We start from the raw sequence: 57,671 nt of genomic DNA on the forward strand, positions 1-57,671 counted from the left end.
GCAGGAAGCCGGCATCGATAACGGCAATGCGCATCCCCTTCCCTTGTCGACCGGCCTCGTGCAGCCGCACTCCGTTCAGTATCTCGATCTGTGTCGTGGCATGTCCGTAATATGCCTGTGATACCGTGTCGTACGATTCGAATACGCCTGTATCGTCCGGACAATCGACTTGCTGCAACCGGTTCCGGCCGTGCCATACGCACCGGACGGAATCGACGATCGGCAAGGCTTTCAGCCGGTCGGCAATCAGGCTGTCGGTATGTTCGATCACGACGGTGTTCATCCATTTACTTTGCGTAATTATTTGTCCGCCCGTAGCGCCGACCGTGCGAATATACCCGGGTGAAATCGGGATGTCGGAAACCGACAGCTCAACCCCGCGCTTTGTTCGCCTTTCGACCGACTCGGCCGAAAGGTAAAGCCTCGCATCCGTCCGGCCCGGAGCTTTTACTCCCTTATCTTTCAAATACACCCGAAAGCAGTAGCTTTTGCCGTCTGCGGCCGAGAGACTTTCCGGCATGCACGTGCACAAATACAGTCCTGTCAGCATGCCGAGATATTTCCATCGTTTGCTTGTCTTCACCTCGTTTTGTATTTTCGCACAAAAGTAATATAAAACGGTATGCACTCCCATTTGATCCTTCTTGCCTTTTGTTATTTTAACATTGATGTCGGAGTAGGGGAGTATCTTTTCAAAAAAACGTACTTTTGGCTTGCCGTATTTCCGGAAGGAATACTACTTTTGTCGGGCGTTAGCGTTTTTTGATCGTTGTTACACGGGGATGAGAACGACATAAAGTCTCCCGGATAAAAAATTACAAAACAAAGCAATAGTAAGATGAAACTGTACATTCCGGCCGATTATCGGCCGACTTTGGCTTCGGAGGATATGGAAGAGGCTATCAAAATGTTGAAACGGGTTTTTCAGGAAGAACTGGCGGCCACATTGAAACTGCGGCGGGTAACCGCTCCGCTCTTCGTTTTTTCAGGCACCGGGATGAATGACGACCTGAACGGGGTGGAGCGTGCCGTATCGTTTCCCATTAAAGATATGAACGACCGTCGCGCCGAAGTGGTGCACTCGCTGGCTAAATGGAAACGGATGAAGCTCGGCTTTTACAATATCCCGCCCGGCGAAGGGCTTTATACTGATATGAACGCGATCCGCGCCGATGAGGAACTGGACAATATTCATTCGATCTACGTTGATCAGTGGGACTGGGAGCGTACGATCCGTGCCGAAGACCGTCATCTCGATTTTCTGCGTATGATCGTCGATCAAATTTATGGCGTTCTCAAGACGGTGGAAGAAAAGACGTACCGTTCTTTTCCGCATATTACCCCGTTTCTGCCGGAGAAGATCACGTATCTGCATGCCGAAGAGTTGCTGGCTGCCTGTCCGGACATGTCGCCTAAAGACCGGGAGTATGAGGCGGCGAAGAAATACGGTGCGATTTTCATCATCGGAATCGGGGCAACCCTCTCGAACGGCGAGAAACATGACGGCCGCGCTCCGGATTACGACGACTGGTCGACCCCGACGGTTGACGGGCATCGGGGACTGAACGGCGACATTATCCTGTGGAACCCGGTCCTCGACGCACCGCTCGAAATATCGTCGATGGGGATTCGTGTCGACAGGGAAGCGATGCTTCGTCAGCTCAAACTCGAAAATTGCATGGAACGCCGGTCGCTGGCGTTTCACAGGGCGTTGCTGAACGGTGAGATTCCGCTATCGATAGGGGGAGGCATCGGGCAGTCGCGCTTGTGCATGTATTTCCTCCGCTGCGCGCATATCGGCGAGGTGCAGGCGTCGTTATGGTCAGACGAGATGATCGAACAATGTAGAGCAAATCATATCATTTTGAAATAAAAACGAATCCCGGTAATCGTTATGAGTACGTTACGATTTAAAGCAGTAGAAGAGGCTTTCAGGAAGAAAGCGCTGGACGTTCAGGCGCCCGAAGGGCCGATGTCCGGGTTTTACGGAAAATATGTTTTTACGTATTCCGTCATGAAAAAATATCTGTCGAAAGACACGATCAGCGTCATCAAGGATGCTGTGGAAAAAGGACAGACGTTAGACCGCGGCATTGCCGACCACGTAGCCGCAGGCATGAAGATGTGGGCGATGGAGCTGGGCGCCACGCACTACACGCACTGGTTTCAGCCGTTGACCGATGGGACGGCGCAGAAGCACGACTCGTTCATCGATTACGTAGATGGGCCGGGCGAAAGCATTACCGAAGAATTTTCCGGCAAATTGCTGGCGCAGCAGGAGCCGGACGCGTCGAGCTTTCCGAGCGGAGGCATCCGCAGCACGTTCGAGGCGCGCGGATATACGGCTTGGGACCCTTCGTCGCCGGCATTTGTCATGGACGACACGTTGTGCATCCCCACCATTTTCATCTCTTATACCGGTGAAGCGCTCGACCTGAAAGCTCCGCTGTTGAAAGCCGTCAATGCCATCAACAAGGCTGCGACAGACGTGTGTCATTATTTCGACCCGAACGTGAAAAAAGTGTCGTCTTATCTGGGATGGGAGCAGGAGTATTTTCTTGTGGACGAAGGGTTTTACGCTACACGCCCCGACTTGTTGATGACCGGGCGGACACTGCTCGGGCATGAGTCGGCCAAGAACCAGCAACTCGAAGATCACTATTTCGGTTCAATCCCGACGCGTGTCACGGCATATATGAAAGACCTCGAATTTGAGGCCTGCAAATACGGCATCCCGCTCAAAACGCGCCACAACGAGGTTGCTCCGAACCAGTTTGAACTGGCACCGATCTACAGCGAAACGAACCTTTCCATCGATCAGAACCAGTTGATCATGTTGCTGATGAAAAAGGTAGCCCGTCGTCACGGCTTTCGCGTGTTGCTGCATGAAAAACCGTTTGCCGGCGTGAACGGCTCCGGCAAGCACTGCAACTGGTCGATCGGTACGGACACAGGCGTGGGGCTGCTTACCCCGGGCAAGACGCCGGAAGAGAATCTGCGCTTTATCACTTTTCTCGTCAATACGCTGATGGCTGTTTATAAACACAACGGCTTGCTCAAGGCATCCATCAGCTCGGCTACGAACGTGCACCGTCTGGGAGCACACGAAGCGCCGCCGGCCATCATCTCCGCCTTCCTCGGCACCCACATGAACGATATCCTCAATAAGATGGAGCAAAGTACGACGGAAAAGGTGATCATCCTCGATAAAAAGAAAAAGCTGCGGCTCGGCATAGCCCATATCCCGGAGGTGCTGCTTGATAATACCGACCGTAACCGTACATCGCCCTTTGCTTTTACGGGTAACCGCTTTGAGTTTCGCGCTGTCGGATCGTCGGCTAACTGCTCGTCGGCCATGACGGCGCTCAATGCCGCGGTGGCAGCGCAACTGATGGAGTTCAAGGCGTCGGTCGATACGAAGATCGCACAGGGCGAAACGAAGGAACGGGCTATCTTTGAAGTGCTCAAAGAGTATATCCGCATCTCAAAACCAATCCGCTTTGAGGGCAACGGATACAGCGAGGAGTGGCGGCAAGAAGCCAAGAAGCGAGGACTGAACTGCGAAACGAGTGTGCCCGAAATCTTCCGCATGTACACAAGTCGCGAGAGTGTGGAGATGTTTGCCTTGACGGGGGTGATGAGTCGTAAAGAACTTGAGGCACGCAACGAGGTGAAATGGGAGATATACACGAAAAAGATTCAGATCGAGGCACGTGTGCTGGGCGATTTGGCCGTCAACCATGTCATCCCGATTGCTACGCGTTACCAGTCGCTGCTGCTCGACAATGTGTACAAAATCAAGGCCGTTTATCCTCCTAAGCGGGCGAAAGAGCTTGCGTCGATGGATGCTGCGCTGATCGAAGAAATTGCCGGGCATGTAAGCGCCATTAAGTGTAATGTGGATGCGATGATTGAGGCGCGTAAGGTAGCAAACAGGATCACCGACGAATATGCGAAAGCGGTCGCATACCACGATAAGGTGTGGCCATATTTCGACGTGATTCGTTACCATGCCGACAAGCTGGAACTGATTGTAGACGACGAGATGTGGTCGTTGCCGAAATACCGCGAGTTGCTCTTTATCCGGTAAGCCCGACGGCGGTGTGTCATAACGGGCGAACTGCTTCGTTGCTTGCGGAATGCAAGCTCGGTCACATACGTTAGTATGCTCCCTCGTTCGCATCCTTAGCGCCTTGCATTTCACCTATTCTGACACACCTAAAAAGGGTGGTCTCAAACATTGTGTTTTATATACCCTCAAAGTGTTCGGAATTTTGCTAATTTTGCCAAAAAAAACGATACGATGATGAAATACGGATATGTGAAAGTAGCGGCCGGTGTGCCGCCGGTACGGGTGGCCGACTGCCATTACAATACAGTGCAGATCGAACAGATGATTCGCCGGGCGGAAGAGCAGGGCATACAGTGGATCGTGTTCCCTGAACTGTCTGTGACCGGATATACATGCATGGATTTGTTTATGCAGGAATGCCTGTTGCGCGAAGCCGAACAGGCGCTGCTGGAACTCGTGCAGCGTACGAAAGCCGTTGATGTCGTATGTGTTGTGGGGATGCCGCTGGCGGTTGAGAACCGCTTGCTTAATGCGGCTGTCGTTTTTCATCGCGGCGAAATCCTCGGAGCTGTACCGAAAACATATTTGCCCGACTGCGGGGAGTTTCAGGAGACGCGGTGGTTCACCTCGGGTGAAGACGTAACGACGCGAACCGCTCGCATTGGCGCGACGACCTGCCCGATGGCGCCGCGCTTGCTCTTTACCTCCGGCTCCGCAGCCGTAGGGATCGAGATCGGCGAAGACCTCTGGATGCCTGTCCCGCCCAGCTCGGTGATGGCCTTGCAGGGAGCGAACATTATCCTCAATCTATCGGCTGGCAGTGAACAGACGGGAAAGAACGATGATTTGAAGATGTTGATCCGGCAACAGTCGGCACGCTGCGCGGCGGGCTATGTGTATGCCTCGGCGGGGTTCGGCGAGTCGACGACCGACCTTGTCTATGCCGGAAAGGCTTTTATCGCCGAGAACGGGACGATGCTGGGCGAGTCGGATCGTTTCTCGCTGAACGAGAAACTGCTCATCAGCGAGATTGATGTTGCAGCGCTGTGTCACGATCGGCTCGTGAAGACGAACTTTTCAAAAGGCGCTTCCGTATTACGCTGCAGTGAACCGCTGTGCGTTCCCTTACGCTTGCCCGAAAGAAAAGAAACTGCCCTGACACGTTTCATCGATCCGCATCCGTTCGTTCCCTCGACCGGTGCCGAATATGACGAACGTTGCAACGAAATATTCCGCATCCAAACGAATGCGTTGGCCAAGAGGCTAGTGCACACGCAGATCAAGCATGCCGTCATCGGCGTATCCGGCGGGTTGGACTCCACGCTGGCGCTGATGGCCACGGTGATGACCTTCGACGCCCTCAATCTGCCGCGCAAACAGATTCACGGCGTCACCATGCCGGGCTTCGGTACGACCGGGCGGACCTACCGCAACGCCGTCGCCCTGATGGAAGCATTGGGCATCACGCTGCACGAGATATCAATCAAGGCCGCTTGTCAACAGCACTTCAAAGACATCGGTCATGACGGCGTGACACAGGATGTGACCTACGAGAACGTGCAGGCGCGTGAGCGCACACAAATCCTGATGGATCTGGCCAACCTCAAGAACGGACTTGTTATCGGTACCGGCGATTTGTCCGAACTTGCACTCGGCTGGACAACGTATAACGGCGATCACATGTCGATGTATGCCCTTAACGCCGGCATCCCTAAAACGCTCGTACACTCTCTGGTCAAGTGGATCGCCACTCATCGTGCAGGGGAGGTTACCCGCGAAACGCTTCTTGACATTGCCGATACGCCCGTTAGCCCCGAACTCTTATTGGCGGGTACCGACGATACGAATCACCAGAAGACGGAAGACCTTATCGGACCCTATGAATTACACGACTTCTTCATCTATCACTTGATACGCTTCGGCGCATCGCCGGCCAAGATATTTTTTTTAGCCCGCCAGGCTTTCGGGAAAAACTATGCGCCCGAAGAAATCAAGCGGTGGCTGCAAATCTTCGTGCGCCGTTTCTTCACACAGCAGTTTAAACGAAACTGCATGCCCGACGGCCCGAAAGTGGGTACCGTCAGCCTTTCGCCTCGTGGCGACTGGCGCATGCCCAGTGATGCCTCAGCAGTGCTCTGGCTCGAAGAAGTCGAAAATCTGTAGAGTATAATAGAATGATGAAACGTCTGAAAATACTTTGCCTTTTGTGGATGACATTTTGCCTGCCCGAACTCAAGGCGCAGACCGTAGGACTTGTTTTGAGTGGTGGCGGAGCGAAAGGTGCTGCCCATCTGGGGGTGATCAAAGCGCTCGAAGAAAATAACATCCCGATCGATTATGTGGCGGGAACCTCCATCGGGGCGATTGTGGGTAGCCTCTATGCTATGGGCTATACGGCCGACGAGATGCTGGAATTGATGCTCTCGGACGAGTTCGGCTACTGGCAGAAAGGAACTGTCGAAGACGAGTATGTCTACTACTTTAAGAAACCTGACGATACACCGGATTTCATGCACTTCTCCATCGATTTCTCCGATTCCATGCAGATCCGTACCAATCTCCTTCCGCAAAGTATCATCAATCCCATCCAAATGAATCAGGCTTTCATGGCTCTATACGCACAGTCTACGGCCAAGTCGGGATGGAATTTCGACCATCTCTTCGTTCCGTTTCGCTGCATCAGCTCCGATGTGTATAATAAAAAGGCCATCATCTGGCGGAATGGCGATTTGTGCGAAGCCGTGCGTTCGTCCATGACGTTTCCGTTCTTCTTCAAACCTGTCTGGAAAGATGGTGTCCCCCTTTTCGACGGAGGGATTTATGATAATTTCCCGGTCGATGTCATGAAGTCGGATTTCGACCCTGATTTTATTTTCGGATCATCTGTGGCCGGAGCTGCCAAACCATCGACCGATCCGATGAAACAGATCGAAACGATGGTCATGCAAGCCACCGATTATCATGTGGACGAAGAAGACGGCATGATGTTACAGTTCAACTTTCCGAATGTCTCACTGCTCGATTTTCAACGTGCGAAAGAGCTGATGGACATCGGCTATCGACGTACACTCGAAATGATCGACTCCATCAGACAGCGTGTACTTAGAGAAGTGCCGCAAAGCGAACTTAACACACGTCGTAAGGCATATAAAGAAAGTCTCCCCCCCCTCAAATTCGGAAATATTTACATCACGGGTGTGACCGAAGCCCAGCGTCGCTATGTGCGTGAACAACTGCATCGCGATATCAACGGCGAATTCTCAATGGAGGAATTCAAACAAGCTTATTTCAAGATGCTTTCGGATTCGAAAATCAAAGAAATCATTCCTCATGCCGTATATAACCGTAAAAATCAGAACTTCGATCTGTACCTCGATATTAAAATCGGAGAAGAACTAAACGTCAGTATTGGTGGAAATATCTCTTCTCATCAGGCAAACCAGCTGTTTCTCGGCTTAGATTATCAGAGTCTCGGCGAACAGGCCGTCGACCTCAATGCAAATGTGCAGATGGGAAACTCATTCAGTGGAGTTTCCCTGAACGGACGTGCTTATCTACAAACTTCCATTCCGATGTATCTGCATCTTCAAGCCGTTTTCTCGTACCGCAAATACATGCAAAATCAGTCGTTGTTCTATGAAGACCTTCTTCCCGCCTTTATTAAAAAACGCGAGAAATTTGTCAAACTTAAACTTGGACTTCCTTTTATGACGAAAGCTAAAGCGGAATTCGGATTGGGATACGGACGATTGAGCGATGATTATTATCAGCGAAGTGACATTTCGTTCGCCGAGTCGAAGTTCGACAAAAGCTGGTATGATCTTTTTCGCACTTCCGTACGGATTGAGAGTAACTCGCTCAATGCAAAACAATATCCCACCGGAGGGAAGCAGTACTTTCTCACAGCACAATACGTGACCGGGAAAGAGACTTATCGCCCCTCGGGCGGAGAGCGCACTAAACAGCCCGTGCAAAGCTGGCTTCAAGTGAAAGGACGACTCGAAAACTATTCCATGATAAGTCGTCGTTTCCGGTTCGGAGTTATGGCAGAAGCGCTTCTTTCAAGTAAGAATCTGATGAGTAACTATACGGCTTCCATATTGCAGGCGCCGGCATTTGCTCCTACGCCGCACAGTAAAATTACCTTCAACGAAGGTTTTCGTTCCAATCAGTACGTTGCTGCCGGTATCATACCTGTCTTTACCTTCAACGAAATGCTGCATCTGCGTATCGAAGGATACGGGTTTCTGCCTCTTTATCCGATCGAAAAAGAGCAGTTTATACCGGAACCTTATACCGATATTCCTCGCTACGGAAAGATGATCCAAACCTTCCGGTATATGGGCGAAGCGGCTCTGGTTCTGAATCTGCCTTTTGTCTCTGTCAGTCTGTTTGCCAATGGATACAGCTATCCGAAAAATGATTTTAATGTGGGATTGAATATCGGATTTCTCATTTTTAATCCGAGATTTTTGGAATAAAATCATTTTTTTGTTTGGCGGTTTAAAAAAAAGCCTTACCTTTGCCGTCGAAATAATATTGAAAGAGTAATTGGCCGCGTAGCTCAACTGAATAGAGTAGCTGACTACGGATCAGCCGGTTACAGGTTTGAATCCTGTCGCGGTCACTCTTTTTGTTTACTTTCTCTCTTTATTTATCCTTTCCTTTTTTATGTTGGCATAACGTCTGGAAACAGATGGGACCTTGTCTTTTATAGCTATAGACGCGACTTCGTGATTTTTATGCTTGCCTTGCTTGGAAATACCCCTATTTTTCCCTATTTTTGCCAACTTAATTAAAACATTTGACATTTTGCCGACGAAAATGAAACAATCGAATCCTGCCATTTTCATTCCCGAAGGAACGGATAAGGTGCTGTTGCATGCATGTTGCGCACCGTGTTCGGGTGCCATTATCGAATGGATGGCGGAACAGAAGCTTCATCCGACCTTGTTTTTCTGTAATCCGAATATTTTTCCACACGAAGAGTATATGAAGCGTAAAGAGGAACTGATGCGCCATGCCGATCGGATGGGGGTACCCTTTGTCGATGCTGATGATGACCATGCGGCATGGCTTTTGCGTATACGGGGGCTGGAGCGCGAGCCGGAGCGCGGCGCACGATGTCGTCAATGTTTCGTCGTACGCCTTCAAGCAACGGCAAAATATGCACACGAACATGGGTTTGGAGTCTTTACGACGACACTTGCCTCGTCGCGCTGGAAGGATATTGGGCAAATTACCGAAGCCGGTCAAACGAGTGCCGCAGCATATCCGAATCTGATATTCTGGGCGCAGAATTGGCGCAAAGGCGGACTAAGCGAACGACGAAACGCCCTGATTAAGTTCTATGATTTTTATAACCAAACGTATTGTGGCTGTGAATTTAGCCTTTCCTCGGCGCGAAAGAATCAGGAAAGTCGTAGGGCAAACAATCTATCTTATTGTAACCAATGAATCGAACTGTTTTTCCTGCCGAATGGGAGCCACAAAGTGCCGTACAATTGACTTGGCCGCATGAGCGAACCGACTGGGCGCCGATCCTTCATGAGGTAACGCCTTGCTTCGTTGCCATCGCCCGCGAGATCGTGAAACGTGAAAACCTGCTGATCGTATGCCGGAACGCTACCGAAGTATGCTGCCAACTTGGTGAGATCGACGAACGGCGTATCATGTTCCGTGAGATGGAAACGAACGATACATGGGCACGCGATCACGGAGGAATCACTGTCTTTATCGAAGGGCAACCAGTTGTCTACGACTTCGTCTTTAACGGCTGGGGCATGAAATATGCGGCGTATCATGATAACCTGATTACACGCACACTTGCTGCTGCCGAAACGTTTGCCGACGGGGTTCGCGTGGTGAACATGCAACCTTTCGTACTCGAAGGAGGAAGCCTTGAGTCCGATGGCAAAGGGACGCTGTTGACAACATCCGAATGCCTGGAATCACTCAATCGGAATGAATATCTGAACCGCGAACAACTTGAAATCCATTTGAAAGATATCTTTGGCCTCGACCGTGTCCTTTGGCTCGAAAACGGCTATCTTTCGGGCGACGATACGGACAGTCATATTGATACGTTGGCGCGTTTCTGTGATCCGGAGACAATCGCTTATGTGCAATGCACCGATGAGACGGACGAACATTTCACAGAATTGCAAATGATGGAAGAAGAACTGAAAGGGTTCCGTACCGTCGACGGAAAACCTTACCGTCTTCTTCCACTTCCTATGGCTGACCGCATCGTTGAGGAAGGAAAACGACTACCGGCTACGTATGCGAATTTTTTGATTATCAACGGCGCCGTGCTCGTCCCTTTTTATCGAAGCGAAAAAGATGAAATTGCACGGAAAACGTTGCAAATCGCTTTTCCCGACCGTGAAATCATAGGTATTGACTGTCGGCCGCTCATCAAACAACACGGATCGCTGCATTGCGTGACGATGCAGTACCCCCTGTCGGTAATTCACAACCCCATATAAAAGCAATGAAAATAGGTATCATACAACAGCAAAATACCGTTTGTACAGAGACAAATATCGCGAACCTGTCACGAAAAATACGCGAATGTGCTCAGCAGGATGCGGAACTGATCGTGTTGCAGGAGTTGCATAACAGCCTCTACTTCTGTCAGACAGAAAATACAGACTTCTTCGATCTGGCCGAAACGATTCCCGGCCCTTCGACCGAACACTTTGGAGCGTTAGCTCGTGAACAGCACGTTGTAATTGTACTCTCGCTCTTCGAGAAACGGGCGGCCGGCTTGTATCATAATACGGCTGTCGTTATCGAAAAAGACGGAACGATTGCCGGAAAGTATCGAAAGATGCATATCCCCGATGATCCGGCTTATTACGAAAAATTTTATTTTACTCCCGGAGATATGGGGTTTGTTCCTGTTCATACCTCTATCGGGCGGCTCGGTGTGCTTGTCTGCTGGGATCAGTGGTATCCGGAGGCGGCACGTCTGATGGCACTTCAAGGCGCCGAACTGCTGATTTACCCGACGGCTATCGGTTGGGAAAGTAACGATACGGTCGATGAACAGCAACGACAGCTTGATGCATGGCGCATCGTGCAGCGAGGCCATGCCGTTGCAAACGGATTGCCTGTTGTCACCGTCAATCGTACGGGGCACGAGGCGGATCCGTCAGGACAAACCAATGGCATTCGTTTCTGGGGAAACAGCTTCGTCTGCGGGCCGCAAGGCGAACTGATTCATGAACTTCCCAACAGCAGTGAAGCGACTTGTGTGGTTGAGGTCGACTTGAAACGCAGTGAGCAGGTACGCCGCTGGTGGCCGTTCTTGCGCGACCGCCGGATCGAAGATTTTGCTCTGCTCACATGCCGCTATATTGACGAATGACAAATACGCCCCTCCGAATGTATCCATGAAACAGACGCACACGATCGTAGATGAAGAGGTGATTCGACGTATCAATCGAGGAGATACGAACGCCTTTGGTGAATTGTATAAAGCCTATTATGTCTATCTGTGTACAGTGGCAACAAAGTACGTTTTTGATCCGGAGGCCGCGCAGGAAATCGTCAATGATGTGTTTCTGAATATTTGGCATCACCGACTCACTCTTTCTACTCCCGTAACGGCCTACCTCATTCGTGCCGTACAAAATAGGAGTCTGAATCATCTTCAGCGGAAACGAATGAAGGAACTTCCGCTTTCCGACGTGCAGGAACAACTGATGGCCATTTGTGAACAAGCAATTACTGCCGAAGAACATCCATTAGCTTATATAGAGAACCTTGAACTCGAAAAACATATAGCAGATGCTGTAGAAACACTTCCTGAAAAGTGTAGAATCATCTTCAAGCAATATATTTACCAAAATCATACGTATGACGAAATAGCCCGCCTTAACGGTATTACATCAAGTACGGTGAGGGGACAGATCAGAATAGCCTTATCGAAAATTGCCGAATCGATCAGAAAATATTACATCATCATATTTTGGTGAGTGAATAAGATGATGCCCGCAAAATAATTTATTTCAATTGCTTATTCCTTTTGCGACAAAAACAGATATTTTTTTGATAAGTGAAAAAATATTTTCATCTTTGCAGAAAATAAAGAATAAGTAAAAATTGCCATGAGATTTCGGTTAATACTTACAGTAGACCGCCGTTCATTCGGCGACTTACTTCCCATTAACTATCAATATGAACAGTCAGCTGTGATCTATCGTATTCTTTCGAAAGCCAGTGAAGAATATGCGGATTGGCTGCATCACAATGGTTTTCAGCTTGAATCGGGACGGCGGTTTAAACTCTTTACTTTCTCGCGTTTGAAAATAGAAAAACGACAAGTGTTGCCGCAGAATGAACGAATACGTATCTTGTCCGACTCTGTCGAGTGGCAAATCTCTTTTCTGCCCGAGAAAAGTACCGAAAAGTTTATTCAGGGCCTCTTCGCAAATCAGGCGTTTGAAATCGGAGACCGCCAATCGACCGTCCGTTTTATGGTGAAAAACATAGAAGTAATCCCTCCCCCGGCCTATACCCATGAGATGGATTTTATAACTATGTCGCCGATCTGTCTGAGAATGAAATGTGAGAACGGAGGATCAGACTATCTTTCGCCTGTTTCTCCTCATGCAAGCAGTGCGATATTAACCGGTTTGTCAAGGCGCTATGAAGTATTCTACGGAAAACCTTATTCCGGAGAGGAGGCCTTTGATTTCAGCGTGCTTAACGAACCTAAGTCTGTGTTGGTAAAAATCAAATCCGATACTCCGGAGCAAACGAAAGTGCGCGGTTATATGTGCCGGTTCAGGATGAAAGCCCCGCTTGAATTAATGAAAATCATGTACGAAAGTGGCATCGGAGAAGAGTGCAGTCAAGGCTTCGGCTGTGTGAAAGAGACAGATATAAAAAGAGTAATAGAACGATAAAATAGAATTTTAATAGATTAGTTCCATGGCATTCGTATTTAAAATCAAAATCGACGGCAGTGCAAAACCTCCGATATGGAGAAAAGTGAAAGTAAACGAATCGATGACATTCGGCGACTTTCATTTAGTTATTCAAATCCTTTTCGGATGGACCGATTCGCATCTGTTTGAATTTACTCCTAAAGGGTGGGGGAGTTGTCCGAGAATAACCTTCAGCTTCGACGAAGAATATGAGCCGGATGAAAGTTTTTCCGAACCGGAGACATTTCCTTATGGCGAACTTTACCGTGCCGACGAAATCCGACTAAACGATTATTTTAAGAAAGTCAAGCAAAAGATCGTCTATATCTACGATTTTGGTGACGATTGGAGACATATCGTTGAATTGGTGGATATTGCCGACGATGCGGTTCTTCTTCCGGTTTGTCTTGCAGGGAAAGGATCCCACCTGGAAGAGGATTGTGGGGGCATTGGCGGCTTTTATAATATGGTTGAAGCCGTAAACAATCCCAAACATCCGGAACATAACGAATACCGCGAATGGCTCGGTATGAAGCGGGGTGAAAAATGGGACCTAAACTTCTTCGATCTCGAAGAAACAAATGAGGTGTTAAGGGAAATATGGAAGTTGAAAGAGAGAGAAAAGTGAAATAATTTTTGGGTAGATAGAAGTTGTCGAAAATAGGATATTAATTTGTAGAAATAAAAAATAGACTATGTATACGTCAAAAATTGATTTAGCAGTTTTACAAAAGATACCGCATAAAATAGTTAAAACTAAGCTTGTTGTAGAACCTTTAGCTCCATTATCTATGGTGTCTGAGATGCCCGGCTCATTTTATAAAACGCTTAATGTTCCAAGCAAAAAAATGATCTGTGGACTAATAGAAAATGTTCTAGGGTGGCATATTGATTGGAAAGATAGAAGGGCAATACAAAAAGACATAGAGAAGTTGAGGAAAAAACAAAAGGTAACCCATTCAAGTAACACAAAAGGTTCAACATATATTCCACTTTTGATGGAATACTTTGATGTTATTGATCAGCCGACCATAGATTTTTCAGAAGTATGCTTTTTCAATGATCTGTGGAAAAGATGCTATCGTCGCGCTGATGCAGTTGTTCACCCAAACGGAACCGAAAACATGGACTATAGATATATTTCAAATAAATGGAAATTAAAACGAGATGAAAAAAATCGAGATAAGATAGATAATCATGCATTAGAGGTTTTCTTTAAAGAAAACATTGATTTTTTTCCGATGTACTATGCAACGCCAACTGTCCGAGAGTATATTCATTTGCATGGTAGATACATTATCCCGATGCTTATGGACGAAAGATTGTTTGTAATGTTGTATGACATCCTTGATACGAATAATATCGGGTATTTGGGCAATAATGAGGGTTGGGTGAATTTAAAACTATCGAAAAATGAATGAACATCCTTATATTAGATATGCACAGGCATTATTGATGGTGGAAAACAACTTATCCTCCATCAATGAAATAACATTGGAACATATTAAGAATGAAATAGAAAAGGGATTAAATTCTTTCCGTGTACGTCCGTCGGGGTCTATTGCAGGTAAGTCAAAAGTACAATATGTTTTTGACAGAATAGAAAAAGGAGATACAAAAAAAGGAGTTTTTCTTTCTCCCAATACGATTTCAAGTGATAAGCAAGCAAGGAATCTTTGGGGGGCAGCTGCAAAATTTTTACAGGGAATGGATAATGACAAATGTGATGATTTATCAAAAAATACAGAAATAGGGATGTCGGAAGTTCCGATTTCGGGGGAGTTTCTTTCGTTCTCTGACAAGGGCAATATAGGGAGAGGAAAACCTAAGTCATCTATTAAAGAACAAGGTTTTGGAATCATCTCGACATTAACGCCTTTAAAGCCTTGTTTTCAATATAAAATCGGGAAAAAAGGTCAGCCGGAAATGTTCAACGTCTGTATTATTCCTGACTTGCCAATTGTTGAAATGGTAAATTTTATTCGTGTTTTTAAGCAAATGCGAATACAAAAGCTGAACGGAGATCTATTGACAGGTGATGTTGTTACTCAAACAGATAAACAAGGAAAAATTAAAGATATCTCACCTAAAAGGCCTCTGATTTATAATGGAAATTTTCCAAACCCTCCGAAAAGCAGTGCATTGGGAAGTGTTTCATTACTGGGAGCTATTGGTGAATTTGCAAAACAGGCAGAAGTGTCTGATAGAGCATTGGGAGTATTGGAAAGCCTTAAAAAGGCGACCATGTATATGGTTAAGTATGGTAATGCTACCACTTTTACATACAACCACTATATTGTAGATATGGCTAAAAAAGCCAAACTGAGAACAGTTATCGATAGCCTTTATTACTCAAAACTGTTTAATCAAGATAGACGATCGAGTATTAATACGGAATATCAAAAATTCGATTTATTTACAAGTCGTTTTTTACAGTTATTTACACAGCCTGCATTTAAAGATTTTCTGTCTTTTCGTGCAGAATATCCTGAACAAGTACAATTATTATTAAACATATATTTTGTAAAAATGGAAAGAATAGATGCTGAAATTGTAACGTCAGCCAGACAATTGGGCAAATGGCTGAACCTAGTTGCCTATTTTGCAGCCAAATCCGAAGTGAGAGAGGGTGCAAACAACTATTGGGAAGAAATTCGAAAAGTAAAGTCAAAAGTTCTTGTAGAATTGGAAAGTTCTACTTTTGCAGCCAAGTCAGGGGATGCTTTGGTTGCCCAGGTAATAACCCGTGCAGGGCGTTTATCAGGCATGGATGCCCCGGAGTCTGCTTCGTTGTTTATGGAAAAAACGATGAGCGGCGATTTGCCTCTTGATTGTGCAAAGAATTTACTGATTGCATTTTCAAGACTGAGAAATAAGAAACAGGCAGAAGAACAACCTCAAAATATTGCTGCCGAGATGGGAGAAGACGATTTTGAAGATTTAAGTGAAGAATAACAACATAAAATATATCAATATGGAAATCAAAGGAATTTTAGTAACAGCACTTGCGCCGTTTGAAAATCACATAGCAAATGGCGGTGAAAAATTATTAGGAAATGCATCATCTATTAAAAGGAGACCGGATGGTCGGGTTTATGTTTCCGGACAAATGCAACGTCATGTTCTGTTTTCTGCGATAGATCGTCTCAATCTTGCAGATCCCAATCATGGAGATACGTTTGTCTCAAATGGCGATGGGGTAAGTAATCAAATTGAGCGTGATTTACGGGCTGATATGGGCGGATTTATGCATCCGTCAAAAGGAGATTATTCCGGGCGAAGAACAGCTCCTCTTTCTGTAACACCTGCCGTTGCTATGAAAGAAAGTGAAATTGGGCGAGACTTATTGGTCCGCTTGAAAATGGATACGACGGAATCCTCTCAAGATCAGGCTTTAGCTACAAAAGAATTTAGTGAATACGATCTAATGCATATGAATTTCTTCTTGGATGTAAGTGCGCTAAGTATTTCGAAAGCATTTACCTATGAAGGAGGCTTTAATTTAGGTACGCAATATTTTAAACATGCAAACGAAGAAGAACGTAAACGTCGTGCTCGTTTGTACTTGGAAGCTACTAAATCGATGAATGATTACGCTAACCAGGCTCGTAATGCGGTAAGCGGAGAACCTCAACAAGTCCTTATTGTGTTTGATACCGTATTAAGTCGCAAGGCGAGTAGATTTTATACGGCGGACGAACAAGAAAAGAAAAATATTTTGGCAGAGCTTAAAGAGAGAGGCGCTACTTGTTTTATCGGTGATGATAACTCTGAAAAGAGTGTTGCGAAAGCATATCAAGAAGCATTGGCCTTTTTAGAAAAAAACACGCTTTTTGATCCTTCAAGTAATGCCGAAGTAAAAACATTCCAAGAAGTATTTGCCAATGCCTAACTTCAAGATTCCAATATTAGCAAAGCCTTCAGGTGTTACATTGGAGCAGCATAAGCTTAATGTAGTGTCTGAAGGTATGCTATTGTTGGAGTATAGACCGTTTGTCGCCGAAAAATATGAGCAACGGGTCGGAAGGAGTTTATCGCGAAGGCTAAAACTTGTTTGCCAATACCATGATGACGGTAAAATGAATGAGAAATGGCAAAATGCTTGCCGAAAGGATCATGAGGCATTTTTGGAATGGCAAAAAAGACACAAGGGAACATTTAGGGATTATTCTAAACAGGATATTGATAAGGCTGGTAAGAATATTAGACTGGCCGGTGTGCGACATGAATGGCAATCTTTGCTATTGAATGTAAATAAAAAAATGCCGATAGTCCTTCAAGCTGCCATTGCCGCCCATCATGGCAAATTAGGTTTTAACTTTGAACAGCGATGGATAAAGGAAGGGATGGGCGATTTTTGGAAAGCTTTTCAAAAAGAATCGAATAGTAAAAGTGAAACGTTAGATCTAATGCAACTTGCTAACGTTCAGTATGAGTTCTCGGGAATAAGAGGCTTGTTACAATTGGCGGATCATAGAGCAAGTGCAAAGGAAGACAATGATTTTGTGCCAGACCATACAACTTTTAATTATCAATTCCCGTTCCCTTCAAAAAGAGGAGTTCAAGAATTGGTGGAAAAGCATTGGAAAGAAGAACTTCTTTTAGTACGAGCACCAACAGGGGCAGGGAAAACAGATGCTTCGTTATTGTGGGCATCATTGCAAATCACTAACAAACGTGCAGATAGGCTTATTATTGCCATGCCCACAAGATTTACATCCAATGCTTTATCTATTAGCGTTGCGGAAAATCTTTCAGATACGGGATTATATCATTCAAGCGCATGGTTCAATAGATTTCAAAATAAAATTGAAAAAGGGGAAGTTACGCGGCAAAAAGCTGAAAGAATACATGAGTTTGCACGCTTGCTCGAAACGCCGGTAACTGTTTGTACAATTGACCATTTATTGATGGCCCTAACATTGACAAGAGAAGAGCACCATCTGATAACATTTAATATGGCTCATTCCTGCTTGGTTATTGATGAGGCTGATTTTTATGATGAATTTACGCAGGCGAATATTTTAGTTTTGCTTAAAATCCTTAAAGCCTGGAATGTTCCGGTATTGTTGATGAGCGCTTCTTTACCGGAAGCGGTCTTGATAGAATATAAAAGCATCGGATATTCCGTAAGTGAGATCATGGAGGATGATTCTGATAATGCCCGACCTCGTTTTATAATCAAAGATATTCGTAAATACGAAGAGCCTGATGATATTTCCGACTTATTGATCTTGATGGCGGAAAAAAGGAATGGAGTCATTTATGCCAATACTGTAGATAAAGCCATTTCATATTATAAATGGTATCAAGAATATAATAACAATGTCATAGAAAAGATCGAGATATGCCTCTATCATAGCCGATTTACAGAGCCGGATAAAGAGAGAAAAGAAAAGGAAATTATCGACATGCTCGGACGTAAAGCCTGGGAAAAAAATAAAGCTCACGGCATTGCAATTATGACACAAATCGGAGAGATGAGCATTAATATCAGTGCGGATATGATGATTTCAGACATTTGTCCGATTGATAGGTTAACACAACGTGCCGGCAGAATGTGTCGTTTTGACAAATCAAAAATAGGAAAACTATATGTAGTGGTACCCCAAAAAGATGATTGTCTATATCCGGCACCTTATGGCTCCTTTGATTTGCATGCGAAATCTTGGTCGTCATGCGTATCTTTATCAAAGACAATTCAATTATTGGAAAAAAAGAGCTATTGTGCGGGAGAATTAGTGGATTTGCTTAACGCGGTATATGAGCAAAGAATAAATTATTCTCCAAAATCCATAGAAAATGCGAATAATCTAAAAAGTTATTTTATGATGAATTGGCTTATTAATCCGCAACAAAAAAGTGCAGAAGACGATGATTCTGTGAATTTTTGGAGAAGCCGGGACATTATGCCTCAAGATACTGTTTTTGTCCAAAAACCGGATTCGAGATTCTTTTCAAATTATTTGGAATTTCAGAATTGGAAAATCTATAATTCCGTTGAATTGCCTATTTACATCATTAATAATGCAAAAAAACAACATAAGATAGATGACATTAATATTAAAGTTAAAGATGAAGAAACAAGTATTTTTGTAATCAGGGAAGGCTTCTATAATTATGAAACGGGAGCAACATTCGTAGAAGATGGTGTCTTCCTGTAGTTATATATATATAAATCTTTAAAATATTACATATGTCCAAATTCAGTCTCAAAAAACACCTTCAATCTCTCACGAAAGAACAAATCGTCGAGGTGGTGTTAGATGCTTACAATAACAGTAAAGCCGTCCAAGAGTATTTTGATTTTTATCTTCAACCGAATGAGAAAGAAAAGATAAAGAAGTACAAAGCCATTATTGAAAAAGAATTTGATATAAGAAATCCGATGAAATCCGGATTGAAGTATTCTGTTGCCAAAAAAGCCATTTCGGAATTTGCATCACTCAAACCCTCTCCCGAAGCGTTGGCAGATGTGATGCTGACCTTGCCTGAGGCAGCTTGCCTGTTTACCTACGAATTTGGCGATATGGACGAGCCTTTTTATAATGCTGCATATAATAATTTCAAACGGGCTGTGTCGTTTATTGATAAGCACGGGTTGCTCGATAAATTCAAGAAACGATGCAACGACTGTGTCATGTACGCTTCGCCTTGCGGATACGGTTTTGCGGATGATATTGCAGCGGTGTTTTACGAATACTACGGGGAGTATGCGGAGTTCGTAAATAAATACGGAGAACAATCCTGATAGATAATTTCTTAAAGTGAGTATGCCAACCCCTCCATTCACCATATCGCCCCAAGCCATTAATCTGATAGCCGATATTTCGGCTATGATAGAGCGGTATGCCATCCGGTTGGAACAAAAGGACGGCTTGCTGTTGCGCAGGGCGAATAGAATAAAGACCATTCATAGTTCTTTAGCTATTGAAGGCAATAATCTGTCCGAAGACGAAGTGCGTGATATTATCAACGGGAAAACTGTCGTGGCACCCTTGCGCGAAATACAGGAGGTGAAAAATGCCATACGAACGTATGATTTGTATTCGTCATTAAATCCATTTGACGTTAAGGACTTGCTAAAAGCCCATGCGGTGATGATGGAGGCGTTGACTGACGATACCGGTAAATTCCGCCGTTCAGGAGTGGGCGTTTTTTCCGACAAGGCCGTTGTTCATGTGGCGCCGCCTGCTAAACGTGTGCCAATATTAATAGATGAACTTTTTGAATGGTTGCAAGATGCCAAAGACCATTTGTTGGTGAAAAGTTGCGTGTTTCACTATGAATTTGAGTTTATTCATCCGTTTTCCGATGGGAATGGTAGAATGGGACGATTGTGGCAATCGCTAATACTCGGAAAACTAAACCCTATTTTTGAGTATTTGCCGGTGGAGAATATGGTCTTTGCCAATCAGGAGGAGTATTATGAAGCGATTTCTCAAAGTACCAAGGCGGGGAATAGCGCTCCTTTTATAGATTTTATGTTACAAGAGATTTGCAATGCTCTAAAACATCATCAAGAGGATTCAATAACAATACCTAATGTCGGAATAAATGTCGGAATAAATGTCGGAATAAAATCCGAGCAATTTGATAAGATTTTGTCGCTGATTCGACAAAATCCACGAGTTTCGGTCAGGGAAATGGCTTTGATGTTGAAAATCAGTTCACGACAATGCGAACGCTTGATTTCGGAAATGAAGGCTCAAGGCTTAATAAAACGCGAAGGGGCTAATAAAAACGGTTGCTGGATTGTTTTAAAACAATAATTTATCAAAACAAGTTTAAATTTGAATAGCAGTATGACAAACAAGGCAGGCCGTATTATGCTATACCAAACCGCTGATGGTATCACCAAGGTTGAAGTAACGTTTTGTGATGATACCGTGTGGTTAACTCTTGACCAAATGGCGGAATTGTTACAAGGGAATAATTCAGTTATTGCAAAATTTGCAACAACTACTTTTGGCAACAAGACCTATCAAGTGGATTACTACAACCTTGGTATAATTATCAGTATACTTAAATCAAATTCATAATAATATGAATATCAACGGAATATACTTCAACTACTATCAGGTATGCAAGCGCAAGCTTTGGCTCTTTGCCAACGGCATCAATATGGAACACACTTCCGACACGGTGTACGACGGGAAGTTGCTGCACGAAACCTCTTATCCGCAGCGTGCCGAACGCTACGAAGAGATGCTCATTTCTGCCGAGTACGAAGGTATTACGTTAATCGGACAAATTGATTATTTCGATGCGCGGAATAAGGTTATTCATGAAATCAAGCGTAGCGATAAGGTGGAAGAGGCACATGTTCGGCAAGTAAAATTCTACCTCTGGCTTCTGGAGCTTAATGGGGTCGATGGCGCGACGGGGATTTTGGAATATCCCAGACTGCGTAAAACGGACGAAGTCCTATTCTCGGACGAAGATCGGCAGGGGTTGCAGAAATCGGTTTCTGAAATCCGATCACTTATTGAAAACGAATCTTGCCCGTCGACGATCAATGCAAAGATTTGCAAGAATTGCAGTTATTACGATTTTTGTTATGCAGGAGAAGAATAAAGCCGTATATTTGCATAATTTATTATAAAAACAATCGGAAATCTCAATGGAAAAAGAACAAAGGAAATATTTATTAAAAGCTGATATTTCAGGGATACAAAATTACATCTTTGACACAACGTCAAAAAAAGCTGCTCAGAATTTAAAAGCTCGTTCGTTTTATGTTTATGTACTCGCTCATATCATTGAAGAGTATTTAAAACGAGAGTTTGAAGTAGAGGAGGTGATTTATAATGGAGGAGGAAATTTGCTGTTGTGTCTGAAGGCTGAAGAAAGTGCCATTTCTATTAAAACGAGAGAATTGCAACACAACTTTCTCACAAGAGATATTTATACTCATTTTGCCTGGGTGCTGTATGAAGATGAAAATTTCAAGGAAAAAAACAGGGCCGTAAATCAACTTTTGGCAAAAAATAAAATGTCAAAAAGTATATATCCTGCTTCATTTCAGGTGACTGATGAGGATATGGTGTGTGAAAATATTGTCAAACAATTGATAAATGCAGATGGTTTCGGTATTATTCCGGATGAAAAATCCCAAGATATCTCTTTGGCTGGTTTTTCCGTATCGTTTTCAAACAGTCAAAAAAGTTTTAAAAACAATATACTCAACAAATTACCTAAGAAAGACAATGATATTCTCATCGACTTCGATTCTATTGCGGATAGGGCATTGATTAGAAATGCCGACAGTAAATTGGCTGCCATAAAATTGGATGTTGATAATCTGGGAACTGTTTTTATGAATAAAGAGAAAACGGACTATAAAAAACTTTCCGGCGGATTTGACATTTTCTTCAGTAAGACACTTTATGAGGAAATCTTAAAGCAATATATCGATAGTGGAGACATTTATCCCGTTTTTGCCGGTGGCGACGATTGCTTTTTAATCGGCGCATGGGACATAATCTTTGATGTTGCCGGAAAAATACAGCAACTATTTACTAAATTCCAAGCAGAAATAAGAAGCGCCCTTTCCCAAACAGAGGAAAATGACATCACAATATCGGCAGGTATAGTGGTTGTAAATGCCAAGTTCCCGATGATACGTTTGGCAGAAGAGGCTGAGAACGCACTGTATTTAGCCAAAGCAAGTGGAAAAAACCGGATTACTGTTTTTGGCGAACCACTTACTTGGAGCGAATTCCTTTCGGCAAAAAGTATTGCATACCAATTGGCCGAACTTGTGCGGAAGGGCGAGAGCCGGGCACTTATTCAAAGAGTGAAGTCTTCCGACTTGGGTTATAAAAACCTGCAGGACAATGCGGTGAAAAGAGGGAAAATTGAAATGCCGAAAGTGCATCGTTTGAAATATTATTTACGAAATGTGAAAAAAGAGGAAAATTTACCATTAATAGAAAGAATTTTTGATGATTACAAAAACAGTCTTTTACAAGACTTCATGAGCCCGAACGCCACAAACAACGCACTAAAATATCCTGTTGCCGCGCGATGGGCGGAATTATTGACTAAAAATTATAAAAACTAATATATATGGCAGAAAAATTCAGACAACAACCCCAATCCTACAGTCAAAACAAACGAGAAGAAAGTTCTCTTCAAGATTTTGCTCAAAAAGTAAAACAACAATATTTTGAAGGTGCTCTTTTTGAGCAACTTTTGCAGCTGAACACCTCTGATGTCGGGCTGCAAAAAGAACTTCCCGTTGATACAATCATCAACGCAGTAGAGAAATTTGTAAAAGACTATGCCAATGCAATTACGCCCACGCAGTTGCGGAATATTTATTCCAAGATAAAAGGGGTGAATTCTTCGTTGGAATTGAAACTTTTGCGGCCTAATTTGGCCTATGTAGCGGCAAGACAAGGAAAAAAAGACGCAAAAGAAATGATTGCTTTCATAGACCTTCTTATTCAGAAAACAGACGACAAGAGTTTGGACTCCTTCAAAAAACTAATGGAAATTATCATTGCTTACCACAAATTTTATCACACAAAAAAATAATCAGAACAAATGAAACTCATAGAAAAAAACATAATTACCGGAACCATATTGTTGAAAACCGGGCTTCACATTGGTGGGTCTAAAAGCAGTTTGGATATTGGCGGATTAGACAGCCCTGTAATAAAAACCCCACTGGGAGTACCTTACATTCCCGGAAGCTCGCTGAAAGGGAAAATCCGCACCCTGCTCGGCTTATCGTACGGAGCTTTTAAATTGGAAGAGGATAAAGAGATTATCAAAAAAATGTTTGGTTCAGCTGAAAAAGATTGGACGGAACCCACGCGACTTATTTTTCGAGACGCAGTGTTGGATGTAGAAAAATTTATGGAGGTTTTTACCAATAAAAACGCATCGCTCGAAACAGATTTTTCAGAAGAAAAGTATGAAAATACTATTGATAGAAAATCCGGAAAAACTACAGGTGGAGGTTTACGCAACATTGAGCGTGTACCTGCCGGAGCGGTATTCTCTTTTGAAATCGTGATAAACGTTTTTGATAAAGACAATAAAAACGAAATGCTTAAAGAATTGGAAAAAGGACTTAATCTTTTACAGGACGATTATCTCGGCGGCAGTGGCACACGAGGATACGGTAAAGTAGTAATAACGTGCAATATTAAAAATCCCATCTCAAAAACATACGAGTAATGCGCAAAGCTATTATCTTAAAATGCAGGCAGGGGAGCCGTTTTCATTTTGGCGAATTTGCAAGGGAACAGTCTACTGCGCTGTTTCATACTGCCGATTACATACATTCCGATGTCATTTTTGCGGCTTTTATCAGTTCATTGGCACAGATATGTCCGGAAAAAACGGATGTTTTCAGAGAATATTTTCAACAAGGAAATATCCGTCTTTCTTCCGGTTTTTACGCCATAGAATACAATAAGCAAACGATATTCTTACTGCCTAAACCCACCGTATTAAATATTTCTCCGACCGATAATCCAAAGAAATTCAAAAAGATACAGTTTATGTCCAAAGGAGTGTGGGAAAAAGGAGTGGCACCGGATAAATGGTTTTCGGATGACAGTCCTTGTATAAGCCCTAATGAAAAGACTATCTTTTTGAAAGAGGAAATTGGTTCCGATGCTTTATTCCCTCTCTCTCAAAAGGTAGATATGCAAAAGGTGAAGGCTCGAGGTGCTGAAGATAAAGACAATCTCTACGTACAAACCGATTTGATTTTACAAGGCAATGAAAATTATGCCGTGCATTGGTATTTTTTGGCGGAAACCAACTTGAATGATGAAGACGAAAGACTGTTTTACCGGACTATCGGATTGTTGGCGGCAAACGGTATCGGCGGCGAACGCTCAACCGGTTGCGGAAATATAGAAAGCGTAGAATTTCACGATTTTGAATTTCAAACAAATCAGCCGTCAGATGATCAAGTGGCCTTATCCTTGGTTTTTCCCAAAGAAAAAGACATGAACGTATGCAAATACTACCAAACCAAATTTCGGGGAGGAATGTGTTTTAGAGCGGACAAAAGGCTGCCAGTAGCGACTGCGTTGCTTGAAGGAGCCGTGATGAGCGAAAAAGTAAAGCCGGATGTACTGGATTTTTCGCAAAACGAAAAAAAGTACTGGAAATACAGCGGAGATTTTTTTCTGCCGCTACCACTATCGTTTAATCCTTAATACTTTTGCTTTATGAACGAATCCGCATACAAAATAACAACTCTTACACCTGTTTCTATTGGCGATGGAAATACGCTGTCGGCATTTGCCGACTATGTGCTGGAAAAAGGAAAAATCCACTACATCAACCAGCAGGCAATAAGAGATAAAATGGGCAAAAGTCCCGAACTTATTGATTTTTATGTAGAGGGAATGATTCGGGGCAAATCCAATATGACCAACACGTTTGACCTGAAAAATTTTATTTTCAACAGGCTCAAATTAACATTGCAACAAGCCGCTTTGTACAGTATAGAAGCCAAGAATGTAAGTGGGAAAAAAGAATTTTATACGGTTGTGAAAAATGCGGGACAATCACCTTATATCCCGGGCAGCACACTCAAAGGCGCCATAAAAACCGCGTTGTTGTATGATTGGCTTATAGAGGCTGATGAAGGACAGCAATGGTGCTCCAATTATTTAAATAATATTACCAATAAGGGTTTAACAGCAACGTTGGATAAAGAGCTTAGCCGTGAATTTGATAAGTTTGAATTGGGAGTAAGCGATAGCTCTTTATTGGAGTTTGACACATTACAGGCAATCGACATCAAACGGCTGAATATAAAAAAAGGCACTTTGGATATTCCGCAAACACGGGAGGCGGTAAAAGAAAACATTGCCTGCGAGTGTGAAATAAGAAACGTTAGGAAACTTATTGCAGAAAAAGCCGACGGAACGAAAGTGTACAAAAACTATTCGTGGGAAGAATTGTGTAGAATTATCAATACATTTAGCCGTCATTCATCTGATGCCGAGTGGACAATTTTATCTGAAACAGGAAAAAAGATAGATGATGACATCTATTTTTCGTTGGAAGATTTTTACGAGGATGTTGAGAAAAAAACTGAAAGTTCTACAACCGCTTATCTGCGTTTGGGTACTGGCAAAGGTTTTTATTTTAATTCTATAGCATTGGCTTTGTACGATTGTGACGGAACCGAGAATAAAGGTCAATTTCTTAAATTCTTAAAAACATGCGGTTACGGGAAGGTATATAATATTAAAGAGCGACGAGTAGAAGAGTATGACTTAAATCCCAACGAATTTCCCATTACCCGTTTTGTAGAAATAACCGAAACAAAACCTTTGGGTTGGATACAATTAGAATGCTTAAATAAAGAATAAAATGGGCAGAAAAGTTTTTATTACATTTTTAGGGACGGGAAAGTACAAGGAGTGCATATATACATATTCAAATAAAGAAAGTGAAGTGGTAACTTACGTGCAAACTGCTACAATAAAACTTTTTGCACCCGATTTTGATAAGTATTTTGTTTTCTGCACAGAATTAGCATCCTCAACACATTTTGAAAACTTAAATAGAGAAGTTGGTGGAAAATTCAGTAAAATTGATATTCCGGAAGGAGTAAGCGAAGAAGAGATATGGAAAATTTTTCAACTTGTTTTTGACGTTTTAGAAGAAAATGATGAGGTTGTTTTTGATGTCACCCATAGCTTTCGTTCTATTCCTATGTTAGGAATTACGCTTTTACAATATGCAAAGTTTATCAAAAATATTCAAGTAATAGGAATCTATTACGGCGCATTTGAAAAACTCGGAAGACCCGGTGAAATTGAAGAAAAATATCCAAATCCTGAAAGTCGTAAAGTTCCCCTTTTGAATTTGACCAGTTTTTCTGTTTTGCAAGATTGGGCTAATTCCGGCAGTCAGTTTATAACTACCGGCAATTCAACAAAATTGCTGCAGGTTACCGGAGAATCTATCAAGCCAATTCTTGCCGAAAGTCGCGGAAAAGACAAAGAAGCAGTAGAAATAAGAGAAATCAACAGTTTGTTGGAAAAAATCAGCGAAGATTTCAGTACAAACAGAGGAAAAAACTTTCTGAAAGCAAGTTCTATCCTTAAGGTTGTACACAAAATAACACATTTGGAGGTCCGTTTACTGCCGGCGTTTAAACCAATTTTAGAGAAACTAAAAAGAGAACTCGACAATTATCGGGTTAATGATAAGAATAATCTCTTGCGGGCTGTCCAATGGTGTATTGATAAGGAGTTAGTCCAGCAAGGGATTACACAGTTGCAGGAAGCTACAATAACCATTTTATGCGAGAAATTAAATCATGAATATTTTAATAAAGAAAAAAGAAACATTATATCATCTTATTTAGGTTTCGGTATCAATCAACCGGAAGAAAAATGGAAGGAGCCTTTAACTTCGAAGGATGCAAAATGTGTCATTTCAGAATTAAAAGGTATAGATAACATAGAAGACATAGCAAAAGCATTCCAAGCACTGAGCGAGAAAAGAAACGACATAAATCATGGAGGGTATTTATGCAAAAGTGTGGAGTCTAAGAAATTCAAACAAGCTTTGGAAGAAAATTATCAAAAATTGAAAGGATTATTATAATTATGCTCATTAATTTATCTAATCACCCTTTTCCGGAATGGAGCGAAAGGCAGAAGAAGGAAGCGTGGAGGCTTTTTGGAGAGGTTGAGGATTGGCATTTCCCTCCTATTGATCCGGAAAGCACAGCATCCGAAATTGAAAAGTTGGCTGAGGATTACTTTCAAAAGTTGGCAGTGCGAATCGCTTCAATTCCGGATGTTGCCATCCATCTGATGGGAGAAATGACTTTTAGTTTTGCGCTACTTAAAAAACTTCAGGAGTCGAAGATCGATTGCTACGCTTCTACAGCAAATCGTAATGTAAACATCTTAGCGTCTGGAGAAAAAGTAGTCAGGTTTGATTTTGTGAAATTTAGAAAATACGGCTAATTCCCTTATAAGATAAATGGAATCATGAAAAAGACTTACTATCTTTTCAATCCCGGTCGCTTATCCCGAAAGGATAACACCTTGAAATTCGTGCCGATGGAGGAGGACGGAAACGGTATCGAACGCGAAGGACAGCCGAGGTATATTCCGGTCGAAACGGTTGATCAATTCTACGTTTTCGGTTCGCTCGATGCCAATAGCGCTTTGTATAATTTTCTCGGAAAAAATGATATTGCTTTGCACTTCTTCGATTATTACGAGAATTATACCGGATCGTTTATGCCGCGGGATACATTACTTTCGGGGCGGATGATTTTGGCACAGACCAAAGCCTTTCAGGATAAAAAACGGCGCATGGCAATCGCCCGGCAGTTTATTCACGGAGCGGCCTATAACATGCAGAAAAACCTGCAGTATTACAACCGGCGGGGAAAAGATATGGAAGCATTATTGGAACAGATAAAAATCTATGCCGATGGTATTGAGCAGGCTTCCGCACCCGACGAGCTGATGGGCATCGAGGGAAACATCCGTCAGGTTTATTACGATGCGTTTGATCTTATACTCAACGATTTTGAGATGGGAGGTCGTACTAAACAACCACCCCGGAACGAAGTGAATGCCTTGATCTCATTCGGAAATATGATGTGCTATTCACAGTGCCTACGTGCCATTCATCAAACGCAACTCAATCCCACGGTCAGCTATCTGCACACACCCGGCGAGCGGCGCTATTCTCTGGCATTGGATATCTCCGAAATCTTTAAACCGATTCTTGTCGACAGGGTTATTTTCAAACTTCTTAATAAGAAAGAGATACAGGAACGTCATTTCGACAAGCGATTGAACAGTTGTCTGTTGAATCCTTCGGGGAAGAAGATTTTTGTAAAAGCGATGGAGGAACGTTTTAATGAGACGATTAAGCATCGGTCGCTTAATCGCAACGTAAGTTACAAACACCTTATCAAGCTCGAATGCTATAAGTTGGCAAAACATCTGCTTGGGATGGAAGACTATAAACCGTTTAAAATGTACTGGTAATGTATGTGATTCTGGTCTATGACTGCGGCGAGAAACGGGTTGGGAAAATGCTCAAGCTCTGTCGGAAATATCTGAATTGGATACAAAATTCGGTTTTTGAAGGCGAAATTACAGAAGTTAAATTAAAGGAACTAACTTTAAAAGCGGAAAAGATTATGGATTCTGATGAAGACAGCTTAATTATTTTCTCAAGTCGGCAGGAAAAATGGTTAGAAAAGCAAATCATTGGAAAAGAAAAAAATAGCATCGATAATTTCTTATAAAAATTGTCTTTCTCCTTTTTTCGTCTCGAAAAAAGGAGAAAATCGCTGACAAAAGTTCTTTGACATATTGAAAATCAAAAGATAAAATTAGTTGTCGAAGTGCGGGGTTTTTCTTACCTTTGTGCTTCGACAACTTTGTTTGTTAATTTGTTGATATAATTGAAGGATAGATTATTGAGAATCAGTAATGTTTTTTGTCGTTTCGAACGGCTTTTAATCGGACTATCATAGAATTGAAACACAGAAACTTCTTTTCCTGCAAGATTAAATAATACACTTTTAATCGGACTATCATAGAATTGAAACGGTATGTATAAATCTACACGTCTTGGGTTTTCTAATACTTTTAATCGGACTATCATAGAATTGAAACAAAATTATCTTTGATAACTTTAAGAATCTTTTTGTCTTCTCTTTTAATCGGACTATCATAGAATTGAAACCCATTACTGCGCGGGCGGCGATGCAGGAGAACCCGGACCGCTTTTAATCGGACTATCATAGAATTGAAACTAAAAGGTTAAAAGTTAAATGAAGAAAGACATAAAACGACTTTTAATCGGACTATCATAGAATTGAAACGTCTTTGGAGGCCTTTACTCTTTTAAAAATGCCCGACTTTTAATCGGACTATCATAGAATTGAAACTCTCTTGTGTAGTTATAACACACAATTGAGTCATCTTTTAATCGGACTATCATAGAATTGAAACCCTCTTCGTAATACGGCTCTATATCGAGCTCTCTGCTTTTAATCGGACTATCATAGAATTGAAACCCCCGAAGGCGCGGCCGTTCCACTCTAAGGTGTCGACTCTTTTAATCGGACTATCATAGAATTGAAACGTTAGATGATAACTTCCGTCTTCTCCGAGCATCATCCTTTTAATCGGACTATCATAGAATTGAAACTTCACGGGGGTAAAGCCCGCCCCTTACGGGGAACTACTTTTAATCGGACTATCATAGAATTGAAACAAAAGATTTGCTATATTGTGAAAAATTTAAAAAAAAGCTTTTAATCGGACTATCATAGAATTGAAACTTCACGGGGGTAAAGCCCGCCCCTTACGGGGAACTACTCCTTTTAATCGGACTATCATAGAATTGAAACTGCAGCCGTTGTCTCGCAAAAAGCAGCGCCTTCTAAAACTTTTAATCGGACTATCATAGAATTGAAACCCTGCCCTGCGTGGGGGCTTTGGTGTGCGCAGCCTGCTTTTAATCGGACTATCATAGAATTGAAACCTTCAAAAGCGGCAGCGCGCTTTTTGAGAAGGCGCTGCTTTTAATCGGACTATCATAGAATTGAAACTTTGTGTTATACGGAGATTATACACGGTGGGTGTGGGCTTTTAATCGGACTATCATAGAATTGAAACTGCGCGCATACGTTCTTCTACGTACGCCTTTTTGGTTCTTTTAATCGGACTATCATAGAATTGAAACAAAAGATTTGCTATTTTGTAATAGCAAAGAACTATGAACTTTTAATCGGACTATCATAGAATTGAAACTAAGAGGTTATCTCCGTCCGCACGAGTTCGGACGTCTTTTAATCGGACTATCATAGAATTGAAACCATACGTTGCACGAATGTCCGCATCAAAAGCGGCAGCTTTTAATCGGACTATCATAGAATTGAAACGTTATTCTCCCAATCACCGAACCTGTCAACAAAAGACTTTTAATCGGACTATCATAGAATTGAAACCTATAACTGCAGCCCGCACGGCTGCACGGTTGGCGTACCTTTTAATCGGACTATCATAGAATTGAAACGTCTGGTCGTTTTTTCTGTATTGGGGGGGGCGGCATTCTTTTAATCGGACTATCATAGAATTGAAACACGTTAACACGTGCACCGCCAACGCGGGCAGAAAAGCTTTTAATCGGACTATCATAGAATTGAAACCGTATCTGAAACGTCCGAATTGGTGCGGACGGAGGCTTTTAATCGGACTATCATAGAATTGAAACGCCACCACCGACCCTGCACGGGCGGTTTGGCTCGCGCTTTTAATCGGACTATCATAGAATTGAAACACATAGCAAACCTTGTTGGATAATATTCTTCGTCTATCTTTTAATCGGACTATCATAGAATTGAAACGAACAATAACAAACAGGATTGGGCGATCATACTTTTCTTTTAATCGGACTATCATAGAATTGAAACCTCGGATTTATCCATTACGTCGGCCGCATCGATTTGCTTTTAATCGGACTATCATAGAATTGAAACCCAACGCGGGGAAGAAGGCGGATGAGGTTTCGGAACAACTTTTAATCGGACTATCATAGAATTGAAACCGCCGAGAAGGTCTCCGTCCTCGTCAAAAACAGACTCCTTTTAATCGGACTATCATAGAATTGAAACGCTCGGGGATCGATATAATAGAATGGTAGAGGAGTGGCTTTTAATCGGACTATCATAGAATTGAAACTACGGGGTCACCTCCGTTCGCATGAGTTTGGACGTTTCCTTTTAATCGGACTATCATAGAATTGAAACCATATAACAGTGCGACGAGACAGGCTGCGCACACCACTTTTAATCGGACTATCATAGAATTGAAACGGGGTAAATCATGTAAAACGAACAATTTTAGAATATACTTTTAATCGGACTATCATAGAATTGAAACCGTAGCGCTATTATGCGCGGTATGGCGCGGCTCTGCCTTTTAATCGGACTATCATAGAATTGAAACCTTGCAGTAGGGGCAGTGAAAATTACACGACCCGAACTTTTAATCGGACTATCATAGAATTGAAACCTATTACCGCCGCCCGCACGGGCGCACGGCTGGCGTACGCTTTTAATCGGACTATCATAGAATTGAAACGAATAAAAATCAGCGTAAAAACATATATGCTTACACGACTTTTAATCGGACTATCATAGAATTGAAACTTTTTTGTGGCCGTTTCGGCCTTATCTGTATCTACTGTCTTTTAATCGGACTATCATAGAATTGAAACAGCCGACGCGATATATTCGTGCCCGGCAAACAAATCCTTTTAATCGGACTATCATAGAATTGAAACCGCCGTACACGTGGTGATATTTATGAAACAAATTTTCTTTTAATCGGACTATCATAGAATTGAAATGATATATTTTTCTAAACATTTTCATGACTTTATCGGCTTTTAATCGGACTATCATAGAATTGAAATTGATAACTTTTAAAGTCTTTTTATCCTCTGCATTCACTTTTAATCGGACTATCATAGAATTGAAATATTGTACACCTTGTCTACTTGCTCATCAGGGAAATTCCTTTTAATCGGACTATCATAGAATTGAAATGTAATCCTCACACTGCCGATTATGGCTGAGTAATCTACTTTTAATCGGACTATCATAGAATTGAAATAGTTGATGCAAAAGGTTTATCGAAACACCTTCCTTCCTTTTAATCGGACTATCATAGAATTGAAATCCTTATCTCAATGGTTTAAGGAAGACGTTGCGCGCATCTTTTAATCGGACTATCATAGAATTGAAATAGCCTATCTAAACGCCAAATAACTAATTTGTCTCCTCTTTTAATCGGACTATCATAGAATTGAAATTCGGTTTGGTGATAGTTGGTAACAAGATTTTAAAACACTTTTAATCGGACTATCATAGAATTGAAATATTACATCAGGATAGATGGTGTGGCGTATGAAAACTTTTAATCGGACTATCATAGAATTGAAATGAAGCTGGTAACCGCGGATGTCGCCTTCGGCCTCGAACTTTTAATCGGACTATCATAGAATTGAAACCCGCTACCCAAAAAACCCTCGACAAAATGCCCGAAATCCTTTTAATCGGACTATCATAGAATTGAAACCACTGGGGCACATAGTCCTGATCTCCTCGGCGAGTATCTTTTAATCGGACTATCATAGAATTGAAACGAAAAGTGCTAATGGTAAAGTTAAACTTTCTCCTTTACTTTTAATCGGACTATCATAGAATTGAAACTTAGATGATCTTGCGGACTACAGTGCCGAATTTGACTTTTAATCGGACTATCATAGAATTGAAACGCAAACGGGGCCTTTTGTGCCATGTCACCAGTGCGGCTTTTAATCGGACTATCATAGAATTGAAACAGAGACGTTCCTCCTGCGTTGTACAAGATACTCTGTACTTTTAATCGGACTATCATAGAATTGAAACAATTTAAGTGATGATGTAAAAACTGGTATTAATACTTTTAATCGGACTATCATAGAATTGAAACTTAGATGATCTTGCGGACTACAGTGCCGAATTTGACTTTTAATCGGACTATCATAGAATTGAAACTTCGCAATCGCTTCGACGGCAAAAGTGCCGCCCAGGCTTTTAATCGGACTATCATAGAATTGAAACTGTTTATGTACGACTCTTTCAGTTTTAACTGCTTTCTTTTAATCGGACTATCATAGAATTGAAACGATATAATGCTTACAATCGAGGCATTTAATAACATTAAACTTTTAATCGGACTATCATAGAATTGAAACCAATGTGTACGTTGTCATTGCCGGTATATTAGGATTCTTCTTTTAATCGGACTATCATAGAATTGAAACAAGTGCCTTTGCCGTTAATTTTGTCAATGAGTTTCCTTTTAATCGGACTATCATAGAATTGAAACGCGAAATCCTGCTCGTGCAGGGTGGAAGCAAGAATATCCTTTTAATCGGACTATCATAGAATTGAAACAGCGTCATAGCATTCACACCGGCAGCACCAGTTACGAACTTTTAATCGGACTATCATAGAATTGAAACGTCGGACACGATGGGCAGAAATTCTTCTTCGACCATGCTTTTAATCGGACTATCATAGAATTGAAACCCGTTAAATTGTCTGGCAAGGACGTGACGCCGGTACTTTTAATCGGACTATCATAGAATTGAAACCGTTGTAGAAATCGTCTTCGTTGATAACAAGTGTTACTTTTAATCGGACTATCATAGAATTGAAACGCTTCTTCGATTCTTCTTTTACCTCTCCGGTTTCCGTCTTTTAATCTGACTATCATAGAATTGAAATTGTCGTTTCAACTACTGAATGCAACTTTATGTTTCAAATTTAAGAAAAAGATTTCTTCTGGAGAATAGAAATTGAGTTTGTATTTTGGTCTTTCGTTGATTCTGTATTGCATCTGTTTGGTTATATTGTTACTAAATTCATTGCAATTTGATTTTTTAGGGATGTACTGCCTGATCAGTTTGTTTGTATTCTCAATCAATCCTTTTTCCCATGAAGAATAGGGATGAGTGAAATATATCTGTGTATGTAACTTCTTGGCTAATGATTAATGATCTGCAAACTCGCTACCATTATTTACGGTGATGGAGTGTATATGCTCTTTTTGTATGGCAGCAGTATATCGTAAACGATTTTTGAATGCTCTTTTGCATTTTTCCCTTTGGGCAGTTTTTGCATCATGCAAAAAAACATAGTTCTTTCCACTAAGGTCAGGATATCCCCTTTGCCGTTTTTTCCGACAATAGTGTCCATCTCCCAATTTCCAAAGCGTTGTTTGAGATCGACAACAGGAGGCCTTTGCTCTATTCCGACACGATTCTTATCTTAATGGATACAGACTTGGGCTATTTCCTTTTTCTATGTTTCATCTTGTGCCGGGTATGCAGGCAGAGCTTTTCGCCTGCGGTTTTATCGGCTCGGATGATTTTATAAATGGTTTCGTGCGAAACGTAAGGTTCTCCGCGGAGCTTGAGCCTTCCTTCAATCTGCTGAGGTGACCACTGTTGCTATAGCAGGAGAAGAATCTGCTTTTTTAGTCCGGGCTTTAGTTTCCGGGTCTGCTGACTGCGCTCTTTACGAATCTCAGCCATATCCTGAGCATAAGAAAACGTGTACTTTCCTTGTCATATTCTTACAACGTTATTACATTTTGGGCGATAAGCAGCCTCAGCTCATCGAGAAGTACACCACCACGAATGCCGGCATCGATGAGTCCAATGTCATCAAGCCCCTCACCTGAGAAAAAGGCAAGAAACAGCCTCTATACCCTGACGCAGGCTATGGGTCAAAGGACGATGTAGTCAAGGAATGTGGTATGATTCCTGTTATCTGTGAGAAAGACTATCGAAATCATCTTCTTACCGACGATCAGAAGCTGAACAACCACCCAAAGTCCAAGACAAGATGTCGTGTGGAGCACATCTTCGGTTTCATCGAGGGTTTCATGAACGGTTCGTTTGTCTGCAGCATCGTAATCGTCCGTGCCAAGACTGTAATGGCTTTCATCTGTCTCATATACAACAAATTCAAATATGTACAGATCAATAAATACCAGCTGTAGCTTATTGCCTCTAAGGGGTAACTGTGTCTTAACGTCAATAAATCAAGTTAAATGAGAGGATAAACGAACACTATCGTGAGTCTGAGATGCCCTTTGAGGAGCTGAATCCAACTGAACTGACTCAGAAGGAACGGCTTCCACTTACAAAAATTCTTTTTTAGAACTTATCTAAAATAATCAGCAGTTTAATCTTATTCTTTTTGTATGGAATTATATTCTACAAAATTCTGAATTTTAATAATTTAATTGATTCTTTTGCCAAAGTATTGATAGAATGTATAAGATAAAAAATGTTTATTTTGAACAATAATTCCATTTGATGCAGCGTTTCTACATAAAGTTGCATCATGCAAGTAAAAGCATAAAAAATGAAGGCATTGTTATTATCTTTTTTTGCTGTGATTTTGTGTTATGCTCTGTTTTTCGACAGAGAAGAGCCGCTAACTCCCGTGGATGAGATGAACTATACGATCCCTACGGAAGCTCGCGAACAGATCCATCTGTCGGATTCTACCGTGTATTATGCGAAATGTATCAATCCCCTATTTTGAGACCTCTGCAAAAGTGACTACATAATGCGTTTTTATCGATATTCGCATTAACGATGGTGCCTCGCTTGACAATCACGCCTTTTATTTCCAACTGACAGCTGATTTCGTTCAGAACCGTATCATCCCAAATTATACGATAGGGATTTTGGGGTTTAGATTTATGGGGGTAATCCCATCGTCCGATGAACCATTTTCGGCGTTTTTTAGTAAGTGCTATTTTTAGTTTGAGCGTATCGCCTGCCCTTTCAAAATATGCACCAAAAGCAAAGTTCGGTAACGCAGTGTGGAACGTGTTTTTTTTTTCGTTTTTTCTTGAAGAACAAAGAGTCGGAACAGAGACATTAAATCATAGGCTATCATCGAAAAAATCAAGGCGGCTTCGGTTGCAATTGCTGCTGTCTCTCATTGGTTATTATTTAATCGGCGGATCGTTTATGTGCCTTTTAGTATCCTCCGGTATGCTTGTTTACTTTATTCAGATGCATCCAAATAAGTCTTTGAATAATAAAATAATAGAAATTGTTAGTGCATTTAGTATGGAGATATATCTTTCGCATATGGCAATTTTTCAACTAATAAAGAAAATACATATTAACGAACTACTCGGAAATGGATGGATCCAATACATAATGACTGTTTGGGTGGTTTTGTGCGGCTCGATGATATTTTCAATGATTGTGAGATGGGTTTTTACACAGGTTAAAAATAAAATGCATCAATAAAGAGGTTTGTTCGGAAGATGTTTTTATATATTTGATAATTAAATCAATAAAAAATTATTCATCTGCGGCAGTAATACGTGCGGCTTACAAAAGGATCGGTTTTATTGTTTTTTTAACATGTTTGTTGCGATATATTCCCTACCTTTGGGCTACTTTGATCTCTTAAATAAAATATTCACCCAATTTAAATGACAATTATGTTTAACAAAAAAATTGAAACGGCAATCAACGATCAAATCAATGCCGAATTATGGTCGGCCTATTTGTATTTGTCCATGTCGGCTTATTGCTACGACAACGGATATAACGGAGTCGCCAACTGGTATCAGGTACAATTCAAAGAAGAGCAGGATCACGCTATGATTCTGTTTAACTATGTCATCTCACGCGGCGGACGCGTTACTCTTAAACCGATTGAGGCCGTTCCGACCCAATGGGACTCGTTGCTGAATTCGTTCGAGGAAACGTTAAAACACGAGCGGATTGTGACCGGTCTGATCAACGACTTGTATACGTTGGCACTGCAAGAATCCGATTATGCTACCCAAAGCATGTTGAAGTGGTTTATCGACGAGCAGGTAGAAGAAGAGGAAACGGCTCTGGATATCATCAATAACCTGAAGATGATAAAAGACAACGGATACGGACTGTATATGCTCGACAAGGAGCTGTCGGGACGTACGTATAAAACGGCTGCTCCCCTCACAAAATCGGGGGAATAAATTCCGTTTGCAGATGAGTCGATCCGGAGAGCATACGAAAGGATTTCGTCTCTTGCCGGCAGAAAAAAGAGGGTGTGTCAAAGCGTAATGTTTGGGCACGCCCTCTTCAGGTGTGTAAGAAGGGGCAAAATTTCGGGACGCTATGGATGAAGGTTCGGGAGCATACGGCTAGTATGCCCCCAAACTTTCATCTCACGAACAATGAGATGTTTGAAAGGTTGTGACACCTTGTCTCTCGATCTGGAAAAATATGAGAAACACCGTTACAAAAGGCTGAAAGCTACCGTAAGACCTGCCATGACAATAGCTACCATCGACATCAGTTTGATCAGAATATTCAGCGATGGCCCCGATGTATCCTTGAACGGATCGCCTACCGTATCGCCTACTACCGTCGCTTTATGCGCCTCGGAGCCTTTGCCTCCGTGATGACCTTCCTCGATGTATTTCTTGGCATTGTCCCAGGCGCCTCCTGCGTTAGCCATGAAAACGGCCAGCACAAATCCGGCACCCAATCCGCCGACTAACAATCCCATAACTCCGGCTACCCCGAAGATGATCCCGACAAGTACCGGTGCGATAATAGCCAATATTGACGGGAACAGCATCTCACGCTGTGCCCCCTGTGTCGAAATCGCCACGCAACGCGCATAGTCGGGCGTTGCCTCTCCGGTCAGGATGCCTTTGATCTCATGGAACTGACGCCGTACTTCTTCCACCATCTTGCGAGCCGCACGACCGACCGCGTTCATCGTCAGGCCGCAAAAGAGGAAGGCCATCATCGAACCGATAAAGACTCCGATCAGGACTTTCGGGTTCATCAGATCGACCTGATAATACGCCATAAAGTCGGGGATGGTCGCTCGTGTTACTTCTACCGTGCGTCCGGCGATATCGATCGTCGTCGTGCCGATATGCTGCAATCCCATCTTCACCTCCTCGATATACGAAGCCAGCAAGGCCAGCGCCGTCAGCGCCGCCGATCCGATCGCGAATCCTTTGCCTGTTGCCGCCGTCGTATTACCGAGCGCATCGAGCACGTCGGTACGTTGGCGCACATGCGGTTCGAGTTTGCTCATCTCGGCATTTCCTCCCGCATTGTCGGCGATGGGTCCGTAAGCGTCGGTTGCCAGCGTAATACCCAAGGTCGATAACATCCCGACGGCGGCAATGCCGATGCCATAGAGTCCCAGGCTGAGGTTCCCGGCCGTCAGCAGATTGGCCGTATCGAAGCCCGTGGCGCAGAGAAAAGCCAGAATAATGGCGCAGGTGATGGTGAGGACGGGGATCGCCGTCGAAACCATGCCGATGCCCAAGCCCGAAATGATGACGGTGGCCGGGCCTGAGTTCGAACTGTGAGCGATCGATTGCGTCGGCTTATGCGAGTGAGACGTATAATACTCGGTCGACTGTCCGATAATCACCCCGGCGATCAATCCTACAACGACTGAGCACGAAATTCCGAACCAGTTGGGCATTTGCAGCAGATACAAAATGCCGAAAGCAGCTACGGCAATCAGTACCGAGCTCAGGTTTACTCCTGTGCCGAGCGATTTGAGCAACTGCTGCATGCCTGCTCCCTCTTTCGTCCGGACCGTATAAATACCGACAATCGAGAGCAAAATACCGGCGGCGGCGATCAGCATCGGAGCAAGTACGGCTTTCGCCTGCAGGTCTGCACCGTCGTAAAACGCCGATGCTCCGAGTGCGGCTGTTGCAAGGATCGAGCCGCAGTACGATTCGTATAAGTCGGCGCCCATACCGGCCACATCGCCCACGTTATCGCCCACGTTATCGGCGATCGTCGCCGGGTTGCGCGGGTCATCTTCGGGGATACCCGCTTCGACCTTGCCCACCAGATCGGCGCCCACATCGGCCGCTTTGGTGTAAATGCCTCCGCCCACACGGGCAAACAGCGCCTGTGTCGATGCACCCATGCCGAAGGTCAGCATCGTCGTGGTGATGATCACCAACTTCTGTGCGCCGGTTGTGTCGATAAAATAATCAAGAACCAGATACCAGAGCGAGATGTCCAGCAGTCCGAGGCCGACTACGACCAGCCCCATCACCGCCCCCGACCGGAATGCGAGCTTCAGCCCTTCGTTCAGCGAATTACGGGCTGCGTTAGCCGTCCGGGCCGAGGCGTATGTCGCCGTTTTCATGCCGATAAATCCCGCCAGACCGGAAAAAAATCCGCCGGTAAGAAAGGCAAAAGGCACCCAGGGGTTCTGCACATTAAAACCATACGCCAATACGGCGAAGAATAGAGCGAGAACAATGAAAACCACTGTCACGACTTTGTACTGTTGTTTAAGGTAAGCCATTGCTCCTTTTCGTACATGTGCGGCGATCTCCCGCATCGTTTCCGTTCCTTCGCTGGCTTTGCGCATTTGTTTGTAGAAAAGACCGGCAAACAGAAGCGCTAATACGGAGGCCAGAGGGACAAACCAAAATAGAGTTTCCATGATTTATGATATTAATGTAAATTAAATTTTACAAATATAGAAATTATCTTCTTGTAAATGCAAATATTATGTGTTAAAAACAAGAGATATTTACAATTCTATCCTTTATGGAGTTTTGGAGGGCAATTTACCCCAAATTACGCGATACACTGTTGGGCGTTTACCATTACATTAATAATGTACGTACGAATGTACGACAAGGGTTACGTCAGGCTTACAGCCCTCCGCCGAGACGCGATGCCTTTTTTCCCAACGCTTCGCATTGGGCTGAATGATCTCGCCCCCTATTTATTAATGGTTAATTGTCAATGGTCATGCCGGGTACATGATTCGGCGTGTAACACGCATAACCATTACCCGAAAGGGCTGCAAGCCCGATATAATCGTTAGCGGTCAGTGTTCAGCAATCAGCCAACAACTCAACAACTCAACAATTCAACATGTCAACAACTCACCGCATCACCGCCTCTGCGGGGTTTATAAGGGCTGAAGGTCTGAATTAAATTCATCCTTATTTGTATTTGTTCTATTGCCGAATGTGGGTTTAAGCAGAGAAGAGTAGGAGGGGAGCATATGTATGAGGGAGTACCCAAACATTTCGTTTGTGCACATCCTTAATATATACGGATAAAGGTTGTGTCAGCATTTTTAGTTACGACATCCGGCTCTTGTAATCTTCGTAGGTGAAAGTGCGCAGCATATCGAGTGTACCGTCTTCGCGGAGTATGGCCAGCGAAGGATGCTGAATGCCGTTGAACATCGTCGTTTTGACGGTCGTATAATGAATCATGTCTTCGAAGATCAGCGGGTCGCCGATATGCAACGGCCGGTCGAACGACCAGTCGCCCATAAAATCGCCGCTCAGACAGCTACATCCGCCGATGCGGTACGTCGGTTTGCCCGGAACGGCGTCCGTCGCATGGCGAACGGCCGGTTTATAGGGCATTTCAAGACAGTCGGGCATGTGGCACGTGAACGACGCGTCGATAACGGCCGTTTCGACGCCGTTGTTTTCGACGAGGTCGACGACCGTTGTCCGCAGAAATCCCGTCTGCCAGAAGAAGGCGCTGCCCGGCTCCATGATGATCTGCAAGTGCGGATACTTGGCTTTAAACTCGTTTAATAGTCGGAGAAGGAAATCGATATCATACCCTTTGCGGGTCATCAGATGGCCTCCGCCCATATTCAACCAGCGGACTTGCGACAACCATCGGCCGAAGCGCCGTTCGACAGCCTGCAACGTGTTTGCCATATCTTGCGCGGACGATTCGCAGAGCGTGTGAAAATGAAGCCCTTCGACACCTTCGGGAAGTTGGTCGGGCAGTTTGTCGGAGGTGATGCCCATTCTCGAGCCCGGCGCACAGGGATTATACAGCTCCGTAGCGACATCCGAATATTCGGGGTTGATGCGTAACCCGCACGAGATGCGACGGTCGTCGGCAACGACCATCGGGTAAAATCGCTCGAACTGTGATAACGAGTTGAACGTGATATGACTGCTGCATTTCAACAAGTGCGGGAAGTCGGCTTCCGTATAAGCCGGCGAGTACGTATGTGCCGGAGTGCCCAGCTCTTCGTAAACTAACCGCGCTTCGTACACGGAGCTGGCGGTGGCATACGGAATATATTCGCGTACAATGGGGAAAACTTTCCACATAGCAAACGCTTTCAGCGCCATAATGATTTCGATTCCGGCGCGTTCTTTCACGTCTTTGATGAGCGTCAGGTTACGTCGTAAGAGCGATTCTTCGATGACGTAACACGGCGAAGGGATGGTCTGTATATCCATTGTTTTATTTGATAACCGTTATTTTGGCATATTTTAAAAGCAGCGTGCGGCTGCCCGAATAATCGAAATGTACCGTTGCTTTGGCGTCGCTTCCTTCTCCTTCCAGCGACACGATTTTTCCTTTCCCGAAGCGTTCGTGCCGGATCGTATCGCCCACGTGCAAGCCGTTCAATGATTCGACTTGTTTTATGGTCTCTGCCTCCTTGTGCTCGATACGCTTAAGGCGTGAGGGAGAGGACGTGTTCCGTGTGGGCTGTGGGGAGTAAGATGCGCGGGAACAGGCCGGTTCGTATCGTTGCGGGTCAATCGGCTGGCAGATCATGCCCGAATCGTCCGGCCGATGCAGATACGTCGGGTCAATATCGTCCAGAAAATGGCTGGGCGAGCTGATCTGGTGCTGTCCGTTGCGGAAACGGCTCTTGGCGCAGGTAATGATGCAATGGCGTTTGGCACGCGTGATGGCCACATAAAACAGCCGCCGCTCCTCTTCAATGGCACGTACGCTGTCCATGGCCATCGACGAAGGAAAAAGATTCTCCTCCATGCCTGCGATAATCACGTGGTCGAACTCTAACCCTTTGGCCGCGTGAACGGTCATCAGGGTGACTTTGTCGGTATCTTCTTCTTTATCGCTGTCCTGATCGGTGAGGAGGGAGACCTCCATCAGGAAGTCGGCCAGCGACACGCGTTCGTTCCCTTCTTCGCGTTTGTTCTCGCAAAACTCATGAATCGCCTTCAGCAGCTCCTGCATATTTTCCTGCCGGCTGATGCCTTCGACCGAGCGGTCTTGGAAAAGCTGCGCCGCGATGCCGCTTCGTTTGATGGTAAGCTCCGCCATCTCTTTGGCCGGCAGACGCGTCGATTCCGTCATCAGCTCTTCCATCAGGGTTTGAAATTCACGGAGCTTGCGTGCCGTTCCTTCGTGGATGGGGACAGTGTAATCGGCCGGCTGCGAAAGCGCTGTCCAGACACTGACCTGATGCCGGTCGGCGGCGCTGAGCAATTTGCCGACTGTCGCGTCGCCGATGCCTCGCGCCGGGTAGTTGATGATCCGTTTGAGCGCCTCCTCGTCGTGCGGGTTGACGATGACCCGGAAGTAGGCGATCAAGTCTTTGATTTCCTTGCGCTGGTAAAACGACTGTCCGCCGTAAATTTTATAGGCGATATTTCTTTTCCGGAGCGCTTCTTCAAGGATACGCGACTGCGCATTGGTGCGGTAGAGCACGGCAAAATGGGCGTAGGAGCTCCGTTCGTTCATCCGCAGTTCGAGAATCTGCGAAGCGATCAGATACCCTTCTTCATAGTCCGAATATGCCGAAAGGACGCGTATTTTGCTGCCCGGCTCGTTTTCGGAGTAGACATGCTTGGGGATTTGCCCTTTATTTTTGCGGATAAGGCTGTTGGCCGCATTGACGATGTTTTGCGTCGAACGATAGTTCCGTTCCAATTTGAACAGGCGATAGTCGGGGTACTGATCTTTGAAGCGCAGCATATTATCGATGTTGGCTCCGCGAAACGAGTAGATACTCTGGGCATCGTCGCCGACTACGCAGATGCGCCGGTGCTTCTCGCACAGGCGCGTCACGATCAGGTGTTGCGCGAAATTCGTATCCTGATACTCGTCTACCAGCACATAGCGGAACAGTTCCTGATATTTTTCCAGCACCTGCCGATGGTCGCGAAACAGCAGATTCGTCTGTAGCAATAACTCGTCGAAATCCATCACGCCGGCCTGATAGCAGCGGCTCTGGTAGCGCCTGTAAATCTCGTGCAGCATGGGGACTTTCGACTTCGTATCGTATTCGATCAGTTCCCTGTTTCGTTCGTACGCCTCGCTGGTGATGAGCCTGTTCTTCGCGTTCGAGATGCGGCTTTGCACCATGCCCGGACGGTAGGTCTTCTCGTCGAGCTGCATCTCTTTGATGATGCTGCGGATCAGGTTCTTCGAGTCGGACGCGTCGTAGATCGTGAAATCCGGCCGATAACCGATCGCTTCGGCCTCGCGGCGCAAGATACGGTAGAAGATGGAATGAAACGTGCCCATGCTCAGCCGACGCCCCAGCGACTCGTCCGTGAGCGTAGCGATACGGTGTTTCATCTCGCGGGCGGCCTTGTTCGTAAACGTAAGCGCCAGAATGCTGTAAGGGGCCAGTCCCTGTTCAAGCAGATGAATGATTTTGTACGTCAGGACGCGCGTCTTGCCCGAGCCCGCGCCCGCTACTACCATGGCCGGACCGTCGCAGTACAGAACGATTTCGCGCTGATTATCATTTAACTCGTCTAATATGGAATGGTTCACCTTCGTTGCTTTTGCTATTCGGTATGCAAAGATAGACCATTTCCGGCAAAAAACATGATCGCCCCGGCAAGAGCATCGTATCACCCGAACTTTCTATGGTTTACGACTCTCTTTTCATTTCGTGCCTTTGCATTGTTCTTTGCAAACTTGGCGATAAGGTAACCGCAAGGCAATGAAAAAATAATTTTTACGGTGCAAGGATATCCAGTGTCATTGCCTTATTTTTTTTGCATAAAAAATCATTTTAGGTAAATATGCGAGGATTTATTAAAGGCGTTGCCCCTTCTACAAGCCTGTCTTTTTTTCTCTTTTTACGGAAATATTTAGGACCGTATGGGGAAAATTGTACTTTTTTGAAAAAAAAATGGCTTATTATTGTTGATAGTCAAATTTTCAAACTATATTTGAGGCCTGAAATAAAACGAAAAAATGAAATAGATTATCGCTTTATACATTATTACTTTTTAATTTACAACATTATGAACAAAACAGAATTTATTAATGCTGTTGCCGAAAAAGCCGGCTTAAGCAAAGTAGACGGGAAAAAAGCCGTTGAGGCTATGGTTAAAACGATTCAGGGCGAGATGAAGAAAGGCGAGAAAGTGTCTATCTTAGGATTTGGTTCTTTCTCTGTCGTAGAAAAGGCATCTCGCAAAGGTGTGAATCCGCAGACAAAGAAAGTGATTAACATCCCTGCTCGTAAAGTCATTAAGTTCAAGCCCGGTACTGACTTGACAAGAGTGGTGAAGTAAGTACGCTTTACTTATTCTTTGAAAAAGAAGACAATGTGTCAAAGAGGGTGTACCAAAACATTGCGTTTTGATACATCCTCTTTTCTAGTGAATAGGTCTGCTTTAGGATTAAGGTATCGCAGTTGATGGGTATTGTGACCGGTGGGTCATGATGGTTCTTCTTCTTTGATTGGATTATTCATCTTCGAGTATGACCGATGCACTTTCCACTTCACCTCCTAAGGGAGGGCTTTTTTTTGAAATCTTCAGCCGAAGTCCGGACAGTTCCGGAAAGTGTGTTTTCAATGCAGCCGAAATCCGTCCGGCTACATGCTCAAGCAATTGCGACGGAACCTCCATTTCTGTTTTTACAAGCTCATATACCTCTGCGTAGCTGATGGTGTCGGCCAGGTTGTCGGTTTGTAAAGACCGGAGATGCGACATTGAAAAAGACAGATTCACCACAAATTCTCCTCCTACACGTGTTTCCTGCGGCAAAACCCCGTGATAAGCATGGAATTTCATGCCTTGTAATTCAATTTTTCCCTTCATTCCTGTTAATTTGTCTGTAAAAATAAGCAAAAAAACTTTTTCTGAAAAGAATAATACCTATATTTGCGACAATCCAAATTTAAAAATTATGGTACGCACAAAAAATGAAGAAATACCTATTAGCAGCGGCGGAGTACATAACGTATTAGCTGCCGGAACGATTGTGACGGGAAGCATTGCCTCGGATTCTGACTTTCGCTTAGACGGACGGATCGAAGGTGATATCAATTGTAAAGGAAAAATCGTCATCGGTCCTAAAGGAAGTATCGCAGGGAACATCCTCTCGGACAATGCAGAGATATTGGGAGATGTGGAAGGTTCGATCCGTATCAAGGAGAAGCTTGTTTTTAAGTCCACCGCCATCATCAAAGGGGATATTTTTACGCAGACCCTCGAGATTGAACCGGGCGCTCATTTCAACGGAACGTGTACAATGTCCGGTAAGAATCAAACGGACGGAATGCAAGTTCCCGGAAATAAGAAAGCGAACGTCACTCCAATCAAGTGATTGTATTTGTGCGATGACTCTTTGAGAGCATCGCACGGATTTTTTGATTGAATTCGGAGGCTTGTAAAAGCTGTTCGAGCGGGATGTGTATGCGGTAACGCCAATAATGATCAGGGTCTGCCGGGAGATTGATACGCTCTTGTGAGGCGTCTTTTCGTCTCAAGTAATGGTCTATGGCCAGCCAATCCTGCAAAGGAAAGATGGTCAGTATGGAATGTGCATGCAGATGTTCGGCGATTATTCGCTCGGCTATTTCGGGGGTGCATTCCTTGGGGGGCGCTTCGGTTTCTTTTAAGACAAACTCAGCATATCGTTGCGTACGTTTTGGGTCTTCTTCCCACCATGTACGCAAAGGGCTCATATCGTGTGTCGAAGTCGTGCAGACAGAGTTGTAGGGGGCTGTTTTCAAGTCGGTGAATTCTTGCCCGAAGACTTTGGATATGCGGCCCAACTCCAGACTCAGGATGTGCAGTTCTTCCATCACTTCGTGTACGGAGTCGGGAATCATCCCCAAATCTTCTCCGCACACCAGCATTTCTGTTGTTGCAACCAAGGGACGGAGCCTGCTTAGCGCCGTCGTTTTCCAAAAGTCATGATGCCGTTCGTAAAAAAAGTAAGCATAAAGCTTGTCGAAAGCTGTTTGCTCTGTTTCCGTCAGTTCCTGATAACGGTATGACTTCGAGGATGATATGCGCGGATGATATTTTCCCGGCTCGTATGGGTCTTCCAGAAAAAGTACCTCATTGGCTAATGCATAAAGACCGGATTGAATCTGTTGAGATACGTTATCTTCCTTCCCCTTGAAGAGTCTCTGTATTTTCCGCTGGGTATCACAAAACGGATTCAGCATCATATGTTCCGCATCCATGGGGAAAAGATAGTGATCGGTAACAGTTACCGTTTGCTCACCAAATAGCTCCGGCAGGTATTTCCGGTGAATGATTGCCAATGTATATTCCTTTTTAAACGCTAAACCGTACGATTCTATTTCACCGGCGGTCAACGGCAATGCCGGTCGGAAGTGTCCGCATAATCCTTGTACGTAATCGAGCGGAATTTCCCAGATACGAAAGAATCCGAGAATATGATCGATGCGAAAACTGTCGAAATAATCGCTCATCTTACCGAAACGTTTCTTCCACCACGTGAACCCGTCTTCTTCCATGACCTCCCAATTATAGGTCGGGAAAGACCAGTTTTGTCCTAAGGCAGAGAAGTCATCGGGCGGAGCACCTGCTTGACCGTTCATCTGGAAGTAACGGCCTTCCGTCCATGCCTCGACGCTCGTTCGGTGAATGCCGATCGGGAGATCTCCTTTCAGGATGATTCCTTTCCGGCGGGCATAGTTCGAAACAGCTTGAAACTGGCTATGTAAAACGTATTGCAGAAAATAGACATACGAAATTTCCGGGTACGCCGGGCTGTTTTCCGCACATAGTTTTTCAATCCGGAGCGGACTGTATATCGCGTCTTTCCCCCATTGTGAGAAATCGGCCGTATGGTATTGATCCCGTAAATAACAAAATGCTGCGTATGGAGTCAGCCATTTTCGGTTATTCTCCAGGAAACGTTTGAAATCGCAACCCGATAAAATGGCCGCACCTTCCTGTTCAAAGAAAGCGCGGCAATATGTCGTTTTATAACGTTCGACCGCTTCGTAATCGACTTCTTCCTTTTCATTCAGAGCAATCTGTTTCTTTCGGAAATAAGCCATCCGGTCCGGATCGTTGAGGGTTCCCATGCTGTATAGCGAGATATACATCGGATGCAGAGCATACATCGAGATGGCGCTGTAAGGATAAGAGTCTTTCCACGTATGCGTACAAGTCGTGTCATTCATCGGGAGCACTTGGATAACACATTGCTGTGTCTGCTCGGCCCAGTCGATCAATAATCGGAGGTCATGCAGGTCACCTACTCCGAAACTTTGTTCGGAACGTAACGAAAAAACAGGGATGACGGTCCCTGCTCCTTTCCATTCGGGCAAATCTTCACGATACGGATATTCTGAAATCACTGTGACCTCGCATGTCGCTGAAGGTGTCTTTGCCAGTACGCGGTTGTCTCCTTTTTCCCAGTGGCAGACCCGTTTCGTTTCATCACAAACGAAAAATTTATACTCAAACGGATAGCTGATCTCATCGGCGTTGAGGCAAACTTCCCATTCTGCAGCGCCGGACGGGCATAGGAGCTTGGCTTGCGTCGTATCCCAATGTCCCAGACATGCCTGATTGCCGGCAAGAGCGACCCGCTGATTTTTCCGCACCCGGGGATTCGGAACCCGAATGATCAAACTGCGATCAGGCTGTTCATGAATGGGTTCAGACCCGTTGTGAGCAAACAGATTCTTCGTAAACGCTGAAGTATACAATGCGATATTCGTCGGCTCTTCGCGCCAATAGTCGTACAGGCAATAACTTGCCGCTGTACGGTCGAATGCGATGCGATGCTTTCGACGCCACGGCTCGGGGGTTACTTTGCGGTCTGCATCTCTCAGGAGATAGTGATACTCGATTTCGGTCATATCGTCAGGTATTTCAAGGCGTAACGACCAATGTTCACCGTCTGCACAAGCCATTTCTTTTGCCATGACCGGCTCGTTACAGCCCAACTCGGGAATGGAGCCACACACGCACATTCTCTGTTTCGAGGAAGCCCGAAAGCTGATATGAAACGATATGTTCATGAGCTGACGATGTCTATCCTATCCGCAGCGTGAAGCGCCACAGTTTTTGCAAATCAGGCAGCCTTCCTGGTAAACAAGCGTTTCGTAGCCGCAATTCGGACACTTCTGTCCTTTAAGTTCTGTGCCATTGGGAAGGTACTTTTTCAATGCACGTGCCACGCCATTCTTCCACGTATTGATGGACTCGTTATTCAGTTCCATTTCCTGTACCAGCTTGATGACTTGGCTGATGGGCATTCCATAACGTAACACGCCCGAAATCAGTTTAGCGTAATTCCAATACTCCGGTTCGAACTTACTGTCCAGTCCTTCGAGCGTCATTTTAAAGCCACGCTTGTTCTTGAACTGAAAGTCGTAATGTTTGCGCCCGTCAGCGTCGTAGCTTTTGATGATGCTTCCTTTTTCTACCGTTTTCGGGAGCATAATACCTTCTTCGTCATCGGCCAGACCGGTAAAAATCTCGTAGGGGCGTCCGTTCATCAATCCGACAAAAGCGATCCATTTTTCACGATTGTTCTGGAACTTCACCACATCGGCTTCCAACTCTCGCGGACGTGTCGAGACAATGACCGGAGGTTCCATGCAATCTTCACTTTTCTTCTTATTCTTTTCCGTCGACAATAATACGCCCGAACGTGATCCGTCTCGATAAACCGTACAACCTTTGCAGCCTGAACGCCATGCTTCTACATATAATTTATCGATCATTTCTTCCGATACGTCATTCGGCAGATTGATTGTCACGCTAATCGAATGATCGACCCATTTCTGGATACGTCCCTGCATCCGTACTTTCTGTACCCAGTCCACATCGTTCGAAGTGGCTTTGTAATAAGGAGAGAGCGCAACCAGATGATCGATTTCTTCTGCCGTATATTTTTTCGTTACGGGATAATCGTTTGCCAGCATCCATGTGACAAATTTATGATGAAAAACCACATACTCTTCAAAGGCATCGCCCGTTTCGTCTACGTAATCGATATGTACATCGGCGTCGTTCGGATTCACTTTGCGCCGACGTTTGTACACCGGTAAAAATACGGGTTCAATACCCGAGGTAGTCTGGGTCATCAGGCTTGTTGTGCCGGTCGGTGCAATCGTCAGACATGCGATGTTACGACGGCCGTATTTTACCATATCTTCATACAGGGCCGGGGACTCATTCTTCAATCGCAGGATAAACGGGTTATGCTCTTCGCGTTTGGCATCGTAAATTTCGAATGCTCCGCGCTCTTTGGCCATCTTAACAGAGGAATCGTAGGCCGCCAGTGCCAGCGTTTTCTGAACTTTTTCTGCAAAGTCGGTCGCTTCTTCCGTTCCGTATCGCAGGTTCAAAGCCGCCAACATATCGCCCTCGGCCGTGATTCCGACCCCCGTACGTCTCCCGGCCAGCGTCTTTCGCTGAATTTTCTCCCACAGTTCACGCTCGGTGCGCTTAATATCTTCTCCTTCCGGATCGGAAGCAATCTTTTCCAGAATCTTTTCAATCTTCTCCGATTCCAGATCGATAATGTCGTCCATGATGCGTTGTGCCAGCCCAACATGTTTTTTAAACAAGTCGAAGTCGAAATAGGCATCCTTACTGAACGGGTTCACGACATACGAATACAGGTTGATCGCCAGCAGTCGGCAGCTGTCGTACGGGCAAAGCGGTATCTCGCCGCACGGATTGGTTGAAACCGTACGGAAGCCTAAGTCGGCGTACGAGTCCGGCACTGATTCTCTAAGGATCGTATCCCAGAACAATACACCCGGTTCGGCGGATTTCCACGCATTATGAATGATTTTTTTCCATAGCGATCTTGCGTCGATGAGCTTCGTAACCATCGGGTCGTCTCCGGCAATCGGATATTGTTGATGATACATTGCACCGCTCACTACCGCTTCCATAAATTCGTCATCGATTTTGACCGAGACGTTTGCTCCCGTGACCCTTCCTTCTGTCATTTTTGCATCGATAAACGATTCGGCATCGGGATGTTTGATGGAGACACTCATCATCAATGCTCCGCGACGCCCGTCCTGAGCCACTTCACGTGTGGAATTCGAATACCGTTCCATAAAAGGTACGAGTCCGGTGGAGGTCAGCGCCGAGTTTTTTACGGGTGAACCTTTCGGACGAATATGCGATAAATCGTGTCCCACGCCTCCTCTGCGTTTCATCAGTTGCACCTGTTCTTCATCAATGCGAATAACAGCACCGTACGAATCGGCATTACCTTCTACACCGACCACAAAACAGTTGGACAGCGAGGCGATTTGAAAATCATTGCCGATACCTGTCATGGGGCTTCCCTGTGGTATAATAAATCGGAAATGATCGAAGAGTTCGAACAGCTCCTGCTCCGACAACGGATTCGGATATTTTGCTTCCACACGGGCTACTTCTCCGGCCAAACGACGGTGCATGTCTGTGGGAGTTTGTTCGTAAATGTTCCCAAACGCGTCTTTCAACGCATATTTATTTACCCAGACTTTTGCTGCCAGTTCATCTCCCGTAAAATAATCCAACGATGCCTGATATGCCTCATCGAAAGTGTACGTTTTCAAGCCCATATTTCCTTTATTTATTTGTTGTGTCTTTTAGGCTACAAAAGTAGTTATTCTTTATTTTCTTTGCTAAATTATTTCACAAAAAAATATGTAGCTGTTGAAAAGTTTTCCATAGAAAGTTATTAGTTAGTTGACATATAATGATATGTATTTTTATGAGGTGTGAAAAGTTTTCCAAAAGGTAAAACTTGTCGTATGAAAGGTTTTTCTAAAATACGTGATTCGATGATTTTTTTGAATAACTTTTATTTGAGGAAGGGAAGGGCTTCTGCCAGGAAGTCAGGAGGGGGGAATCTAACTTTTTCAGGATGTCAGTGTAGGAGCGGCAGGTATGAGATTGCAATAAAAAAAGAGGGGGTGTGTGTCAAAACGCAATGTTTGGGTACATCCCCTCTTTAGAGGTTTAGGAATGCGTAGATTATGCCCCCGGGCTGATTGCACCCGTCGGGCATGCTTCTGCACATGTTCCACAGTCGGTACATACTTCCGGATCAATGCGGTAGATATCTCCCTCGGAGATTGCTTCCACCGGACATTCATCGATACATGTACCACATGCAATACAATCTTCACTAATTACGTAAGCCATTTTCTTTTATTTTTAAAGTTAGAACAATGCAAAAGTAAGCAATTCTTCCGATTAAAAAAAATGTTTGTCTTTTTTTTTATTCTTTCCTTTGCTGCAATAACTTTTTTCTTCTTCCGTTATTCATATAAAATAAAAGCAAATTGAGACGAAGTATATTGATGATCTTATGGGGGGCTTTGGCTGTTTCGAGTCTTTATGCTCAACGGCAAAGGCCAAAGAACCAGCCGTATGCCGATATGAAACGGTATCATTTCGGGTTTCATGTCGGGATGCATACACAAGATTTGATTTTAACGCATTCGGGGGTGACAACGTCTGACGGGAAAATGTGGTTTGCCGAAATACCGTCTTATTCGCCGGGATTCAGTGTCGGAGTGATTGGCAATTTATATGTCAATCCATATTTGAATTTGCGTTTTACGCCGACCGTTCACTTTGGAGATAAGAAGTTCACTTTTATTGATGCACGGGCTTCCGATTCCCATGCTACATTTACCACATCGATCCGATCGAATTATCTTACCTTGCCGTTAGATTTGAAATATACGGCGATGCGACTTAATAACTATCGTCCTTACTTGCTTGGCGGCGTCTATACCAGTTTCGACATGGGGCGTAAAAAAGAAACCCCTGTCTTGTTAAAGCCATTGGATTATGGAGTAGAGATTGGCTTCGGATGTGATATTTATTTACCTTATTTTAAGCTTTGTCCCGAGTTGAAGTTTTGTTTCGGACTGGCCGATGTGCTGGAAAAAGACCGTAACGATTTGATCAGCGAGCCTGATCGAGTGTATACTGCAGCACTATCGAGAGCTACTTCACGTTTGATTGTGTTGACCTTTAACTTTGAATGAAAAGTCTCAGATAGAGCCAAATGGCCGGAGTGGCTAACATCATGCTGTCGAAACGGTCTAATATGCCGCCATGTCCCGGAAGAAGTGTTCCGGAGTCTTTGACGCCATAAGTACGTTTGATCAGTGATTCAACTAAGTCTCCCCATGTGCCGAATACCACGATCATTGTTGCAAAAGCCATCCAGTGGTACCAGCTCACCTCAGGGTAAGAACCGGCCAATGCCAACGCTGCGATCCACGCAATGACAAGCCCGCCGGCAAACCCTTCCCATGACTTCATCGGAGAAACACGCGGGAACAAACGGTGCTTGCCGAATGCTGTTCCGACGATATAAGCCCCCGTATCATTAAGCCAGATAAAGATGAAAATAAGCAGCCCATAATAGGGATGGTATGTCTTGTCTACGGGATCAAACATCACAAAATTCAACATAGAAAACAGCCCTGCGCAATAAAACTGCAAGAAGAGCGTCATTGCCCACCGATTTACCGGATTTTCTCTTTTATGATATAAGCCTGCAATCAAGATAAAGATCAGAAAAAGTAAATACGGCGCATAGATTATTTCGGACATTCGCCCGTTGGCATAGAAGAAAGAGGCCGCAAAAAGATAAATTCCTCCGGCGATTTCCAACCATCGGGAAAAGTTTTTGGGGGGATGTAGGGTGGAGGCCTCCGTACCGTTATTATGCCAAATGAGCGTATGAAACTCGTGCAGCGACAAGCCTACAACAAGCATAAACAACGTGAGGTAAGCATACGGATGTAGCGTCATCGCAAGTACGATGACGGCTACATACACCATTCCGGTTACTGTTCTGACGAATAATTTTTTCAAGGTGCAGAGCGTCTTTTAAGAGCCTACTTCCGTTTTCGTGTTTTTTTCCGGTTTTGGAATAGGAGGGGGATCGGGCACGGACGCATCTTGCTGATCCATGATTTCCTGTGAGCGCGAAACCCAGGGGCGTTTGCCAAAAATCGCTTCCAGGTCTTCCGAATAAATGACTTCGGCTACCAGCAATTTTTCGGCCAATTGATTGTGTTGGTCCGCATGCTCGGTCAGAATCCGTTTGGCGCGTTCGAACTGTTCGTTAATCAGACCTTGTACTTCCTTGTCGATCAGTTGTGCCGTCTCTTCGCTGTAAGGTTTGGTAAAGCCCCATTCCTGTCCCGTAGAATCATAATAATTCAGGTTGGGCAGTCGCTCACTCATCCCGAAATACGTGACCATGGCATATGCTTGTTTGGTGACACGTTCCAGATCGTTGGAAGCTCCGGTCGAAATTTCCCCGAGGAAAACTTCTTCTGCCGCACGTCCGCCGAGGGTTGCACACATTTCGTCTAACAGTTGGTCGCGTGTGGTAATTTGTCGCTCTTCCGGCAGATACCATGCCGCCCCGAGTGCTTTTCCTCTGGGGACGATGGTTACTTTAACGAGCGGATTGGCATGTTCCAGCAACCAACTGATGGAAGCATGGCCGGCCTCATGGTAGGCGATACTTTTACGTTCTCTCGCCGTCGTGATTCTTGTCCGCTTTTCCAGACCGCCCACGATCCGGTCAACGGCGTTCATGAAATCTTCCTTTTGTACGAAATTTTTTCCGTTTCGGGCAGCTATCAGGGCGGCTTCGTTGCATACATTGGCGATATCCGCCCCCGAGAAACCCGGTGTTTGTCGTGCCAGAAAATCGGTATCGACCGATGAATCGATCTTGATCGGTCGAAGATGTACGCCGAAGATTTCTTTCCGTTCGTTCAGGTCGGGCAGTTCGACATGAATTTGGCGATCGAAGCGTCCCGCACGCAAAAGTGCCTTATCGAGCACATCGGCGCGGTTCGTGGCGGCGAGGATGATGACACCGCTGTTCGAGCCGAAGCCGTCCATCTCAGTCAATAACTGGTTCAGCGTACTTTCACGTTCGTCATTGCTTGTCATATTGGCGTTCTTACCGCGTGCTCGTCCCACCGCATCAATCTCGTCGATGAATACGATACAAGGTGCTTTTTCCTTTGCCTGCCGGAATAAGTCGCGCACTCGCGAGGCGCCGACACCGACAAACATCTCCACAAAATCCGAGCCGGAGAGGGAAAAAAACGGCACATGCGCTTCACCGGCTACCGCCTTGGCTAAAAGTGTTTTTCCCGTTCCCGGAGGGCCTACCAGCAAAGCGCCTTTGGGAATCTTTCCGCCTAATTCGGTATACTTCCCCGGATTTTTGAGGAACGAGACGATTTCTTCCACTTCCTGTTTGGCTTCGACAAGTCCGGCCACGTCTTTGAATGTCACTTTGACGTGCGAATTTTTGTCGAAGAGTTGCGCTTTCGATTTTCCTACGTTGAATACGCCTCCCGGTCCACCGGCAGCCCCGCCGGCCATGCGGCGCATAAAAAACAGCCACAATAAAATGATAATAACGAACGGGCCGATAGACACGATCAGATTCCACAGCGTATCGTCTCCTTCTTTGAAACTTACTTGCGCTGAGATTTGTTTTTCAGCCACCACTTTGTCGTAAAAATCCGAAAATTTATCAGCCGAAGGAATTTTGACATACACCTTTGCTTCCGTATCGAACGGCTCTTCTTCGCGAGTGAATACCCGTCTCCGGTGGTCGGCCTTGACGGTAGCTTCCAAGAGATTTTTACGATTGTGGACGATTATTTTATCGAATACGTCATCGGCTGCCAACTGCTGAAATTCCGTCCATCCCAACTCTTTCGATGCCGAAAAATCATTCATCAGATACAGTCCCATCAATGCGATAAAAACAAATCCGTACATCCAATACAGGTTGAAACGGAACTTAGGCTTGTTGCCGTTATCGTTCTTCGGCAAATTATTTTTTTCTTCCATACCTTTATATTAAGCCGAAAAATTCAATCCAAATCGGGAATCGCTTTAATCTTCGAATCAGCCCAAAGATTTTCCAGATTATAGAACGAGCGTTGTTCGGGCATAAAGATATGAACAAGAACCGTGCCATAATCCATTCCGATCCATTGTGCATTTCGGTTACCCTCCATCGAGAGGGGTTTCTCACCGGCATCTGTGCGGACGATGTCCCAAACCGAGTCGGAGAGTGACGAAACTTGTGTCGGGCTGTTTCCCTCGCATATGACCATATATTCGCAAATTGCCCCCGATAATTGACTCATATCTACGGTGACGATTCGTTTTCCTTTTTTTTCTTGCAGGCCTTTAACGACCGCATTGACAAGTGTTTTTGTTTGATTCATCCTTGCTTTTTTCAATTCTGCGGGACAAATATAAGTCATTATTTTTTGGCAGGGAAAAAAAAAGATGTAATTTTGCACCCGGAAAGTAAAGAGAAACTCTTTCCTTATCTCATTGTTCTATGGTGTAATGGTAGCACAACAGATTCTGGTCCTGTTTGTCTAGGTTCGAATCCTAGTAGAACAACAAGGAGGCGTCACATGTTTCCCCTCCCCCCCCGAATTTTAAAGTTTCTACACTTTCGGAAAAAGTTGTTTTCGATATAAAAAGTAAAGGAATAGCCGGAAGGCAGTGGCGTTTTTCTTTAAGATTCTTTAGTTGGTGGTCAGTAGTCAGATTAACCACAAGTTTCACTCATTTTTGATCGTTAAGAGCTAACCATTAATGGTTGACGCTGAACAATTAATTTAATTCAGACCTTCGGCCCTTATAAACCCCGCAGAGGCGGTGAGTTGTTGATTTGTTGACATGTTGATTTGTTGATTTGTTGGCTGATTGCTGAATACTGACCGCTAACGATTATATCGGGCTTGCAGCCCTTTCGGGTAATGGTTATGCGTGTTACACGCCGAATCATGTACCCGGCATGACCATTGACAATTAACCATTAATAAATAGGGGGCGAGATCATTCAGCCCAATGCGAAGCGTTGGGGAATAATCAATACCCCGACAAAAGGGCTGAAAGCCTGAGTTAGTCAGCAGTCAATGTTCGGCAGTCGGTCGTTACGTAGAGGTAAACTTGTGTGTTCGCCTCCTTATTCGCCCCTGCACGGCCTATTGACATCGGGTGGAAAATCTCTATTGCGGAAGGTGGAATAAACGACAGTCCTAATACTTACTCATAAAACCCTCAGAATAAGGTAAAACATCTCTGCTGACGATTATGTGTGCAGTGGATAAAAGATTGTCTTTTGGATATTTATATTGTGTATACAAGTGTTATACATATAAAAAAAAACAAAATTTTTTTGCATGTGTGGTGAGGGTATAATTAACTTTGCAATTCCAAATTTACTTAAATTTATTGTATTGAATTGTGGGAATGAAAAGTAGTTTGTGTTTTTTATTGTTGCTATTGCCTTGTTTTGCAGGAAAGAGTTATGCACAATCGATGTATGACAGGCAAGGACGGGTAATCGCCACAAAGGTAAACAATGCACAAATCAATGTTACCGGATCAACCTTTCTGATTGAAGAGGGGCGGATGATTGAAGTGTTGGACGGAGTGCGTCGCGAAGATTTAGGGATCAATTATGCTCGTCCAACGGATGAAAACCGGATAGAATACATCAACAGAGAAGACAAATTGGCAGGCTACTATATTCCCGCGGAAAATCGATTTTATCGTGTAGAACCTCGGAACGGAAAGGTAGAGCATGTGGCCCTGCTTTATGAGAGGCAGATCTATACCATGGACGAAAAACCTGCTTTTCACATAGATACCGGATTCCCACCGGAATGGATAGGGTATGTACTGTTCTTTTTTCTGGGATATTGAATCGCATCCAAACCAATAAAATAAACAACTATTTTTAAAGTAAAAAAATGAAAGAGAATTACATTCTTCGACGAAGGCTAAAAGCCTTTTCTGCTTTTATTGCAGAACATGTGTGTGTGAAAATGCGTTTCCGGCTGATGATGTTTTTAGCATTATGTGCCGTGTCCGGAGCTTGGGCGCAGACTGCTCAGGTAATCAATCCTACGGGAGGAACCGGATTAAGTGACGGGCTGAAAGTTCAAGTAAACTTGAATGGAGCATTAGCTGTCTATCGAAATAATTTAGCACAATATTGTTGTGGGCAAGTTTGGCCAA

44 protein-coding genes, 2 tRNA genes, 2 pseudogenes and 1 CRISPR repeat array (1 of these 49 running past the window's edge) are annotated in these 57,671 nt (G+C 44.2%); of the genes and pseudogenes, 36 read left to right on the forward strand and 12 right to left on the reverse strand.

Features of this window, described 5'->3' with window-relative positions; all coding sequences use genetic code 11:
- Nucleotides 1-583 carry the 5' end (the start) of a S8 family peptidase gene (locus BFO_RS10060; protein ID WP_231964091.1) on the reverse strand. It extends 815 nt beyond the left edge of the window, so 583 of the gene's 1,398 nt are visible here — the first part of the coding sequence; its start codon is at nt 581-583; its stop codon lies off the left edge, out of view.
- A gap of 255 nt (nt 584-838) precedes the next feature.
- Between BFO_RS10060 and asnA the strand changes: the two genes are divergently transcribed.
- The 30 genes and pseudogenes from asnA (at nt 839) to BFO_RS10215 (ending at nt 36,151) form a co-directional block, all read left to right on the forward strand.
- Nucleotides 839-1,873 carry an aspartate--ammonia ligase gene (asnA, locus tag BFO_RS10065; RefSeq protein ID WP_014225612.1) on the forward strand — a complete coding sequence of 345 codons (1,035 nt, stop codon included), beginning with the start codon at nt 839-841 and terminating at the stop codon, nt 1,871-1,873.
- 21 nt (nt 1,874-1,894) lie between these two features.
- Nucleotides 1,895-4,090, forward strand: coding sequence for a glutamine synthetase III family protein (locus BFO_RS10070; protein ID WP_014225613.1), 2,196 nt, complete (start codon nt 1,895-1,897; stop codon nt 4,088-4,090).
- A gap of 216 nt (nt 4,091-4,306) precedes the next feature.
- Nucleotides 4,307-6,235, forward strand: a complete 1,929-nt coding sequence (locus tag BFO_RS10075; RefSeq protein ID WP_041591291.1) for an NAD(+) synthase — start codon at nt 4,307-4,309, stop codon at nt 6,233-6,235.
- Nucleotides 6,236-6,249: 14 nt separating this feature from the next.
- Nucleotides 6,250-8,553, forward strand: coding sequence for a patatin-like phospholipase family protein (locus BFO_RS10080; RefSeq protein ID WP_014225615.1), 2,304 nt, complete (start codon nt 6,250-6,252; stop codon nt 8,551-8,553).
- A gap of 72 nt (nt 8,554-8,625) precedes the next feature.
- A tRNA-Arg gene (locus BFO_RS10085) sits at nt 8,626-8,699 on the forward strand.
- Between the two features lie 197 nt (nt 8,700-8,896).
- The gene (locus BFO_RS10090) at nt 8,897-9,529 is read left to right on the forward strand and encodes an epoxyqueuosine reductase QueH (protein ID WP_041591292.1); all 633 of its coding nucleotides are present in this window, start codon (nt 8,897-8,899) and stop codon (nt 9,527-9,529) included.
- Nucleotides 9,526-10,560 (forward strand): agmatine deiminase family protein, encoded by a 1,035-nt coding sequence (locus BFO_RS10095; RefSeq protein WP_014225617.1) that lies wholly within the window; start codon nt 9,526-9,528, stop codon nt 10,558-10,560. The genes BFO_RS10090 and BFO_RS10095 overlap by 4 nt, the downstream gene beginning before the upstream one ends.
- Nucleotides 10,561-10,565: 5 nt before the next feature.
- Nucleotides 10,566-11,444 carry a carbon-nitrogen hydrolase gene (locus BFO_RS10100; protein ID WP_014225618.1) on the forward strand — a complete coding sequence of 293 codons (879 nt, stop codon included), beginning with the start codon at nt 10,566-10,568 and terminating at the stop codon, nt 11,442-11,444.
- 25 nt (nt 11,445-11,469) lie between these two features.
- The gene (locus tag BFO_RS10105) at nt 11,470-12,054 is read left to right on the forward strand and encodes an RNA polymerase sigma-70 factor (protein ID WP_014225619.1); all 585 of its coding nucleotides are present in this window, start codon (nt 11,470-11,472) and stop codon (nt 12,052-12,054) included.
- A 132-nt stretch (nt 12,055-12,186) separates the two neighbouring features.
- Nucleotides 12,187-12,987 carry a CRISPR-associated endoribonuclease Cas6 gene (gene cas6 / locus BFO_RS10110; RefSeq protein ID WP_014225621.1) on the forward strand — a complete coding sequence of 267 codons (801 nt, stop codon included), beginning with the start codon at nt 12,187-12,189 and terminating at the stop codon, nt 12,985-12,987.
- A 25-nt stretch (nt 12,988-13,012) separates the two neighbouring features.
- Entirely contained in the window at nt 13,013-13,636 is a 624-nt protein-coding gene (locus BFO_RS10115) for a plasmid pRiA4b ORF-3 family protein (protein ID WP_014225622.1), read from the forward strand.
- Between the two features lie 67 nt (nt 13,637-13,703).
- Entirely contained in the window at nt 13,704-14,429 is a 726-nt protein-coding gene (gene cas5p, locus BFO_RS10120; RefSeq protein ID WP_014225623.1) for a type I-PGING CRISPR-associated protein Cas5p, read from the forward strand.
- Complete coding sequence (cas8c, locus tag BFO_RS10125) at nt 14,422-15,963, forward strand: type I-PGING CRISPR-associated protein Cas8c/Csp2 (protein ID WP_014225624.1); 1,542 nt, start codon at nt 14,422-14,424, stop codon at nt 15,961-15,963. The genes cas5p and cas8c overlap by 8 nt, the downstream gene beginning before the upstream one ends.
- 19 nt (nt 15,964-15,982) lie before the next feature.
- Nucleotides 15,983-16,900, forward strand: a complete 918-nt coding sequence (gene cas7p / locus BFO_RS10130; RefSeq protein ID WP_014225625.1) for a type I-PGING CRISPR-associated protein Cas7/Csp1 — start codon at nt 15,983-15,985, stop codon at nt 16,898-16,900.
- A complete protein-coding gene (cas3, locus tag BFO_RS10135) occupies nt 16,893-19,172 on the forward strand; it encodes a CRISPR-associated helicase Cas3' (RefSeq protein WP_041590864.1) in 2,280 nt (759 codons plus the stop codon). The genes cas7p and cas3 overlap by 8 nt, the downstream gene beginning before the upstream one ends.
- A 32-nt stretch (nt 19,173-19,204) precedes the next feature.
- Entirely contained in the window at nt 19,205-19,759 is a 555-nt protein-coding gene (locus BFO_RS10140; RefSeq protein ID WP_014225627.1) for a DUF6155 family protein, read from the forward strand.
- Between the two features lie 22 nt (nt 19,760-19,781).
- Nucleotides 19,782-20,780, forward strand: a complete 999-nt coding sequence (locus BFO_RS10145; RefSeq protein ID WP_014225628.1) for a Fic family protein — start codon at nt 19,782-19,784, stop codon at nt 20,778-20,780.
- Nucleotides 20,781-20,813: 33 nt separating this feature from the next.
- On the forward strand, nt 20,814-21,050 hold the full coding sequence (locus tag BFO_RS10150; protein ID WP_052299275.1) for a hypothetical protein: 237 nt from the start codon (nt 20,814-20,816) through the stop codon (nt 21,048-21,050).
- 4 nt (nt 21,051-21,054) lie between these two features.
- Nucleotides 21,055-21,585: a CRISPR-associated protein Cas4 gene (cas4, locus tag BFO_RS10155; protein WP_014225629.1), complete on the forward strand. Its 531-nt coding sequence runs from the start codon at nt 21,055-21,057 to the stop codon at nt 21,583-21,585.
- A gap of 46 nt (nt 21,586-21,631) precedes the next feature.
- On the forward strand, nt 21,632-23,074 hold the full coding sequence (locus tag BFO_RS10160) for a Cas10/Cmr2 second palm domain-containing protein (RefSeq protein WP_014225630.1): 1,443 nt from the start codon (nt 21,632-21,634) through the stop codon (nt 23,072-23,074).
- Nucleotides 23,075-23,079: 5 nt separating this feature from the next.
- On the forward strand, nt 23,080-23,550 hold the full coding sequence (gene csm2, locus BFO_RS10165; RefSeq protein WP_014225631.1) for a type III-A CRISPR-associated protein Csm2: 471 nt from the start codon (nt 23,080-23,082) through the stop codon (nt 23,548-23,550).
- Nucleotides 23,551-23,559: 9 nt separating this feature from the next.
- Entirely contained in the window at nt 23,560-24,198 is a 639-nt protein-coding gene (csm3, locus tag BFO_RS10170; protein ID WP_014225632.1) for a type III-A CRISPR-associated RAMP protein Csm3, read from the forward strand.
- Nucleotides 24,198-25,193 (forward strand): type III-A CRISPR-associated RAMP protein Csm4, encoded by a 996-nt coding sequence (gene csm4, locus BFO_RS10175; RefSeq protein WP_014225633.1) that lies wholly within the window; start codon nt 24,198-24,200, stop codon nt 25,191-25,193. Before csm3 ends, csm4 begins: the two co-directional genes overlap by 1 nt.
- A gap of 12 nt (nt 25,194-25,205) precedes the next feature.
- Entirely contained in the window at nt 25,206-26,360 is a 1,155-nt protein-coding gene (csm5, locus tag BFO_RS10180) for a type III-A CRISPR-associated RAMP protein Csm5 (protein ID WP_014225634.1), read from the forward strand.
- 1 nt (nt 26,361) lies between these two features.
- Nucleotides 26,362-27,606, forward strand: coding sequence for a TIGR02221 family CRISPR-associated protein (gene csx2, locus BFO_RS10185; protein WP_014225635.1), 1,245 nt, complete (start codon nt 26,362-26,364; stop codon nt 27,604-27,606).
- A gap of 2 nt (nt 27,607-27,608) precedes the next feature.
- A complete protein-coding gene (locus tag BFO_RS10190) occupies nt 27,609-27,974 on the forward strand; it encodes a hypothetical protein (RefSeq protein WP_041590865.1) in 366 nt (121 codons plus the stop codon).
- 24 nt (nt 27,975-27,998) lie between these two features.
- Entirely contained in the window at nt 27,999-29,015 is a 1,017-nt protein-coding gene (gene cas1b, locus BFO_RS10195; protein WP_014225636.1) for a type I-B CRISPR-associated endonuclease Cas1b, read from the forward strand.
- Nucleotides 29,015-29,278, forward strand: coding sequence for a CRISPR-associated endonuclease Cas2 (gene cas2, locus BFO_RS10200; protein WP_014225637.1), 264 nt, complete (start codon nt 29,015-29,017; stop codon nt 29,276-29,278). The genes cas1b and cas2 overlap by 1 nt, the downstream gene beginning before the upstream one ends.
- 210 nt (nt 29,279-29,488) lie before the next feature.
- A CRISPR array of direct repeats spans nt 29,489-34,321; the repeat unit is 30 nt; unit sequence CTTTTAATCGGACTATCATAGAATTGAAAC.
- Between the two features lie 874 nt (nt 34,322-35,195).
- Nucleotides 35,196-35,600 (forward strand): annotated as a pseudogene (locus tag BFO_RS16665) (transposase); the annotation flags it as partial.
- A 368-nt stretch (nt 35,601-35,968) separates the two neighbouring features.
- Nucleotides 35,969-36,151: a hypothetical protein gene (locus BFO_RS10215; protein WP_014225640.1), complete on the forward strand. Its 183-nt coding sequence runs from the start codon at nt 35,969-35,971 to the stop codon at nt 36,149-36,151.
- Between the two features lie 129 nt (nt 36,152-36,280).
- On the opposite strand, the pseudogene BFO_RS16780 reads toward BFO_RS10215, so the two are convergent.
- Nucleotides 36,281-36,538 (reverse strand): annotated as a pseudogene (locus BFO_RS16780) (IS1380 family transposase); the annotation flags it as partial.
- A gap of 532 nt (nt 36,539-37,070) precedes the next feature.
- Here BFO_RS16780 and BFO_RS10225 point away from each other — a divergent pair.
- Complete coding sequence (locus tag BFO_RS10225; RefSeq protein ID WP_014225642.1) at nt 37,071-37,595, forward strand: ferritin; 525 nt, start codon at nt 37,071-37,073, stop codon at nt 37,593-37,595.
- Between the two features lie 263 nt (nt 37,596-37,858).
- Here the strand turns inward: BFO_RS10225 and BFO_RS10230 are convergent, their stop codons facing one another.
- The 3 genes from BFO_RS10230 to BFO_RS10240 all read right to left on the reverse strand — a co-directional run bounded on the left by BFO_RS10230 (nt 37,859) and on the right by BFO_RS10240 (nt 44,148).
- Complete coding sequence (locus tag BFO_RS10230) at nt 37,859-40,060, reverse strand: sodium-translocating pyrophosphatase (protein ID WP_014225643.1); 2,202 nt, start codon at nt 40,058-40,060, stop codon at nt 37,859-37,861.
- Between the two features lie 652 nt (nt 40,061-40,712).
- The gene (gene nspC / locus BFO_RS10235) at nt 40,713-41,849 is read right to left on the reverse strand and encodes a carboxynorspermidine decarboxylase (RefSeq protein WP_014225645.1); all 1,137 of its coding nucleotides are present in this window, start codon (nt 41,847-41,849) and stop codon (nt 40,713-40,715) included.
- A 4-nt stretch (nt 41,850-41,853) separates the two neighbouring features.
- Nucleotides 41,854-44,148: an ATP-dependent helicase gene (locus tag BFO_RS10240; RefSeq protein ID WP_014225646.1), complete on the reverse strand. Its 2,295-nt coding sequence runs from the start codon at nt 44,146-44,148 to the stop codon at nt 41,854-41,856.
- Between the two features lie 479 nt (nt 44,149-44,627).
- Here BFO_RS10240 and BFO_RS16190 point away from each other — a divergent pair, with 479 nt between their 5' ends.
- On the forward strand, nt 44,628-44,900 hold the full coding sequence (locus BFO_RS16190) for an HU family DNA-binding protein (RefSeq protein WP_041591297.1): 273 nt from the start codon (nt 44,628-44,630) through the stop codon (nt 44,898-44,900).
- A 174-nt stretch (nt 44,901-45,074) separates the two neighbouring features.
- Here the strand turns inward: BFO_RS16190 and folB are convergent, their stop codons facing one another.
- Nucleotides 45,075-45,431, reverse strand: coding sequence for a dihydroneopterin aldolase (folB, locus tag BFO_RS10250; protein WP_041590867.1), 357 nt, complete (start codon nt 45,429-45,431; stop codon nt 45,075-45,077).
- Nucleotides 45,432-45,519: 88 nt separating this feature from the next.
- Here folB and BFO_RS10255 point away from each other — a divergent pair, with 88 nt between their 5' ends.
- On the forward strand, nt 45,520-45,939 hold the full coding sequence (locus BFO_RS10255) for a bactofilin family protein (RefSeq protein ID WP_014225649.1): 420 nt from the start codon (nt 45,520-45,522) through the stop codon (nt 45,937-45,939).
- Here the strand turns inward: BFO_RS10255 and BFO_RS10260 are convergent.
- The 3 genes from BFO_RS10260 to BFO_RS10270 all read right to left on the reverse strand — a co-directional run bounded on the left by BFO_RS10260 (nt 45,932) and on the right by BFO_RS10270 (nt 51,767).
- Nucleotides 45,932-48,625 (reverse strand): 4-alpha-glucanotransferase, encoded by a 2,694-nt coding sequence (locus tag BFO_RS10260; protein WP_041590868.1) that lies wholly within the window; start codon nt 48,623-48,625, stop codon nt 45,932-45,934. The two genes, BFO_RS10255 and BFO_RS10260, sit on opposite strands and share 8 nt — an antisense overlap.
- Before the next feature lie 18 nt (nt 48,626-48,643).
- A complete protein-coding gene (locus BFO_RS10265) occupies nt 48,644-51,181 on the reverse strand; it encodes an adenosylcobalamin-dependent ribonucleoside-diphosphate reductase (RefSeq protein ID WP_014225651.1) in 2,538 nt (845 codons plus the stop codon).
- A 415-nt stretch (nt 51,182-51,596) separates the two neighbouring features.
- Nucleotides 51,597-51,767: a DUF362 domain-containing protein gene (locus BFO_RS10270; protein WP_014225652.1), complete on the reverse strand. Its 171-nt coding sequence runs from the start codon at nt 51,765-51,767 to the stop codon at nt 51,597-51,599.
- Nucleotides 51,768-51,907: 140 nt separating this feature from the next.
- Here BFO_RS10270 and porT point away from each other — a divergent pair, with 140 nt between their 5' ends.
- On the forward strand, nt 51,908-52,621 hold the full coding sequence (gene porT, locus BFO_RS10275; RefSeq protein ID WP_041590869.1) for a type IX secretion/gliding motility protein PorT/SprT: 714 nt from the start codon (nt 51,908-51,910) through the stop codon (nt 52,619-52,621).
- Here porT and BFO_RS10280 read toward each other — a convergent pair.
- Genes BFO_RS10280 through rsfS form a run of 3 tightly spaced genes read right to left on the reverse strand, consistent with a single transcriptional unit; the run spans nt 52,608 to nt 55,858 of the window.
- Complete coding sequence (locus BFO_RS10280; RefSeq protein WP_041590870.1) at nt 52,608-53,459, reverse strand: phosphatidate cytidylyltransferase; 852 nt, start codon at nt 53,457-53,459, stop codon at nt 52,608-52,610. The genes porT and BFO_RS10280 overlap by 14 nt on opposite strands.
- Nucleotides 53,460-53,474: 15 nt before the next feature.
- A complete protein-coding gene (gene ftsH, locus BFO_RS10285) occupies nt 53,475-55,475 on the reverse strand; it encodes an ATP-dependent zinc metalloprotease FtsH (protein ID WP_014225655.1) in 2,001 nt (666 codons plus the stop codon).
- Nucleotides 55,476-55,498: 23 nt separating this feature from the next.
- Nucleotides 55,499-55,858 (reverse strand): ribosome silencing factor, encoded by a 360-nt coding sequence (gene rsfS / locus BFO_RS10290; protein WP_014225656.1) that lies wholly within the window; start codon nt 55,856-55,858, stop codon nt 55,499-55,501.
- 113 nt (nt 55,859-55,971) lie between these two features.
- On the opposite strand from rsfS, the gene BFO_RS10295 reads away from it, so the two are divergent.
- Together BFO_RS10295 and BFO_RS10300 are read left to right on the forward strand one after the other, a co-directional pair.
- Nucleotides 55,972-56,042 (forward strand) — tRNA-Gln (locus tag BFO_RS10295).
- Between the two features lie 858 nt (nt 56,043-56,900).
- The gene (locus BFO_RS10300) at nt 56,901-57,356 is read left to right on the forward strand and encodes a hypothetical protein (RefSeq protein ID WP_140230667.1); all 456 of its coding nucleotides are present in this window, start codon (nt 56,901-56,903) and stop codon (nt 57,354-57,356) included.
- Nucleotides 57,357-57,671 lie beyond the last annotated feature (315 nt).

Source organism: Tannerella forsythia 92A2, assembly GCF_000238215.1.
Classification (GTDB): Bacteria; Bacteroidota; Bacteroidia; order Bacteroidales; family Tannerellaceae; genus Tannerella; species Tannerella forsythia.

What these genes read in the sequence shown, in the direction of transcription:
- folB (WP_041590867.1), bottom strand. Translation starts at nt 45,431, where the DNA reads ATGAAGGGAAAAATTGAATTACAAGGCATGAAATTCCATGCTTATCAC.
- BFO_RS10215 (WP_014225640.1), top strand. Translation starts at nt 35,969, where the DNA reads ATGAAGGCATTGTTATTATCTTTTTTTGCTGTGATTTTGTGTTATGCT.
- BFO_RS10260 (WP_041590868.1), bottom strand. Translation starts at nt 48,625, where the DNA reads ATGAACATATCGTTTCATATCAGCTTTCGGGCTTCCTCGAAACAGAGA.
- BFO_RS10105 (WP_014225619.1), top strand. Translation starts at nt 11,470, where the DNA reads ATGAAACAGACGCACACGATCGTAGATGAAGAGGTGATTCGACGTATC.
- BFO_RS10090 (WP_041591292.1), top strand. Translation starts at nt 8,897, where the DNA reads ATGAAACAATCGAATCCTGCCATTTTCATTCCCGAAGGAACGGATAAG.
- cas1b (WP_014225636.1), top strand. Translation starts at nt 27,999, where the DNA reads ATGAAAAAGACTTACTATCTTTTCAATCCCGGTCGCTTATCCCGAAAG.
- cas5p (WP_014225623.1), top strand. Translation starts at nt 13,704, where the DNA reads ATGTATACGTCAAAAATTGATTTAGCAGTTTTACAAAAGATACCGCAT.
- BFO_RS10075 (WP_041591291.1), top strand. Translation starts at nt 4,307, where the DNA reads ATGAAATACGGATATGTGAAAGTAGCGGCCGGTGTGCCGCCGGTACGG.
- BFO_RS10070 (WP_014225613.1), top strand. Translation starts at nt 1,895, where the DNA reads ATGAGTACGTTACGATTTAAAGCAGTAGAAGAGGCTTTCAGGAAGAAA.
- cas2 (WP_014225637.1), top strand. Translation starts at nt 29,015, where the DNA reads ATGTATGTGATTCTGGTCTATGACTGCGGCGAGAAACGGGTTGGGAAA.
- BFO_RS10190 (WP_041590865.1), top strand. Translation starts at nt 27,609, where the DNA reads ATGCTCATTAATTTATCTAATCACCCTTTTCCGGAATGGAGCGAAAGG.
- csm2 (WP_014225631.1), top strand. Translation starts at nt 23,080, where the DNA reads ATGGCAGAAAAATTCAGACAACAACCCCAATCCTACAGTCAAAACAAA.
- cas8c (WP_014225624.1), top strand. Translation starts at nt 14,422, where the DNA reads ATGAATGAACATCCTTATATTAGATATGCACAGGCATTATTGATGGTG.
- cas6 (WP_014225621.1), top strand. Translation starts at nt 12,187, where the DNA reads ATGAGATTTCGGTTAATACTTACAGTAGACCGCCGTTCATTCGGCGAC.
- cas7p (WP_014225625.1), top strand. Translation starts at nt 15,983, where the DNA reads ATGGAAATCAAAGGAATTTTAGTAACAGCACTTGCGCCGTTTGAAAAT.
- asnA (WP_014225612.1), top strand. Translation starts at nt 839, where the DNA reads ATGAAACTGTACATTCCGGCCGATTATCGGCCGACTTTGGCTTCGGAG.
- cas3 (WP_041590864.1), top strand. Translation starts at nt 16,893, where the DNA reads ATGCCTAACTTCAAGATTCCAATATTAGCAAAGCCTTCAGGTGTTACA.
- BFO_RS10145 (WP_014225628.1), top strand. Translation starts at nt 19,782, where the DNA reads ATGCCAACCCCTCCATTCACCATATCGCCCCAAGCCATTAATCTGATA.
- BFO_RS10265 (WP_014225651.1), bottom strand. Translation starts at nt 51,181, where the DNA reads ATGGGCTTGAAAACGTACACTTTCGATGAGGCATATCAGGCATCGTTG.
- csx2 (WP_014225635.1), top strand. Translation starts at nt 26,362, where the DNA reads ATGGGCAGAAAAGTTTTTATTACATTTTTAGGGACGGGAAAGTACAAG.
- BFO_RS10080 (WP_014225615.1), top strand. Translation starts at nt 6,250, where the DNA reads ATGAAACGTCTGAAAATACTTTGCCTTTTGTGGATGACATTTTGCCTG.
- BFO_RS10270 (WP_014225652.1), bottom strand. Translation starts at nt 51,767, where the DNA reads ATGGCTTACGTAATTAGTGAAGATTGTATTGCATGTGGTACATGTATC.
- ftsH (WP_014225655.1), bottom strand. Translation starts at nt 55,475, where the DNA reads ATGGAAGAAAAAAATAATTTGCCGAAGAACGATAACGGCAACAAGCCT.
- nspC (WP_014225645.1), bottom strand. Translation starts at nt 41,849, where the DNA reads ATGGATATACAGACCATCCCTTCGCCGTGTTACGTCATCGAAGAATCG.
- BFO_RS10140 (WP_014225627.1), top strand. Translation starts at nt 19,205, where the DNA reads ATGTCCAAATTCAGTCTCAAAAAACACCTTCAATCTCTCACGAAAGAA.
- rsfS (WP_014225656.1), bottom strand. Translation starts at nt 55,858, where the DNA reads ATGAATCAAACAAAAACACTTGTCAATGCGGTCGTTAAAGGCCTGCAA.
- BFO_RS16190 (WP_041591297.1), top strand. Translation starts at nt 44,628, where the DNA reads ATGAACAAAACAGAATTTATTAATGCTGTTGCCGAAAAAGCCGGCTTA.
- BFO_RS10150 (WP_052299275.1), top strand. Translation starts at nt 20,814, where the DNA reads ATGACAAACAAGGCAGGCCGTATTATGCTATACCAAACCGCTGATGGT.
- BFO_RS10160 (WP_014225630.1), top strand. Translation starts at nt 21,632, where the DNA reads ATGGAAAAAGAACAAAGGAAATATTTATTAAAAGCTGATATTTCAGGG.
- csm5 (WP_014225634.1), top strand. Translation starts at nt 25,206, where the DNA reads ATGAACGAATCCGCATACAAAATAACAACTCTTACACCTGTTTCTATT.
- csm3 (WP_014225632.1), top strand. Translation starts at nt 23,560, where the DNA reads ATGAAACTCATAGAAAAAAACATAATTACCGGAACCATATTGTTGAAA.
- cas4 (WP_014225629.1), top strand. Translation starts at nt 21,055, where the DNA reads ATGAATATCAACGGAATATACTTCAACTACTATCAGGTATGCAAGCGC.
- csm4 (WP_014225633.1), top strand. Translation starts at nt 24,198, where the DNA reads ATGCGCAAAGCTATTATCTTAAAATGCAGGCAGGGGAGCCGTTTTCAT.
- BFO_RS10300 (WP_140230667.1), top strand. Translation starts at nt 56,901, where the DNA reads ATGAAAAGTAGTTTGTGTTTTTTATTGTTGCTATTGCCTTGTTTTGCA.
- BFO_RS10095 (WP_014225617.1), top strand. Translation starts at nt 9,526, where the DNA reads ATGAATCGAACTGTTTTTCCTGCCGAATGGGAGCCACAAAGTGCCGTA.
- BFO_RS10230 (WP_014225643.1), bottom strand. Translation starts at nt 40,060, where the DNA reads ATGGAAACTCTATTTTGGTTTGTCCCTCTGGCCTCCGTATTAGCGCTT.
- BFO_RS10100 (WP_014225618.1), top strand. Translation starts at nt 10,566, where the DNA reads ATGAAAATAGGTATCATACAACAGCAAAATACCGTTTGTACAGAGACA.
- BFO_RS10115 (WP_014225622.1), top strand. Translation starts at nt 13,013, where the DNA reads ATGGCATTCGTATTTAAAATCAAAATCGACGGCAGTGCAAAACCTCCG.
- BFO_RS10225 (WP_014225642.1), top strand. Translation starts at nt 37,071, where the DNA reads ATGTTTAACAAAAAAATTGAAACGGCAATCAACGATCAAATCAATGCC.
- BFO_RS10255 (WP_014225649.1), top strand. Translation starts at nt 45,520, where the DNA reads ATGGTACGCACAAAAAATGAAGAAATACCTATTAGCAGCGGCGGAGTA.